A 40,728-nucleotide genomic window follows, 5' to 3' on the forward strand; every position below is an offset into this window, starting at 1 on the left:
GCGCTGACGCGCCAACAAAACAATCAGATAAGGTGCTCCGACGATTGCGACCACCAGCCCCGCCGGCAACTGCAAAGGCGGGAAAAGCCCCCTCCCCAGGGTGTCGCCGGCCAGCACCAGCAGTGCGCCGACCAAGGCCGACAAAGGGATCAGCGCGCCATGCCGGTCACCGGCCATTTGCCGCGCCAGGTGCGGAGCCACCAGCCCGACAAACGTCATGGTGCCGACATTGGCCACCGCTGCCGCCGTCAACATGACACTGCACAACAGCAGCGACATCATGGCCCAGGTGACATTCAGACCGCGGCTGAGGGCGACTTTTTCGCCCAACTGCAACAGGTTCAACTGGCGATGACAAAACAGCAACGGCATCCCCGCCAGCATCAGCCAAGCGCCGAGGCTATGGACCTGGGGCCATCCAGCCCGGTGCAGACTGCCGCCAAGCCACATCAGGGCCGACTCCACCTGATCGATGTTGCCGTAGGTGATCAGCAGATCGGCCACCGCACTGAGCATGGCGGTAAGCCCAACGCCCACCAGGATCAGGCGCAATGGCGAAATACCCTGGCGCCAGGACAGCAGCGCAACGAAGCAAGCCACCGTCAACCCGCCGGCTAGCGCCGCCAATGGGTAGAACTCCAGGGGAAGCAGCGTCGGCCAGAGCACGATAATCACCAACATGGTGACACTCGCGCCCGATTCCACGCCCACCAGGCCCGGCGCTGCCAGAGGGTTACGGGTCAACGACTGCATCAACAGACCGGCCAGGGACATAGCGGCGCCAGCCAGGATCGCCAACAGGACGCGGGGCAGCCGCAGCTCCCAGAGCAGATTGCGGGTCATCGGATTGACCTGCTCAGGCGTCAGCAACGCTTGCCATGCCTGGGCAACATCCAATGAATAACTGCCGACGGTCAATGCATACAGGGCTAATGCAACAACGGCAGCCATCAGCACCAGCACGCAAATCAGGTCGATTGGCCGGGCCACCCAGGGCAATAACGGATAGGTTCGGGGCAAGGTCAATCCAGTGCGCATCATCGGACCTTCCTCAAGACCAGCACGACAAAGATCGGACCGCCGATCAGGGCGGTGACGATGCCGGTATTGAGCTCGAACGGGCGCACTACGGTCCTTGCCGCGATATCCGCCAGGATCAGCAGCAACGCCCCCAACAACGGGGCGGCCAATAACAGGCGCCGGTAGTCATCGCCAAACAACAACCGCGCCGCATGCGGCACCACCAGCCCCACGAAACCAATGGGCCCCGCCAAGGCCACTGCCCCCCCGGACAGCAGCACCACCGATGCCAGGCCGAGCACACGCATTTTCAACAGATTGACGCCCATGCCGGCCGCCGCCTGAGGCCCCAGCCGATGAGCATTCAACGCGCGGACGTTTACCAGGCACAGGCACATGCCCAGCAAGACATAGGGCCAGACCCAGGTCTGCATCGAACCCCCGGTGACACCGATGGAACCGGTCAGCCAGCGACGCAGGCTGTCGAGCCCCTGCTGGTCGAGCAGCAACAGGATCGAGGTGATCGCGCTGAACAACGCCGCGATCATCGCCCCGGACAATGTCAGTCGAATCGGGTTGTGCCCCCGCCCCGCCAGCATCAGCACACCGATGGAAGCCACCAACGCGCCCGCAAAGGCAAACAAGGGAATCATCGACATATCGTTGCCCGGCACCACCAGCAAGCCGAACACAACGAACAATGCAGCTCCGCTATTGATGCCGAGAATGCCCGGGTCGGCCAGCGGGTTGTCACCCACCGCTTGCATGATGACCCCGGCGAGCCCCAGGCTGGCGCCCACCAGCATCGCGACCAGCAGGCGTGGCAAGCGGCTGCCACGAATGACACTCTGATCGGGATTGTCCGGCGCATAGGCGACCAAGGCCTGCCAAGCCTCCTGCCAGGGGATGTCCTTTGCACCGACGGCCAGATGCAGCAGCGCCGTCAGGACGATCGCCAGCAACAAACCCAACCAGACCGGTAACCGCAAACCGTGACTCACATCGCCTCCCGCACGGCCAGCGGCTGGCTTCGATTGGTCTGGGGTACGCACAACGGATCACCGGAATAGGGGTCGGTAATAATGTGCGCATCCAGATCAAACACCGCCTTGAGATTTTCCCGAGTGAAGACTTCGGCTGGCGCGCCCTGGGCGATCAAGCGCCCTTCGCGCATCATCACCAGATGGTCGGCATAACGCGCGGCCTGGTTCAGATCGTGAAGTACCGCGATGATGGTCTTGCCCTGGTCACGCAGATCGACCAGCAATTCAAGCAGGGTGATCTGATGGGCAATGTCGAGGAAGGTCGTGGGCTCATCCAGTAGAATCACCGGGGTGTCCTGGGCCAGCGTCATGGCGATCCAGCAGCGCTGCAATTGTCCACCCGACAGGGTGGCCAGCGAACGGTCGAGCAAAGGACCGATACCGGCCAGGTCAATCGCGCGGTCAATGGCCTGTTGATCCTGTTCGGACCATTGGCGCCACCAGCTCTGCCAGGGAAAGCGTCCCTGCATCACCAGCTCACGCACACTCATGCCGGCTGGCGATGTGGTGCGCTGGGGTAATAACGCCATTCGTTGCGCCAGCGCCCGACGCGAGTGCTGCCCCAAGGGTTTGCCTGACAACTGCACGCTGCCGGCGCTCGGCCGCAGCATATGGGCAAGCACGTTCAACAACGTGGTCTTGCCGCAGCCATTGGCCCCGATCAACGCCGTGAAACAACCTTCAGGAATTTCCAGGCTGACGCCGTTGAGAATCTGCTGTTCGCCATAGCTCAGCCGCACATCGGTGGCTTTCAGCATGACCGTCCCTCCATGCCCAAGAAGGCCTGACCGAATGGGTTTTCGAGCTGCCCTCCGCGGCGTTTTTCGTCCTGTAACACGATAGGTAATCAGCTGGAGGGCCCTAAGTGGGCGACAGGATATGTCGAAATAAAATAAATGCCTACAAGCCTGACAATACTAATGCAAACCCTTATCATTTACAGCTACCATGTGGCCAGTAGACACCAACCCTTAAGGTCTGCCTGGCAGAACAGAATCAGGACATAAGGCTCCCCAAGAGCAAAATGTAAACTCAAGGACTTCCTCGATGCTCGGAAAAAAAACAACAGTTGGCAGCGAAAAACGTTACGGCGCGCGTCACCCGGCCTTTCACTTGAGCACCCTTGCGCTGGCCTTGGGGAGCATCTTTTCAGCACAGGCGATGGCCGCACAGGAAGGAGCTTCCGATCAAGGGGCTTCCGATAAGAGCACGACGGTCCAACTGGGCGAAATCAACATTAATGCCGCCGCCGTTGAAAACCCGACAGGCCCGCTGGCCGGCAAAGTCGCCTTGCGCAATACCAGCGCCACCAAGACCAACGCGGCGATCACTGAAACGCCACAATCGCTGTCCGTGGTGACCGCCGATGAAATGCGCGATCGCAAATCGGACACCCTGGCGGACGCCCTGAGCTACACACCGGGCTTCACCAGCCAGCCCAGCAGTTTCAACCGCACGTCCGACCGGTTCCGCATTCGTGGTTTCGACGTCGAGTCCGCTACCGGCGGCTCGCTGCGCGACGGCCTGCGCCTGCAAAACAACTCCTACGACGGTGTTCAGGAACCCTACGGCATGGAGCGCGTGGAAGTGATCCGCGGCGCGGCCTCGGTCCTGTACGGGCAGCTGTCACCGGGTGGATTCGTCAACGGCGTCAGCAAGCGCCCGACCGACACACCGCTTCATGAATTGGGCCTGCAATACGGCAACCATGACCGCAAGCAACTGACCGGCGACTTCAGCGGCCCGCTCGGCGACAGCGAGACCCTCAGCTACCGCCTGACCATGCTCAAGCGCGACAGCGACACCCAACAGGATCATATCAACGACGACAAGACCTACATCGCTCCGGCCCTGACCTGGCGCCCCGATGAAGATACCTCGCTGACCCTGCTGTCCTTCTATCAAAAGAGTGACACACGCTTCTCCGCCCCCCTGCCCTACCAACTGGTCAAGGGTGTCGGCAACGGCCCGTTCACTATCGGCCGCCACGATTTCATCGGCGAGCCTGACTACGACGATATGAATGGCGAGATGTCCGCCATCGGCTACGAATTCGAACACCGTTTCGACGAGCACACCCGCATCAGCAACAAGTTGCGTTACTACGAAGCGGATGTGAAATGGAAATACCTGCAGGCCCAGACAACTCCAGCGGCGATCAATGCCGCCGCTACCACCGGTATCCTGCGTCGGCAGTACAGCGATCGACACGAGCGCTCAAGGGCTCTGGCCAGTGACACGAATGTCGAAACCCGCTGGAACATCGGTGGCGTGGAGAACACGTTCCTGGTGGGTGCCGACACCTACGATGCCTCGTATGACTCGCATAACTTCCGGGCCAACACGTCGTCCATCAATATCGGTGACTACAACTACGGGCAACCGGTAGTGGTGGATAAGCGCCAGAGCCGTGATCGCGGTTCGCAGATCGATACCTTGCAGACTGGCGTCTACCTGCAAGACCAGATCAAGTTCGATGATCACTGGTTGCTGTTGCTCGGCGGCCGACATGACTGGGCCGATCAGGATCAGAAGGGTTTTGCCACCGGCCAGAAGCTCGACCAGAGCAACGAAGCCACCACCTGGCGTGCGGGCCTCGTGTACCAGGCAGATAACGGGCTGGCGCCGTATATCAGCTACAGCGAGTCGTTCTTCCCCGTCGCGGTGTCCGAAGCCCCTGGCCAGACGTTCGATCCCACCGAAGGCAAACAATACGAAGTCGGCATCCGCTACCAGCCTCCTGGCAGCAACATACTGCTGAGTGCGGCGGTGTATGAATTGACCCAGGAGAACGTGCTGAAGTTTGACCTTGGTGGCAATGCCTCTCAAATTGGCGAGCAGCGCTCCCGTGGCCTGGAGCTGGAAGCCAAGGCGGACGTGACGTCTCAACTCAGTGTCATTGCGACCTACGCCTACACCGATGCGCGCATCACTAAAAGCGCGATCCAGAGCGAAGTAGGCCAGCGCAGCGAAGACACGCCCTACCACCAGGCCGCCGTATGGGCCGACTACAACTTCGCTTTGCTCGGCTTGCCGCAGTTGAAGGTCGGCGGTGGTGCCCGCTATAAGGGCACGACCCAGGCCTCGGGCATCGATTCGCAAATGCCGGCCTATACCCTGTTCGATGCCATGGCCAGCTACCAGATCGACAAGAACTGGGACGTTGCCGTCAACGCAAACAACGTGACCAACAAGAAATACACCTACTGCGAATTTGCCATCTGCCGCTACGGTGATGAGCGTGAGTTGGTGACATCCGTTAACTTCAGGTGGTAAGGCGCCATCCAGCAGCGGATTGATGCGCTGAAAAAATCTGTGGGAGCAAAGCTTGCTCCCACAGGCTTGTGCCTCAACTGATTGGCATTAGGCACGAGCCCCCTTTTCTTTAACGCTTTGGATCCAGCACTATGACACCCTGCACTTCCCTTCGTGCCAATAAGGTGTGCGCCTGTGCTGCTTCGCTCAGGGGTAACGTCGCACCTATGACGGGGCTGAGCACACCGCCTGAAGCGCCGTCAGCAAGGAACTGCAACGCCTCGCGAATCAGCATTGGGCGCTTGAAGAACGTCGGCAAGTACATTCCAGCCAAGATATGTGCTTTAGCCATCAATCGACGAGGTGGCAATGCTTTGCCTGGACCCCGTGTTGAGCCCACTACCACACAGCGCCCCAGCATCGCGAGACATTCAAAGTTCTGATCGAACACCTCTCCGCCAACAGTTTCAAGAATCACATCAACGCCATGCCCCTGCGTCAGCTCAAGTACTCGCTCCGGCCATTGGGCAGTGTCATAGCTAATGGCGTAGTCGGCCCCCAGGCCGCGCACGAATGCGCGTCGACTTTCGGTACTGGCCGTACCGAAAACTGTGCCTGCGCCCATCAGTTTGGCGATCTGCACAGCCAGACTGCCCACCCCACCGGCGGCCCCTTGAATCAAAACGCTCTCACCTGGTTGCAGGTGCGCGCATGTGCGGAGCGCGAGAAAGGCAGTTACTCCCTGGCAGGGTAAACCCGCCATGGTGACGTCGTTTGCCGACTCATCCAGCACTACCAACATTTCAGCACGAGCGATAGCCTGCTGTGCGTATGCGCCCTTGGGCATCAAGGCCATGACTTTGCGCCCGACTACAACAGGGTCGACGCCCTCCCCAACTTCCAGAATGCGTCCGACCACCTGAAGACCAGTGATGTGCGGCAGCGCGACGCCACCAACAGCTGTTTCGGGCCGGTTATACATACCCATTCGTTCACGAGTATCTGGAAAATTTACGCCTATCGCAGAGGTTTCTATCAATACCTCTCCTTGCCCCGGCACCGGGGTGGGCAAGTCGACGTACTCGAGTACTTCGGGGCCGCCGAAGCGACGGAACTGAATCGCCTTCATAATCTGAATCCTAGCTTCCTGGCTCGTTGAGTCTGCGGATGCAGGGCTGACTGACGCTTGATCAGCGCGGCGTGGTGGGTGTAGCCATGAGTAGCTCTTGTCCCAGCGGATGGGTGCGGGCCTGAACGGACAGTATCGAGCAAGCAGCAAACGCGACAGCCAATGCGTTTGGCACACAGTCATGAACACCTGAAAAAACTTGCCGGTCCGGAAGCCGCCCAGACTGATCAGTCAGTCTGGGCGAAGCAGGATCAGGCTGGATTTTTTACACTTGGACGTTGCTGCACTTTCGCTTGCCATGCCAAGAGCGCGCTGCACTGATCAGGGATGGCAATACTGGCGAAACCCGCGAAGATCAGCCCGGCAAGAACCGTAATGTCGGCCATGGAAAAATACTCGCCAGCGATATACGGCTGATCACGCAGGACCTGATCGAAGTAATGCATGCCGGCGACCGCTTTGTCGCGTTGACGGTTGCCCCAATCGCTACGACCTTCCCATTCAGGACTCTTGTATGGCAGCAGAGCGGCACCGAGCCCCGGCGTGGCGTGGTGAAAATAATGTCCGACCGGATCCGCCAGCTCGGACTCCGCGCGCTTTTGCATCATGTGGATAAGGGCCCGCTCCTTCGGCGTCTTACCGGTGAGCACCGGGTTGCCATCCAGATTGTCCAGATACTCGGTGATGGCGGTACATTCGGAAATGTAGGTGCCGTCATCCAACTGCAACACCGGGACGGTGCCCAATGGGTTAATCGCGAGGAACGCCGGTTGCTTGTGTTCCGCAGCGGGCAGGTCGATCTTGATGAACTCGACTTGCGAGCCCAGATTTTTTTCGGCCAACACAATACGAATGCGCAGCGGATTAGGAAAACCAGGAATATCAAAAACTTTCATACGAGCTCCGTTACTATCTATCTACCTATCGATAGGTATAAACTACGGCAAGAATATTTTCACTGTCAACGACTATCTATCGATAGGAAGGTAAAACTGTGACGACTGATACAAGAGAGACAATCATGGCGGCTGCCCGGAAAATGGTGCAGACCCGTGGCTATAACGGTTTGAGCTTTCGTGAGCTTGCCAAAGAGGTCGGCATCAAGAGCGCAAGCATTCACTATCACTTCCCGACCAAAGGCGACTTGGCTGCCGCTTTGGCTAAGCGTTACACCGAGGACGGGCTTGAGTACCTGGATGGCTTACGCGCTCATTCCGAAGACTCGAATGAATGGATAAAGGGTTACACCGACATTTTTCGCATCGCGTTGGTCAATGAAAATCGCATGTGCCTGTGCGGCATCATGTCCGCCGAATATCATGACTTGCCGCCAGAAGTGAGGACGGAGGTGGATGGCTTCACCGAACTGAATGTGCGCTGGCTGACGGAGGTGCTGTCCGTTTGCCGGGCGAATTTGAGTCTCGAGGAACGACAGCAGCAGGCGCTAGCGATCTATGCGGCTGTGGAAGGCGCTCAGTTGATCGCTCGGGGGCGCGATGACATCAGCGTTTTTGACAAGACAATCGAGACGTATCGCTCGGCAGGCCTGTTGCCTTGAGACGTCGTAGATCGAGAGACGTCTTCATTGCGGCGGCGGGGTGTCAGCAGGCGCTGCTGGAACTGCAATAACGGACGATACGCAGCCATGTGGATGGCGAGAGCGAGGTGTGGAACCCACCCCGCTTCCTCTCAACGACGGCGGGTTACGCTTGCTTCAGCTGGGGCATGTATTCGGCAAGTTCAGCAGGATTCGTAGTCGGTGGGTTGAGCCTCGTATTGACGGTTGATCCGCCAATGTACCGCTCGAAGACTTTCCAGCCGTGTTCAGTTCGACGCAAGCGATCCATCATGGGCGAGTACAGCCAGATTGCAGGTAAATCATCAGGACTCTCGATGGCTTGACCATCTCCCAACGTCGCCGTCGACTCTGGCGTCGCGTAGCGCACTAACAGATTTTGATAACGCACCACGACTCCGTCTTCATCGGCATCGACAACATGATTGGTAGCGTGTCGGCTGACGCCTGGAATCAGATAGGGGTAGTCCTTCTTGAAAAACTGGCGGATCTCGTCATGACCGCTGATGGTCCCATGGAAGTGGTACGCGACAGCATCAGGTAGAAAGGCATCGACCATTGCCTCCACATCCCATGTTTCGAACCACCAGTTAAGCCTGTTCACGAAATCGATCGCGCTGCTTCGGTCCGCTGGATCGACAACACCTTGGCGGGAAATTCTTGGAAAAGCTTTCATGGTACTGCCTCATTTTTTTGGTAGAAATCACATGTGTAATTGCACATTTGCCCTGCAAAAAAAAACTACTCGCCGATAACCTGTTCGAGAAGCAAGTTTCGAATCAGTACAGCCGAGGCGTCGCCGACTTGATCTTCTCGCTCACGCTGAGCAGCTTCCCAATGGGGGTCAGCCTCTTTCAACTTCGCTCGTCCCTGCACGGACAGCGAGAGCTTGATGGCAGCACGCGGCCCCTCAGTATGGCTAGCGATATAACCTTCGTTCTGCAGTGGTTTCAGGGCCCGAACCAAGGTGGTTCTTTCCATGACCATAATCTCTGCCAGTTCGGCGATCAGGATACCGGGGTGTTCATTGATCACCGCCAGAGTGGAAAACTGCGAGACAGTGAGATTCACAGCAGACAGGTGCCGGTCGTAGAGGCGGGTCAGCAGACGTGCGTGACGTCTGGCGGCGAGACAATGACAAAGGTCGGCGCCATGGAGTGTTTTCATGACGCCCATCATATGTGCATATGCACACGAGTCAAATACTATTTTTGAACTGAACCTCACCCGTTTCCCCATGCACTGTCGGATACGCCGTACACATTCATGAGTTTGCCCGGCGCACCTGGCCGCTCCCTGAGCATTGCCTGGCTGTGCGTCCACTTTAGTTATGCAGCCCTGACTACAACGTCACAAACAACGCCGACGTCCAGACCCGCGACTGATCCCGCTGCCGGGCGCAAATGAACAGGGGGTGTTCACGGCCCCGCTCCAGGTTCAACCGGGCAAGCTCGATGTTCCCTTGCAGCTCGCGAGGCAGCGATTCAGCCGTGACTCTTTCCAGGGATACCTTCAGCTCCGCACCCGGCAGCTCTTCAACCACTTGCGACAGCGCCAGTAATTGCTCGCCGGGGACTTCCATCAAAACCGTGGGCGCATGCACGTACGGCTGCGGTTCCGATGGATCGCCGACCTTGATGTAGTTGTCGATACGGCTGTGGACCTGCAACATGGCGCCGGCCAGTTGCGACAGCTCGATTTCGATGCTGTCGGTATCGCCGTTGGTGTCGGTACGGAAGGCCAGGACCGTAGCGTCCTGGCGCCAGACAGTCTGCTCGGGATGATCGAGGCCCAACGCTCGAAAGCCATTGATGACCGCACCGGTGATGCGAATCTCACCGGTCCAGTAGGCGCCGCGGTAACGGTCCTTGATCCTTGCGCCACCCAGGCGAAGACGGATGCGTTGCGTGGAAAAACCCAGCTCCTGATGCAGGTTGCGCGACCAGATCAGCTGGTCGCCGTCGTACAAATCGACCTGCTCCCAACCGGCCTCGCCCAGCAATCGATAGTCCAGCGTGGCGGTCGAATCAGCGGTGAAGACTTCGCCCATGAAATGTTCGCCCTGGCGCAGGCTGGCGAATGAGCGCTCGCCGGTCGTGGCAAAGGTGCGACGGGCGCGAAGGGCCTTGCCGACGCTGGCGCGGTCAAAGCCGTCAGCCAACACACCGGTCAACCCACCACGCGAGCCGAACACCGCCGTCGCCGGGACGCCACCTCCGCAACGGCCCTGGTGCTCATCGCTATTGGCCGCGGCGCCCACTCGATAACCACGGGCCAGTGCCTCGGCGTAGACCCAATGGAACTGCCCCCAGGCCGAACCGACTTCGATCAGTCGCTCAAGCTGCGGGTGGTGCCAGTCGAGGTTGCAACGGCGTCCGCCCACATGGGGCATCATCAGGTGGCCTTCGGGGTCCTTGGCATAGGCGGCATACAACTCATCCACCGGCCAGGCGCCCGGTTTGATGGTACCGGCGGTGAACTCGTTCCATTCGAAGGAGCGCACCAGGCGCCCTTGATTATCGAAGGGAAACTCAGGCTTGCGGTCATGCAGGAACACCACATTGCGATCCCCGCCCGCGCAGGAGTTACCGCACCACTCGGTGCCGGGGTAGCAGACGAATCGGCCCGGTTCATTGAGTTCATGGATCAGCCTGACCGCCTGGTCCCAGCGTTGCTCGGTGATATTGAAGTCGTTGGCGGTGTAGCCCAGCACATCGAGCCCGGCGACGTCACGCCCGTAGCTGAGGTTGTACAAGGTGTCGTTGGTGCCCACGGTGTCATCGGAATGCACATGCAGGTCGGCGTAGAGAGGACGCAAGGCCGTGCCCGCCGGATCGACCGTGACGAAGGCCTGGGCCCCACGGACGGACCGCGCATCCACCTCGGCCCCCAAACGCCACTCGCCCGGCGTGCCGAGATCAACGCCCGCAATCCGCGCAATGGCCCAGCCTTCAGCGGCCAACGTGAACGGCTGTCGGCGCGCCACGCCTTCAGGATCAACCAACGTCAGGGTGCCGCCCAGCGGCAGCTGTCGACAAGTATTGCCCCAGGCATCATCGGCCCTGAGCAGCACATCGAACGCCTCTCCCGCACTGACCAGTCGCGGCACGATCAACTGCAAACCGTGGGCAGGCCCCGGCACGATGTCGAGCAACGGATCACCCGGCACCTCGGCAAATTTCGAGCTGCCCAACGGGTCGATGAACAGACGGAAGCGGAAGTCTTTTTCAACGAAACTCTGCACCCGCGTGCCCGCCCCGCCCTGACGCCGATCACCCAGGCGAATGATCACCTTGTCGCCCGGATTCAGATAACCGTCGACGATATCGATGATGATTGCCTTCTGGAACGGCCGTTCATGGCCCTTCTGGTCGAAGCGCACCTTGAGGTGCTGCACGGTGGCCTGACTCTGGCCCGGAACGAGCTCGCCGGCCTGGTACTCGGCGCTGACATAGTTGGGGCCGGCCGGGTTCGAGGTCTGGAACAGGGCCCAGTCGGAGTAGAACTTGAAGGCCAGCTTGAGCCAGGCACCGTCGGCCAGGCCGCTGCCACCGACCTCGTAGACCAGGGTGATTTCATCCCATTGACCGGCGACCAGCGTGTCACGGTCGCAGTGAATGCTGCCCAGGAACGGCCGTTGCTTGTTGCGCTCGTACAGGCCCTGGGGAGCGATGTAATGCCCGGCTTCGCGGGGATCGAAAACGTTACTCACATGACACCTCGTGCAGTGGTCCACTGAAGGTTTGAAGGGGGGCAAAGACAATGGCGAGGCTTATTGCACGCGCCATTTCTGGTAATGACGCTCGATGCGCCGGAACACAAAACTCTCCATCAGCCAGGCAATCAGGCCGATCACGACGATGCCCAGCAGCACCTGGCTGCTGTTGCCGATCTGCCCACCGGTGGAGACCATCCAGCCGATGCCCTGGGAAGCGCCGATCATTTCCGCCGCCACCAATGCCCGCCAGCCCTGGCTGAAGCCAATGCGCAGGGCGGCGGTTACGAAAGGCAGCGAAGCCGGCAGGTAGACGTGGGCCAGCAGTTGCCAAGCGTTGGCACCCAAGGTCCGCGCCGCGCGGACTTCACCGCCGCGGATGCTTTGCACGCCTTCCTGGATGGTCACCGCCATGGGAAACATCGCCGCGATGAAAATCACCAGGACGATGGAGACATAGCCCAGGCCGAAAATGATCATGATCAGCGGCGCCCAGGCGATCGGCGGGATCGCCATGAACAGGCTATTGAGCGGTGAGCTGAAATCACGAAAGCGCGAGGACAGCCCGCCCGCCGTGCCCAGCACGACCGCAACGACGACCGCCGCGCAGAAACCACCTAGCTCCTCTAGGACGCTGGCTCGCAGGTGTTGCCACAATGAACTGTCGCTCAGCCAGCGTACGGCCTCGCGGGCCACATCCCAGGGCTGCGGCAGGATGTAGGTGGGAAAGCGGCTGGCCAGGGCCACCCATATCAACAACAGGAACGGCAGTGAAGCCCATCCCCAGTTCGGTTTTGGCAGAGACATGGCGGACTCAGTGCGCGGCTTTTTCCAGGTAAGAGGTATCCACGATCTGATCAGTCTTGAGCGTGGTATCGATAAAACCCAGGTCGTGGGAGTAATCCATCAGGCGCTGGATGAACTGGATATCCGAGGGCTGCAAGTCCGCCGACCAGCCCAGCCGCGTACGTGCCTGGGCCACAATAGCCTCTGGCGCGATGGTCTGGCCATCCAGGCCTTGCACCGCTTCAAGCTTGAAGGCCTCGGCGATGAGCCGGTTCGATTCGGCAGGATGTTCGTTGAGAAAGGCAATGGCCTTGCGATGGGCGCGCAGCAGCCTGACCACGTCATCAGGTCGCTCCTGCAAGGTTTTCGGCAAGGCTATCACCACGTACCAGGGATACTGTGGCAGCGCCTGGTTGACATCCAGCAGGATCCGGCTCGAACCGCGCAGCACTGACTGGCTGACGAAAGGCTCCCAGGAAAATGCCGCGTCGACGATGCCGCGCTCCAGGGCAGCATTCATGTTGCCGGGTGGCATGTCGACGATGTCCAGGTCCTTGTCAGGATTGAGGCCGGCCTTTTCCTTGAGCACGTAACCACGCAGCAGCACATCCATGCCACTGCCCTTCTTGACCCCGGCCAGCTTCTTGCCCTTGAGCGCTTCCAGGCCGGTGATCGGGCTTTTGCTATCGACAATCACAGCGGCCTGCCCGTAGTTGACCTTTGCCAGGATCCGGCTTTGCAAACCTCGGGAAAACCACTGGTACACCGGCGGTGTCCCGACATAGGCCACATCCAGCTCACCGGCGGCCAAGGCCTGCTGGATCACCGGGCCATCGCCCAATGCCTTGAGGTCAACGTCCAGGCCCTCCTCGCGGTAGAACCCCTGCTTGTCAGCGATCAACGCCGGCGCGTTGGCCATGGCAAAGACGTAGCCGATACGCAGGGGTTTATCCTCGCCAGCCACGGCGAAAGCGCTGCCTGCCAAGGTGGCAACAGACAAGGAAAGGGCAAGCAGCGAACGTTTGATCATGCTGTCATCTCAAGGCGGGAGGTAGGAAAAGCCGTAGCCTGGGGCGCGTCCATGACTTGGGAAATGCGCTCCATCAGCTCATTGCGGTAATCCAGAAAGGCAGGCAAGCGGCGGGTTTTCAGGTTGGAACGGGGACGCGGCAGGCGGATGTCCAGTTCGCTGTGAATACCGCCGGGGGCGATATTCAACACGATGACCCGGTCCGCCAGGAACACCGCTTCGTCGATGTCGTGGGTAATGAACAACACCGTCTGGCCGAGTTCGGCCCAGATACGCAACGTCTCTTCGTTCATGCTGTTGCGACTGATGGCGTCCAGCGCGGCGAAGGGTTCGTCCATCAGCAGCACGCTGGGTTCGAGCGCCAGGGTCCTGGCCAGGGAGACGCGTTGTTGCATGCCGCCGGACAGCTGATGCGGCAAGCGATGCGCGGCCTTTTCAAGACCGACCAGTCGCAGGTATCGCAACGCCTTTTCGCGCTGTTGCGCTTCGCTGGCCTGGGCGCTCATCCGCAGGCCAAAACGGACGTTTTCCAGGGCGCTCAACCAGGGAAACAATTGCGGAGCCTGGAACACATAACCCAACTCCGAACGCTCTGGCCGCACCGCAGTCTGGTTGATGGTGATCTGCCCGCTTTGCGGTTGCACGAAACCCGACAACAAGTTCAGCAAGGTGGTTTTCCCGCAGCCGGATGGCCCGAGGATCGCGACGAATTCGCCGGGCCTGGCGTTCAGGCTGAACGAGGAAAACACCCGATGCCCGTTGGGGTAACTGAAGCTGATATCAGCGACTGTCAGGGCATCGGCTTGCGGCTGTTGGTGCGCAAAGGTTTTGGGCATGGCAAGTGTCGTCAGGTCGTTTACAATGGCAATGCCTGACATAATACGTATTAATACAAGTATGCCCAATAACCTATTTTTATAACCTTAGAAGTGACGGCCCGCCCTGCCCCACTCAGTGCCATGGAAGCTGACAGTGTCCACGTCCATTCTTCGCGAAAGCACCACCTCGCTCTACGAACAGATCGCCCATCGGCTGCTGGAGGAGATCCAACGCGGCGACTACGAGCCCAGCGGCAAGCTGCCGTCCGAGGCGCAGTTGGGCGAGCGGTTCGGGGTGAGCCGCGTCACGGTTCGCCTGGCGGTCGGCAAGCTCAGCGATGACGGCGTGGTGGAGCGCAAACAAGGCAAAGGCACGTTCGTGGCGGCCAAGCAGGTACGCCACGGCCTGGACGCGTTGCGCAGTTTCCATGAAGCGTTGTTGCTCCAAGGACTCCAGCCGACCATGCAAGTGGTCAGCCATGCCCTGCAGGCCGTTCCAGAGGCACTGCGTGGATTGTTTGAAAACGCCGAGGACTGCTTGCTGCTGGAACGCCTGCACTCTGTCGATGACGAACCCATCGCCTTGGGCCGCAGCCATTTACCTGCCGAGCTGGCCGAGGTGGCCTGGGCTGAAGTCGAACATCAACCGATTTATTCCATTCTCGAGTCAATCACCGGCCTGCCGGTCATTCGCGCCGACCTGGCAATCCGCGCGCAAGAGGCCGATAAACACCTGGCCGGCGCACTGCACATCAAACGCGGCGCGGCGCTGCTGGTCATGGAGCGCACCTCCTATTTCGCCGACGGCCGCTGCTGCGACCGCACGACGTTCTACATCCGACCGGAACGCTATGCCTTCATTCTCAGTGGCGTTTTCAAGTCTGCTTCGGGCAGTTGACGGCCGGCTTAGTCAACACTCCTGCGTTGAATATCCGCTTGCATGGATCACATGCATAACTTTGCGTCGACTTGAGAGGTGCCTTGATGAGGGGTGGGACGCTTCCGGCAAGTTGTCCCGGGCCGGCTGGAGCCCGCCGTGCCAAGCCTATGACAAACAAGTGCTCTTCGTGACCAGCAATTGCGAGCCCACCTTGCGCAGGGTTGTGGGTGGGTTTGTATGACTGTGTGTCTGCCGGTGCCCGGCTTACACACGCTTGCGATAAGCCTCCTTGCCGACACACCCGGCTTACAGCTGCTTGAAAGACTCCTCCGTGCTCCCGGCGCAGCCCGCCGGCCTCCAAGGAGATCAACCATGCACTCAACCGTCTCGAATACCCTCAAAGCACTGCATACGCCCCTCGATCACGCCGGGCCATGGCTCGCGCCGCTGGGCCTGCGGCTGTTCCTGGCCTGGGAGTTCTTCGAATCCGGACTGGAGAAATGGAACGGCAACAACTGGTTCGCCGAGATCCAGTCAGCCTTCCCCTTCCCCTTCGATCACCTGCCGGCCAGTTGGAACTGGGAACTGTCGATGTGGGCAGAGCTGGTCTGCGCCATTGCCTTGTTGATCGGCTTGGGCACACGGCTTTCGGCATTGGTGTTGATCATTGTCACCGTGGTCGCCACCGCAGCGGTGCACTGGCCGACCGACTGGTCGACCTTGAGCGAGCTCGCCCAGGGGTATGCGATCAGCAATAAAGGCCATGGCAACTTCAAGCTGCCGCTGATCTATCTGGTGGCGTTGTTGCCGCTGGTGTTACAGGGGGCTGGGAAGTTGAGTGTGGATGCGCTGATAAAGAGCCGCGCCTACCGCCGATAAAACCTGGAAACACCGTCCAATGTGGGAGCGGGCTTGCTCGCGAATGCGGTGTTTCAGGCGACACTTATGTTGGATGTGCCGGCCTCTTCGCGAGCAAGCCCGCTCCCACATTGGATGGCGTTTCAGTTGGAGGATTGGGTGGAGATGCCGACAACCCCTTCTTCCTGCATCTTGCGCAACAGCGCCATCGCATCCTCCATGAATCCGAACGAGCCAGCCCCCGCCTCCCGCGCCAATGCCAGCAGTTGCTCGCGCCCATCCAACTCGGGGAACGCCTCGATGCGTTGCAACAACCGCCAGGCCAGCGGGCTGAGTTCGGAAAAACGCACCTCGAACCCCGCCGTTCGCCGCACCAGTAACAGTGTTGGCTCGGACGGCGGCGTCGCAGGCTGATAGTCCGGCGCCAGCCGATGCACCGGCCATTGATAGGCCAGCGGCCAGGCCAAGGCTGAGAGGTGCAAGGGCCGGTCGAGCAGCGACGCTTCGTCACCGGCAGGCAGCGATTCGGCGTCTGATTGCAATAGCGCCATCTCGACCCACTCATAGTGCGCCAGCTCCGCCATGAATGGCGGCCAGTCCGGTGCCTGTGCAGTGGCGAGATACCCGACGAACTCCCCGGCTATTTCAGCGAACCTGGGGCTGGTGCAGCGATGATCGCGCAGGAACCCACGCACGCAGGTGCGCCACCTGTCCTGCCCGAGCACGCTGATCAATACCGGGAAAGTGCCGCTGAGCAGCGAGCGCATGTTCTCGAAGATCAGCTCGCGGTACACCTGCGCCCGCACCGGGTTCATGCCGGCCGGCACCGGGACGTGTTCGGGGTCGCGCAGGTAGCGGGTCAGGGCCAGTTGCTGCTGATGCAGGGTCTGCGAGGGCTCAGCCATGGGCCACCGCCTGCCGGGGTTCGGCCTGTTGCTGTAACTGGCGGATGGTCTGCAATTCGGCCACCAGCGCGGCGTAAGGCGGGAAATTGAAGTCCCGTTCGAGCAAGGTCGGCTGGACGCCGAGACGCCCATAGGCGTGTGCGAGCAACGACCAGACCACCGGTTTGACCGGCGCGCCATGGCTGTCGATTTTCAATGTCTCGGACTCGTCGTAATGCCCCGCCACGTGCATCGCCACCACCCGGCCAGGCTCCAGGCCGTCGAGGAAGGCCTGGGGATCGAAGCCATGATTGACCGAGTTGACGTAGACATTGTTGACGTCCAGCAACAGGTCGCAATCGGCTTCGCGCAACACCGCACAGGTGAATTCCAGCTCGCTCATGTCCTGATGCGGTGCGGCGTAGTAGGAAACGTTCTCCACCGCCAGGCGCCGGCCCAGCACGTCCTGGACCTGACGGATCCGGGTCGCCACGTGTTGCACCGCCTCTTCGGTAAAGGGCAACGGCAACAGGTCATATAAATGGCCCTCGTCGCCGCAGTAACTCAGGTGTTCGCTGTACAACGGAACGTCGAAACGCTCCAGGAAACCACGCACCTGCCCGAGAAACCCCAGGTCCAGTGGCGCCGGCCCACCGAGGGACAACGACAAGCCATGGCACGACAGCGGGTAACGTTCGGCCAGGGCATGCAAAGCGGCGCCATGGGGGCCGCCGATCCCGATCCAGTTTTCCGGGGCGACTTCCAGGAAGTCAAAGTCCCCGACCGGTGCCTGACGCAGTTCATCGAGCAAGGCCCGACGCAGGCCAAGCCCGGCGGATGAAGGGAAAAGGGTGTTTGACATGGCACATCTCCTTGAAGTGGGGATGTGGGGAGCCTTGCTCCGACCTTTGAGTACACAAATCCCGTGGCGAGGGAGCTTGCTCCCGCTCGGTTGCGCAGCGACCGCATTGGGGCTACTGCGTAGCCCAGCGGGAGCAAGCTCCCTCGCCACAGGGGCTTGTTTAATGGCACACATCTGGGCCGATATCGAGCTGATCAGCTCCCCACGCAAGACATCAGGACTCGATAGCCGCCCCACACTTGCCCTCGCCACACTTGCCTTCAGCGGATTTCGCCTGAGCGGTCAGGTATTGCTTGGCTTCCGGCAGCGAGATCCCGCCGTCGTGGTTGGCGTCGATCTTGTCGAATTCCGCCGCACGCTCCGGTGCGGCAGCGATGAACTCGTCGCGCGACACCTTGCCGTCGTGGTTGGTATCGGTCTTGGCGAACTTGTCCTCGCCGCATTTGCCTTCAGCGGGCTTCTTCACGGTGTCCGCCGCAGCCAGGGTGTAGCCCTGGGCCAGGTCGTTCATGGTCAGGGCCGAAGCGCCGGCGGACAGACCGAGGCCACCGACCATAGCCAGGCCAAGTGCAAGAGAAGAGGTGCGAGTGAAGTTGAGCATGGGGTATTCCTCGATTGATCAATTGCGCCAGTCACCCACACCGGGGGTCGATGTCGGCTGGCTGGCGTAGTTAATCGCCGCTGTGTATCCGCGCTGTGTCGCAGGCAGCGGCCTTCGTCAAGCAGGTGTATCCGCGGCGGCCCGGTACACACTGCGATACAAGCCCGGTACCGCCAGGTGAAAAAATCGAAACCTTGGGCGGCATGCGTCGGTCAAGTCCTTAACAACGTCAACCGCGCCCGCCGCTCGGCGGCGCCGTCAAACGAGGGACAGACATGAGCATGACCGTCGGTGATTTTCTGGTGGAACGCCTTTATGAATGGGGGGTGCGCCGTATCTATGGCTATCCGGGCGATGGCATCAACGGCGTGTTCGGCGCCTTGAACCGGGCCAACGGCAAGATCCGCTTCATTCAGGCCCGACACGAAGAAATGGCCGCCTTCATGGCCTGCGCCCACGCCAAGTTCACTGGCGAACTGGGGGTGTGCATCGCCACCTCGGGGCCCGGCGCGTCTCACCTGGTGACCGGGCTCTACGATGCGCGGATGGACCACATGCCGGTACTTGCCATTTGTGGCCAGCAGGCCCGCACGGCCCTGGGCGGCCATTACCAGCAGGAGCTGGATCTGGTCAGCCTGTTCAAGGACGTGGCCGGGGCGTTTGTGCAGCAGGCGAGCGCGCCGTCCCAGGTGCGTCATCTGCTGGACCGAGCGGTGCGCACGGCGGTGGGCGAGCGCCGGGTCACGGCGTTGATCCTGCCCAACGACCTCCAAGAGCTGGCCTACACCGAGCCACCGCGCCAGCACGGTACGGTGCATTCCGGCGTCGGCTATCGCAAACCCCAGGTGGTGCCCTACGAAGAAGACTTGCGCAAGGCCGCCGAGGTGTTGAACGCCGGCAAGAAGGTCGCGATCCTGGTCGGCGCCGGTGCGCTGCACGCCACCGACGAAGTGATCGCCATCGCCGACAAACTCGGCGCCGGCGTGGCCAAGGCTCTGCTCGGCAAGGCCGCCGTGCCGGACGACCTGCCATGGGTCACCGGCTCCATCGGCCTGCTGGGCACCGAACCCAGCGACAAGCTGATGGCCGGCTGCGACACGCTGCTGATGATCGGTTCCGGTTTCCCCTACGCCGAATTCCTGCCCCCCGAAGGCCAGGCCCGTGGCGTGCAGATCGATATCCAGCCGGACATGCTCAGCCTGCGCTATCCCATGGAAGTCAGCCTGCATGGCGACAGCGTCGACACCCTGCGCGCCCTGTTGCCGCTGATCGAAGAAAAGACCGACCGTGCCTGGCGCAAGAAAATCGAGCAGTGGCGCGAGCGCTGGGACAAGACCCTGGAAAAACGCGCCCTGGTGTCGGCCAAGCCGATCAATCCGCAGCGGGTCACGTTCGAACTGTCGCCCCGCCTGCCCGATCGCGCCATCATCACCTGCGACTCCGGCTCCTGCGCCAACTGGTACGCCCGGGATATCCGGATCCGTCGCGGCATGATGTGCTCGCTGTCCGGTGGCCTGGCGTCCATGGGCGCCGCGGTACCCTATGCCATCGCTGCCAAATTCTGCCATCCGGACCGCCCGGTGGTCGCCCTGGTAGGCGATGGCGCCATGCAGATGAACAACATGGCCGAACTGATCACCGTCGCCAAGTACTGGCGCACCTGGGCCAACGGCACCTGGGTCTGCGCAGTGTTCAACAACCGCGACCTGAATCAGGTGACTTGGGAACAACGGGTCATGGAAGGTGACCCGAAATTTTCCGCCTCCCAGGACATTCCCGACGTGCCTTACCACCTGTTCGCCGAATCCATCGGCCTGAAGGGCATCCTGGTGTTGCATGAGGACGACGTTGCCGCCGCCTGGGAACAAGCGTTGGCGGCAGATCGCCCGGTGCTGATCGAATTTCGCACCGACCCCGACGTACCGCCCCTGCCACCGCACATCAAGCTGGAACAGGCGAAAAAGTTCGCCTCCACCCTGCTCCAGGGTGACCCGAACGAGCGCGGCATTGTGGTGGAAACCGCCAAGCAGGTACTCAGCAGCCTCCTGCCGGGCCAGCGCAAAGACAAGGACTGAAGCTGCAAACCCACCCCGTGGCGAGGGAGCTCGCTCCCGCTGGCCTGCGACGCAGGCCCTTCTTGAGAACACGTCGCACTCAAGCAAGAACAAGCCCCTTGCCACAGAATGATTTCGCCATCATGACTAAGTTAATCACCCCACCCGCCGATACAGGACATGTGCGGGTGAAATCGCTTTTTGCTGACGACTTATTTTATGACTGACGATGCGGGCAACGACCCAACCGACCTTCCTCCGGGCTCGCCAAGCCGAAACTTCACCCGCCGGACCTTCCCGGCGATCATGTTGCTGCTGTTCGTCATGTCCGCGCTGGCGATTGCAGTGCTGCTCAACATTACTGAAGTCCAGGACCGCCGCGCCCGCGAGCAGAGCCTGTTTTTTGCCCAACGGGCCATAGACGGCATCCGTACCGGTATCGGCCGGGACCTGAGCGACTACTCCAAGTGGAGCGACGCCTACCGGCACCTGCATATCAAGTTGGACAAAGACTGGGCCTATGATCAGGAAAACGTCGGCAGCAGCGTGTTCTCGCTCTATGGCTACCAGGCGGTGTTTGTCATTTCCCCTGCCGGCAAAACGGTCTATTCGGTTATCGACGGCGAGATGAGCGATGTCACTGCCGACACCTGGCTGGCGGGCGATCTGCGGGCCCTGATGAAGAAAGCCCGCGCCTCGGAAAACCGCGACGAAGTGATTGTCGAGATGGCTCACCACGAGGGTGCGCCGGCATTTGTCGCCACGTCCGCTATCACCACCGGCACAGACCACAGCGTGCGCGAGATTCCCGGCCCGCCGAGCCTGTTGCTGTTCGTGAAAGTACTCGACACCCCATCGCTGCAAAACCTGGCCCGCGACTTCGCCCTGCCCGATGCCCATATTGCCTGGTCACCGGGCCCGCCCGATACCGCCCAGGTGCTGCTGGACAACCTGACCCGAGAGGCCCTGACCTGGCGACCCGCGACACCCGGCAATGACCTGCGCAAGGCCCTGCTGCCCTTGCTCGCCGTCGCCTTGCTGGTATTGGCATTCCTGGCCCTGGCCGTGTTGCGCCATGCCCTGGTCATGCTTCGCGCCCAGGAGCGCCAGTACGCCAGCCTGCTGACGCACCGCAAGGCGTTGGAGCGCAGCGAAGAACGTTTCCGGGACATCGCCGAAGTGTCATCGGACTGGTTGTGGGAAGTCGATTCGAGCGGGACGCTGACCTATCTGTCGGAACGTTTTGAACAAGTGACCGGCTTCAACCCCGCCGATTGGCTGGGCAAGCCGCTGCACCGGTTGCTGCATCCTCACGGCGGCTCGATTTCGATAGCCCAGTGGCTGCTTGGCGGCGCCAACAGTGCGTCCTCGACCCCGCTGCTCTGCGAGTACACCGCGCGCAACCAGCGCATCCGTACCTGCAAACTTTCGGTACGGGCCATCGAATCCGGAACCCTCGGCTTTCGTGGCACCGCCACCGATGTCACCGAAGAACTGCGAGCGCTGGCCCAGATCAAGCATCTCTCCCTGCACGACCCGTTGACAGGACTGGCGAACCGCAACCGCTTGTTCGATTGCCTGAGCGAACACCTGGATCCGGCCGATGGCGTGCCGTTGGCCGTGCTGAACCTGGACATGGACCGCTTCAAGCCGGTCAATGACTCCCTTGGGCATGCCGTGGGGGACAAGGTGCTCAAGGAAGTGGCACATATCCTCCAGCAGAATGTACGCGGCACCGACCTGGTGGCGCGTCTGGGCGGTGATGAATTCGTCATCGTCATGCCCAACCCTGGCAGCGCACAGGATCTCGACCAGCTCTGCGAGCGCCTGATCGATTGCATGCAACGCCCCATGCACCTGGACGGCAACACCTTGTACCTGGGCGTGAGCATCGGGGTGGCCTGGGCACAGCCCGGTGGTGAGCGCGCCGACGAGCTGTTGCGCCACGCCGACATCGCCTTGTATGCGGCCAAAGCCGCCGGGCGCAATACCTGGCGGGTGTACGTGGAAGCCATGGGCAACGTCGCCCGCGACCGTCGGCGCTACGAACAGCAACTGCGCGATGCGATGCACCGGGACCAACTGGAACTGCGTTATCTGCCTCGTTTCGACATGAACGCCGAACAATTGCACGGTTTTGAAGCGCAGATGTTCTGGCACCACCCGGAAAAAGGTGAGCTGGGCGGGGCGGACTTCATTCCGATTGCCGAGGCGTCCGGACAGTTGCAGGACCTGGGCACCTGGATGCTGATCAACATCTGCGAAGAGGCGGCCACCTGGCCGAACGCCGTCAGCGTCTCGCTGGCAGTTTCGCCGAAGTGGTTCAGCAGCAGCTTTTTACTCGAGCAAGTGCAAACGGCCCTGGATGCGAGCAGCCTGGATCCGCATCGCCTGACGCTGGAAGTGGCCGAGGGGATCCTGCTGAGCGATCACAAGACCGTCGCCGAAACCTTGCACGCCCTCAAGCGATTGGGCGTGCGGATCAACATCGACAAGTTCGGCACCAACATCGCCTCCCTGCGCGAAGTCTTGAACCAACCGTTCGACGGGATCCGCTTCGATCGCAATATCCTCTCGCAACTGGGCCTGGAACATGACCAGGAAGGTGTGCTGGCAATGATCCGGCTGAGCCGCAGCGTCGGGCTGACCGTCACCGCCGAAGGCATCGAGAACGCCCGGCAATACGGCCAACTGCGCAGCGTCGCCTGCGACCACGTACAAGGCCCGTACTTCGGCTCGGCCCTGGCCCGCTCGGAAATGGCCTCGTTCTTTACCACGCCGCGGTGGTTGTAACAGCGGCACCGGCAACGCTTCACAAGCTGATAGACCGCCATCGCGAGCCACAGGGAATTGGGGTTGAATTCGAGTTCCGCGACCGCCGCAAAATCCCATGTGGGAGCGGGCTTGCTCGCGAAAGCGGTCCGGCAGCCGACATCTTCGGTGGCTGAACCATCGCCTTCGCGAGCAAGCCCGCTCCCACAGAGTCTGCGGCGTGCCTGCAAATCCTGAGTACCCCACAGATCCACTGTGGGAGCGAGCCTGCTCGCGATGGCGCCGGCACAGTCACCACCGCGCGCATCCCCTGCCTCACAAACTCAACCGCCCCCGCTCCTCCTCGGTCAACCGCTGCCGGGTCTGCTCATCCAAGGGCCCGGCGCCGAGCACCTGCACTGGGCTGGCAGGGTCATAGGACCTCGGCGCTTCGCGGCTGCCGCCATCTCGGGACGGCGCCAGTTGTTCAGTACCGAAGCTCACCACTTGCACGGTGAACACCGACGCCTGGTTCTGCCGCGCGGCGTTCTGCTGCTGGCGGGCCACGTCTTCCGCCGCTTGGGTGGCCGAGGTCGCCGCCGAGCTGGCGGAGGTGATGGCCCCGGTGTTGACCGAGGCCGCCAGCGGCACGCCGGTGGATTTGCCCTGGGTCTGGATGTTGGCGGCATTCACCACGGTCAGCGCCGCAATGTTCACGTTACCCGAGACCCGGATCCCCGCCTCGCCCGCATCGATGGTGCCCAACGGCGCGATCAGGTCGATGTCGCCGGGCGCCACCTCGGCAATCGGATTGAGGGTCGCGATACCGGCACCGGTGCTCGGCACCGAGGGCGACAGGGTCACGTTGCCCCAGGTGTCGTACAGCCGTTTTGGCGGCGTGTAGACCACGGTGGTCTTGGAACCGCGCCCGGCGTTGATGTCGCCCTGGGCCGACCAGCCGAGGATCGAACCACCGAAGGTGGTCATGATCCGGCTCTGGCCTAGCAAAATGCTGCCTTGGGCGTACAACTGAATGTCGCCCTGGCCCTGGGTGATGACCCCGGCGGAAGCCGGTGGCGCGTTGCCTTCGACCCCGAACACCTGCTGGCCGCCCGGGGTCAGCACCTGGATATCGCCACCGAAATCGGTGTGGATCCCCGAACCGCCGTAGAGCGTGACGTCGCCGTCATAGCGAATGCTGTTGCCCGCCACATCCTTGCTGGGGAACAACGCCGCAATCGCCTCACGCCCGCGACGGTAGCTGCCGCTGCGCTCGCCACCGACGGTGTTGTACTCGCGGCCCCCGGCCTTGAGCTCGGCGAAGTAGATCTGCCGGGCGAAGACGTTCTGCTGTTGCGCCGGCAGGTTGGCGAAAAACGCCAGGGCCTGGTCTTCGCCGGCACTGTAGCCGAAGCGCTGGCTCAGCCACTGGTTCAACTCGCCGCGATAATCCTTCAGCGCCGCGCCCGGTTGTAGGTAACGCGCCAGCAAACCACGGTAATTCGGTCCCTGGGGCCCCGCCCCGGCGATCAGCGCGATCGAGGCGCCGCCGTCACGTACCTGGGCTGCCGGGTCGACATTACCAATACTGTTGAACCCGCTTTCCTGGTACTGCTGGCCAACCCCTGGGCCCGAGCCGTACAAGTTGCGCCCGGCACTGACCTCCAGCAGGCCGGGACCGGCAATATTGAAGGTGCTCAGGCGGATGTCGCGCCCAGCCCAAACCTGGGAAATTTCATCGGCCCGGCTGTGCACGATCAGGTTGCCGGTGGATTGCCCGCCGGCCGCGCCGCTCACTTCGGCAGGCACATCGGTAACGGTATTCAACGGCAGCCCGGAATTGACGATGTCGCGCCCGGCCAGCACCCGCAGCGGGCCACTGCCCTCATAGCGCACCTCATCACCCGACGCTGGATAACGAATCACTTCGCCGGTACGCAGGCCGACGATATCGCCCTTGACCGCATAGAAACGCACCGGCTCGCGCGGGGCATACGGCTGGGCGCTGAAGGTATTGATACCGAAACTGAACAACGGGAATTCGCTCGGCGAGACATAGACCCCGGTACCGTAGTTTGCATAGATCGGGTTTGCATTGATCCCACTGTAACCGGCGAAGCCCGGACGCAGCGGACTGGACAGCAAGGCTGGATCAGCCCCCGACTGCGTCACCGCATAACCACCGGCATAGATCGAGTCGGCCGCAATCAGCTGCAACTCGGCATTGGCCGAGGGCGCGGTCATCAATGAGAACCCGGATGCCGCACCACTGACGCCACTGGCCGACGGCCCGTAGTAAAGGCTGCCATTGGCAGCGACGGCCCGCAGGATCGAGGGGTAGACAAAACGTCCGCCGGATGTCGAGGCATTGATACCGGCACGGTTTTCATTGGCAACGATTGGCGTCAGGTTGCCGCCCACGCTGAACAGGTCGATGGCGGTACTGCCGGTCCACAGAGAGAACTGGCTCAGGCCGCCACCGCTGCGGTAGGCACCGTCGCGGTCGGTGTAACCGGTGGAGTTCTGCATCACCACCCGCCCCGGATCGCCCACGCCCTGCAACACCAGGTCGCCACGGCTGTCCAGGCTGACGCCGGCATCCCCCGGCATCAGTGTCACGCCGCCGCGAGCGTTGGCCAGGGTGGAAACGTAAGCGTCATACGCCCGAGACTCTTGTGGATCATGAAAAGAATGATCGCTGCCGTAGGTCAGGCCCAATGCCCCGATTGCCCCGGCCTGCAACTGCAACGATCCCCGCAGGTTGGTCAGCACGCCGTTCAAATCAGCTTTGGAATCGAGCGACGCACGCGCCGCCTGAGAGGGGTTGAGCTCGCCCCCAATGCGCAGCCGCAGGTCACCCCCACCGGTCAACACCAGGCTGCCATCGGCCGCGACCCGACCACTGCTGCCCACGGCCAGCACCAACCCCTGGCTGCGCTCCACATCGGTGCCCAGTACACCATGCTGTTCGGTGATCAGGCCGGCGTCGCCGCCAACGTCAACGCTCAGGTTGCCGCCTCCAAGCGTGCCAATCCCGGTAAAGCCCGTCAGGTACGGATCACCCGCGTCGGTGGAGGGCTGCTGGGCGAAGGTGCCGAAATTGATCCACCAGGCGGTGGGAATCTGCGCCGCCGGATCGGCGGTGGCCCCGGTGCCCTGCCGCCATAACCAGTTGCCCGTTGCCGCCGACGTGTTCCGTCCCCCGCTGTCGACATTGCGCTTGGAAAACGAATCACCGTGCAGGTCACCGCCCACCGTCAGCTTGAGATTCCCCCCCTGCTCCGGGTACCAGGCCTGGTAAGCGCTGCCGGTGGTGAGCGATTCATAGGCGGTACCTGCGGCACCCAGCACGCTGCCATCGGGCTGACGGCCACGGGGCTGTTGATAGGGGTCGCTCGCGCCCGGAGCCAACGAGGCGGACTGAGTGCCTGCGGTGTAGACCCCGAACAGTGACCGCATGTTGAAATCGTTGGCGCTGAGCAGGTCCAGATCGCCGGTACCGGTGCGCAGGACGCTGAATAGTTGGCTGCCGGGGGTGACTTTGGTGCGGATCGGCTCCGGGGGTTTGTCGGGAACCACAGCCACCACGCACCAATCAGGAAACCAAGTGCAGAAATCCAGCAACTCAGTCGGCACGGGCTCTCCAGGTACAGCACCATAGTTGTTGGTCGGCGACCAGACCAATACCGTTTTGGGTGGTGCCGGCATACAGGCATCAGGAATCCAGGTACAGAAGTCCAACATCTCGGGTGGTACGGGCTCTCCTGGCACGCCAAAATTGCTGCCCGGCGCCCAAACCATCCCGGTGCCGCCCCCCCCTCCGCCACCGCCGCCGGTCTGCTCGCGCTTCGCCAGGTAATGCCCATCGGCCAATTGCAAACTGCCCGCCTCGGCATGAGGACGGGTGGTCCGGGTATCGGCCGCCTCGGTATCGGCCCCCGCCACCCAACGCATCGACCAGGATTGCGAGCCGTCGGGCAGCAGGCTGGCCACGGCCCAGTTGCGTCCCTGGGTACCGTTATCCACCGGCCGTAGCACGATCAGATCGACCCCCTCGGCCAACTTGACGTCGGTGCCGGAAGGAATCAGCGCACCGGTGCCCAAGGGCAAGGCCCCGCGCAGCGTCAGCCCGCTCTGGGGCACCGCGACGCCCTTGGGCCAGGTCCCATCCTTGACCGTGATGTCCATCGCCAATCGGGTACCGGCACCCAGCCGGGTGTCGATGGGCAAGCTGACGGCTTGGTTCAACAACGTCCCGGCGGCATACAGGAGATTGCCGCTGGCGTCGTGGATGGCGGCTTGCAACAGCGTGCCGGCGGGCAGGTTCAGCTCAACACCCAGGCTCATCGCGGTCGGCAGTTCGAGCCCCGCCGGCAGGCTGCCGCCCTTGAAGGGCAAGTCATAGTTGAGCAGGCTACCGCCCGGATACAGGGTACCGTCGGCCAACTCGACGCCGGCACCCGGTACCACCAGGTCGGCACCGAACGGCTGTTTCCCGGGCAACAGCAACCAGCCATTGCCATCGGTGCGCACGCTCGGGTCGCCTGCCTCCGGCGGCGCAAAACCATCGCTGATGCTGCCATAGATATTCAGGTTGCCGCCGGCGCGCACCACCAGATTGCCCGACTCACCGGAGCCATAGACATCGGTCTTTTGCGTATGACGGTTGAGGCTGGCGTAGCGATAACCGGAAAGGTCCAGGTCGCCCTGCACCACCAGGTCACCGTCCGGCGTCTTGCTGAGGATTTCTACGCCGGGACGCAGGTGCAGCGCGTCGGCGTAAGTCGCGTTGTTCAGCCCGGCCAGCTTGCCGTTGAGCAAGTTGCCGTTGAGCAGTGCGGCATTGATGAAGGCCTCGCTGTCGTCGTGTTTTTCCTTCAGGTACGCCTGATCGATCACTTGATAGGGCCGCCCATCCGCCGCCGGCGCGGTGCCGTCACGGGCGTCGGTGTAGCGGGCGACCGCGTTGACGCTGATGGAACGTGCACCGAGCACCGACAGATTGCCGGAGGCATCGATGGCGATATCACCGTAGCGCGGGTCATCGACCCGCAGCCGCGGGGCATTGAGTTCCAGGGCGCCACGGGCCCGACCGTCATTTTGCCCCGGCGCATTGCCCTTCGACGCGCCGGTGCCGTGAAGCAGGTCGAAGCGCGCGCCACTGACCAGGGTCAATTGCCCGTCTCCCGAATTGAGCTCGATCAGGGCCCGGTTGGGGCTGTCGATGATCTTGCCGTAGCTGTCGACCCGCAAAAGGCTGCCGTGGGTATCGAGCAGCGCGCTGCCGGCCACGGTCAGCCCGTGTTTCGCCGCCAACCGGATACTGCCGACCTCCTGCCCGCTGGCATCGACCGTGCCGAGCACGGTCAGGCGACCGTTGTCCACCGAGACATTGATGTCGTTGGCCTTGAGTTCGTTGCCGATCACCAGGTCGCCTTGCTTGAGCTGGAAGCTGCGCGAGCCGAACACCTGATCGCGGTTCAGCCGCCCGTTCAACGCGGCGAAATCCCCCAGCTGTTGCCCGCGCAGGTCCACCGCGCCACCGGCATACGGCACCAGGGTGCCGCCGGCGTTATAGGTGCCGGAGGCGGAACCGAGGATCCGTCCTTGCAGGTCGATCAGCCCGGCGCCGGGGTCGAGAGCAATCGCGCTCAGCAGGCCGGCGCGGTTGTTGCGGGCGCTGAGGTCGACGGTCGAACCGGCGGCCTGGCGGATATTGCCGGTACGGCTGTCGAGGAACAGATCACCGCCCCAGCTGTACTTGCGGACATCGTTGAGCACCACTTCGCGTCCGGCCAGGTCGATCAGCGCCTTGTCCCCCAGTACCACGTCGCCGCTGGCGCCGAGGGTGAGCTTGCCGCTGGGCAGGCGGACCGTGCCGTCGAGCAGCAGGCTGCCGGCCTGCAACTGCAACTCAGCCCCCAGCGCGGCATTGTCGGCCGCTGCGGCCGACACCCCGGTGATGCCCGCCACCGTCAGCGCGCCACCGACGGTGATCCGGTTGACCGAGCCGGCCTCGCCGGTCCATAGCGGTGTATTCACCCGCAGGTCGCCACCGCTGTAGCTATAGCCCTTACCGCTGACATAGTCGCCGCGCGACTGGTACACCTGCAGCGCGCCTTTGTGGTTGGCGGTGATGCGCTGGCTGGCGGTCAGGTTGACCTGGCCGAAACCCAGCGTCAGGCGCTGCGGGTTGTCGAGATTGTTGGCCTGGGCATTGGGCCCGTAACCGAACTCCAGCACTTGGGCCTGGAGATCCAGCATCCCGCTGCCGTTGCCCGGCCCGGCCAGCAGCGGCGCACCGGCCGGCGTCAGCGCCCCGTTCCACACCAGGGTGCCGGTGCGAATGCTCGCGCGGTCATAGGCGTTGCCATAGCCATAGATCGCCGGCGTGCCGAGGACCAGGCGTTGCAGGCTGGACTTGCCGGTCAATGGGTCCAGGGTACTGAGGTCGACGCTTTCGTAGAAATTCACCGAGTCCCGGGCATTGAGCACCAGGTTTTCCAGGGCCGGCGCGCCCTTGAGGCTGTCGCCGCGCAGTAGGCGGTCGAGTACCTGCTGGTTAAGGGTCAACCCCTGGGGCAGGGCCTGGCGTTGTTGGGCCGCCGCCAGTGCCTGGGCCGAACCGATGTTGATCGCGCCCACCGCCAGCGTCAGGTTGCGCGTGCCGAAGCGCACCGACTCGTCGAGGTTGAAGGCATTGTCGGTGGCCGCGGTGATGGTGCCTTGGGAATAGAGTTCGGTGGTGCCGCTGCAATGGCCGCTGTCGCACTGACCGATCAGGATCGATCCCGCACCGTCGGTCAGTGTGCTCGCGGTGGGCGGCAGCACATCGAGCCAGCCGTTGGACACCGCTAACAAACCGTTCTGGCCCGGGTTGTAGATGAAGCCGCTGCGCGAATCGAACGGCGCGCTGCCTTGGCCCAGGGTATTGATGCTCGCCCCCTGCTCGACCACGATGGCGCCGTCCTTGCCACTGGTGACGAGGAATACCTCGCCGGCCTTGAGGCTGCTGCCCTGGCGCAGGGTGATGTCGGACAGGGTCGAGTTGAAGGTCACCAGATTGCCGCCCTGGCCGTAGATGACCCCGGGCAGCGTGCCGATCGTCAGGCGCGAAGCTTGCAGAGCATTGAGCGCCTGATCATAGAGCGAGGCACCGGCGAACCCCGCCGTGGCCTGTTGGCCGACCGGCAGCACTTCGAGGCGGGTGGCGTCGGCGAAAATGCCGACGCTGCCGCCCAGGCCGCCCTCGGTCGGTTTGAAATTGGCCTTCCCATTGAACTGAAAGGTCTCGCCAGGGTCGCCCACACCCCTGAACTTGAGCTTGAGGGTCTTGCCATCGGCCTCGATCATCGCCCGCGGCACGCCCTTGAGCGCGGCATTGGCCTTGGCGAACGCCGCGTAGCTGGTTTCGTTGTATTGCGAATACCGTCGCAGCACGTCCGCCGAAGTCAGAATCACTTGGCTGGACAACGCATCGCGAATGTCGCTGTGGGCAATCGACAAGCCGCCCGAGGTGGCCCAGGAGCCGTTCCGCATGGCCAGGCTGCTGGCCATTTTTCCATTGCTGGCCAGGCCATTGAGCTCAACCCGGAACGCCCCCGGCAACAAGGCATAGGTCGACGGCAGCAAGGTGTAGGTGCCCGCCGGCAGGCCCGGAACGCCAGCGTCCAGGGTAATGCGCTGGCCAATCAGCGGATCGCGCGCCCCGGCCTCCCCCGACGGCGGCGCGTAGCCGCGCTGATCGCCGGGAACGATGGCGTACACCGGGTTGGTGTCCAGCCCTGGCAATACCAGGCTGCCGTCCGCACCGATCTGCACCAACGGGTTATAACGCGCGTCGGTAGAGCCACCACGCCCGGAAATGAAACTGGCGCCGGCCAGGTCGCCGCCCCCGGACAGATCGAGCACGGCGCCGGGTTGCACATCAACGGTCTGCCCGGTCATCGAGACGCCCACCGACAACACGTTGGCCGAGGTGCTGCCACCCGCCCCGATCAATTCGACGTCCTTGCCGTTGTAGCGATAGGACAAGCCATCCACCGTACCGCCATAAGGCATGTTCAAACCAGCCGCACTGACCGACGTGACACTGCCCGGCAACAGCTTCAGGGTGTGGATATTGCCCACTTCTTCGCCAAGGCTGAGCAGCCCCAACGGCGCACGCAGCACGCCGCCCTGCAACAAGGTGCCGGCGTCCAGGCTCAGCGAACCAAACGCCGAATACGGTACGGTCGGCAGCGTGTCGGTGGTACGCGCGATCCGCAGGGTGGAGTCCGCGGTGGTCTTGACCAGCGCCGTGGCGCCCGTGGTCGGGTAGATCTGCGCCGCGGCCAGGGTCAGGTCGGCGTTGCTCAGCAGTTGTGTGGCGGTACGCTCGATATTCAGCGGCGAGCCACCAAGAAAGCGCAGGTCACCCCGACTGTTCAACTGCGCCTGGGCAAAACCACGACGGTCAACCTCCAGCGCCGGGCCCTGCTGGCGCGCCAACACGCCATGGGCGCCGAGGGTCAGGACGTCGCGCAGGTCCAACAGGTCGGCATTGACCTCCAACCGGGCGGCACTGTCCTGCAGCGACAGGCCGCCCTGGATGGTCGGGCGTACATGCACGTCGGCAGTGCGAGCCGAGGCCCCCGCCAGACGGACATAGGGGGCGTTCAAGACTATCCGGCTGTCACTCGGCGCGCCCTCGGCCAACGCCAGCGAGCCGGTATAGAGTTGCAGGCTCTGCGCCAAATCCAGTTGCAGGTCGCCTTCGAACGACAAGATGCCGTTGCTGAGCAAGGTCAGGTTGGCGAAACCGCCGTCGCGGACTTTATCGACGTCCAGACGGCCCTGGCCGTAGCTCATCGGGCTATCAGTAGCAGCGCTGTCGGCGCCCCGGGACAGGATCAGCTCACGCGGCACCCGCACCTGATCGTCCACCGTCGAGCGATCGTACAGTGGGGTTTCCAGGGCCACCGACAAACTGCCACCGGCAGCGCCCACACCGCCAGCAGCCGCCTGGAACTCGCCGTCCAGGCGCAAGCCATTGTTCGAACTCAAGGCGATGCTGCCGCCAGCGCTGCCCAGCGTAGTGGCGCCTTGGCCGCGAATATCCAGTTCAGCCTGGGCGCCGTTGGCCAACAGGCGCGCGCCCTGCTTCACCACCACGAACAGGTCCGGCGCACTGGCCATGCCCTTGGCCGTATCGACACTGCCGCCGATGACGACGCTGCCGCCGTCGTCGACCCGGCCGTAACGCCGTCCCTGGGCGTCCACTGCCGTTACCGCACGGGCCGAAACGTCCAGCAAAGCGTGTTCGCCCAGCAGGATCGAGCGCTGATGAGGACGCTCGACAACCGGAACATCTGTCAAGCCCGCCGGCTTGATCTGGGTCAGCAGGATGTTCCCGCCCCAGGCATCGAGCTGACCATCGACGCTCAACTGGCCAACGCTGGCCAGGCTCAGGCTGCTGCCCGGATCGACACTGATCCGCGCCCCCGTACCGATCGACAGCGCCGTCGTTTCCCGCTCGCTGGCGCTGGACAGGATGCTGCCGGCTTGCAGGGTCAGGCTCGCGCCCTTGCGCTGGCTCAACACGCCCTTGAGCGCATCCTGCTGATACAACTCGGGGGTCCAGAGCGACAACAGCGTCTGCGGCGCGCTGCCGGTCGCGGCGTCCTGAATGTTATCGCCGAAGTGGTACACCGGCATGCTGATGTCCAGCTGAGTGCCATCGCTGACGGTCAGCCCCTGGTTACCGGTAATGTCGTAGGCCGAGAAGCCCTTGTCGAAGAAGCCACTGCCCAGCACCAGGCCAGCGCCGGCATCCGCCAGCGGTTGGTCGCTGATGGTCACCTTGCCGGCCTGCACGCTCAGGCGCCCACCGCCATTGACCCCATGGCCACGTATCGCGCCGTCGAGGCTGAGTACTCCGTCATTGGCGGAGGTATTGGCATTGGCCGCCAGGGTCAGGTTGCCGCCCTTGCCCCCGCGTTGCTTGCCATCGGCCAGCAGCGCAGCGCCCGACGAAACATCGATCAGGCTGCCGCTCGCCAGCGTGACATCGCCACTGCTGCGCAGGGACACACTGCCGCCATTGAGGAAAGGCAACGCACCGTTGTCACTCGGATTGAGCAACTGATTGCTCCAGAGACCCCGGGTGTCGAGGGTCACGCCTTTGGCTACACGCACACCGGCTTGGGTGCCGCCGGGCCCATCGATCCGGGCGTCCTCAACCCGGGCGTTCTCGCTGATTTGCTGCAACACGTTGCCCAGGGTAATGTCGCCGCCCCGGGCGGTGAGGTTGGCATCGACCTCGACCTGCGGGCCGTACAGGGTAATGCTGCCGGCGGGTGCTACTTGCAGGTCGCCTTCGACTTTGATGCTGCCGGTGGCGGCGATTTTCACCGCACCAAGGCCGAAGCCGTTGAGCTGTTCACTGTCCAGGTACAGGCGGCCTTCGCGACCTTCGGCTACCGGGCCATCGAGCCCCATCCCGACTGAAAGGGATTGGTCGCCAGCGCCCACGACGATGTCCTGCAGCGTGCCGTCATTGGCGCGCAACGCATATTGCAAGGTTCCGCTGCTTTTCACGTAGTAAGGCACGTAGTTGCCGACTACCAACTGCGCGCCACGGGCCACCGCCTTGGCCGACTGGTTATAACCGTCCAGCCCGACCTGTGCGGCCTGCACCTGGCGGTCGCTCTGGAAGGTGTCGCCGACCACCTGGCCTTCCAGCACCGCGTTGCGCGTGCCGACCACCAGAGTGCCGGCGTCGCGACCGACGCTGTAGCCCTGCTCGAAACGCTCCCGTGGCGCAATCAGCGGACTGTAGTAGAACTCGCTCTGGCCCCAACGCGTACTGTGGTCTTCGTAGCCCTGGTACACGCCCTCATAGAGGATGTCGCCGGGAGCCCTGGAAACTTCATAAAGCCGCCCGTTCGAGCCCTTGAGCCAACTCTGCTTGACCCTGCCGGACTGCACATCGAGGGTGCCGCCGGACAGATTTATCTGCGAGCCCTTCTGCGTCACCACGTCGTTGCCAGTGAAGGACACTGTGCCGCCCTGGGCCATCCACTCACCGACGCTGTGCACGCGGGTGCCCAGGTAGCCGCTGACCTCGAGCAGGCCACCGGCGGTGTACCAGCGATCGGTGGCGTAACCGTTGGTGCCGGCGGGCACGAACACCAGCTCGCGGGTATCGACCCACACGTCCTTGCTGTTCAGGCCGCCCTTGTCGCGGTTGCCGGGTGCATCGCGCTGTTCGTTGCCCTGGACATTGATCTTGATGCTGTTGGATTCCATCGCCACCTTGACGCCCAACGCACCGGACACATCGATGATCGCGCCGTCGCTCACCCGACTGCGTTGGCTCCCACGGACGCCGACCTGGCCGCCGCTGGCCAGGGTTATCGAGCCGTTCTGGAAGTCAACGGTGCCGGCGCTGTCGATGGCGATCAACGACTGGTCGCGGCGATAGCCGTCGGCCGCGACGATAGACGCAGTGTTGGCACTGACCGGTTGCATCAGGCCGTTACGCTGGCTGTCCAGGGCACTGCTGCTATCAAGCAGGATCGCGCTGGTAGCGCCCTCACCCAGGGTCACGCTGCGGCTGGCGCTCAGGTGCAGGGTGCCCCGTGAATCCACCGAGGTGCTGGCCAGCGCGACACCGTTCTGCCGTACATCCTGGCCGGTCAGGCTCACGTCACCCAGCGCTGCCTGCAGCAAGCCACTGTTGCTGACCTGGCCCGCGCCGCTGGCGAGCACCTGATTGCCGCGCACCGACGAGTCGGCGTTGCCGTCGGTGCCTTGGCCTTTCTTGATCACGAAATTACTGCCGGCCGCCAGCGCCGCCTGGCCTTTCTGGGTGCTGATGGTCCCGGCGTTGGCCACTTCGTTGCCCAGCAACAGCACATAGCCGCCACCGGCGGTGGAGCTGGCAGGCGCATGGGTTTCAATCCGCGCCCCCTGCTCGACTCGCACCTGGCCGGCGGCGTTGGTGAACGTCGGCGCCGTGCCGGGGCTGTACAGGCCGTTGCTCTTGAACTGGCTGTCGTCGAATGCAGTGGCGGCCGCCACCAGGTTGCGCACGTTGATCTGGCTGCTGCCACTGAAGACGATGCCGTTCTGGTTGAGAATCAGCACCGTGCCGTTGGCTTTGATCGCGCCCCGGATCTGGCTCGGCGCCGTCGCGTTATCGACTCGGTTGAGCACCGCCCAATCGGCGTTCTGCTGGAAGTTGACGGTGGTATCGCGCCCGACGTTGAAGGTGTCCCAGTTGATGATCGCCTTGTCGGCAGTCTGCTTGATCGAGACCTGGGTCTTGCCGCCCGCCTCGCTCTGCACCGGTGCCTCGACATTGCTAAAGACCGGCTTGCCATCGGCGCCGATCACCAGGTTCAGACCATTGCCACCCAAACCGTTATGAATGGTTTGCGGGCCGGCAAGGGCTGCCGTACGGCCCGCTGCCTGCAAGGCCTGCTGCGCGGCGATGGCCGCTACCGTATTGTTGAGATTGCTCAAGGAGCGTTGTAATTGCTGGTTGACCGTCTGCTGTTGCGCCAACGGTGGCGGTGCTCCCGGCACCAGAGCGCCCGGGCGGGCAGCGTTGGTGGCTTGGGCGGCGCCCTTGGCGGCAAACCAGCTCGAACTGAACGCCGCGGGCTGGGCGGCCTGGGCCGTCCCCGTGAGCACCAGCAGGCCAATGGCCTGGGCCAGGGGGGTGAGGTACAACGCGCCCTGCTCCAGCACCGAGCGAGAGGATCCAGGGGCGAAGCCGCGAGGCGTCGGTCTTGAAGTTTTCTTGTACAGACGCATCACTATCCGATCCTTTTCCCAAAGCACAGAGTTAGGTCACACCGCCGCCGGGCGGCCGTACCGATACCTGATAGGCGGTTACAGAGGTGCGCGACCGAACGCTTGTCACACAAAGTTCATAGGCGCGTTCGGCAGGCAGCGAAATCAACTGGCGCATCGACGTGCGTACGTTCGTCACATAGAAACACCCCATCGGCAGCGCCAAGCTGGCCGCTACCGATGGGGTGTTGAAGTGGCCACATCCTGTGGCCGTTTCAGCATCCTGCGTGCGGCTTACAAGCGACCTTTGCCGTTGCAGACGCTGACGTTGGCGATATCCAGGCCATCGCCGTAGGCGTTGTCGAGGAAGGTTTTCTTGATTTCGCCAGCCAGGTTGGTCGGGGTGGCGCTGGTGCCCGGTACGATGGCGAACGCATGGGCGTTGATGACGGTGTTTTTGGTGCCGGTGTAGAGGCTGGTCAGGAAATTGCGGACCGCGGTGGCGTCAGCAGCGGTCTTGTAGCACTGACCTACGAGCAGGTTGGTATAACCCACGATCGGGTACTGGTTGGTGCCTGTTGGGACCGGGGTATCAGTGGCGGCAGAACCGAACGTTGGCACCCACTTCAATGGGTTGGCACGATCGGCAGCGGTAGCCGGGACTGCTGCGGTGCCCAGGGCTGCGGTGGTGTTGGCCAGGCTTGGCAGCGGAGCAGTGCCAGCGGCCACGGCGTTTTTGCTGACACGAGCAACCACGGCGTTGTTGTTAGGAGAAACATAATCAGGGCTGACATACCCGATGGCGCCATCGGTGGCGTTGACCGCAGTCACGACATCACCGCTGCCGGCAACGGCTTGCCAGTTGGCAGGCTCGGCGCCTACGTTGGCGGTGGTGAAGGTGCTGCTGACACCGAACTTGGCAGGGCAGGAATCGTTCAGGAAGCGGGCGAACAATTCGGTGGTGCCGCTGCTGCCGGAACGGTAGATGACCTTGATCGGAGTGGCGTCGCTGTTACCCAGGATCGGGCCCCAGGTGGTCACGGTGCCGGAGAAGATGTTGCACAATTGGGCGCCGGTCAGTTGCAGGGTGGTGGTGCCGGATTTTTTGTAGGGAATGGTGACCGACGTGCCGACCGATGGCACCTGGACCAGTTTACCGAAGGTGGCGCCGAAGGCGTTGTTGTAGTTGGTCAGTTCAGTCTGGCTGAGTACCGAGTCGCTACCGGCGAAGTCAACCGGGGTGCCGGCAGGCTGGTTGATCGAAGCGGGGGCGTTGGTCAGGAAAGCCGTCTTGCCGGCGCCGCTGCCGACACCGGTGTAGCTGAAGTCGGTGGGCAGCAGACGTGGCAGAGGCGAAGCGCCGTTGTAGAGTTTTTCTGGCAGGGTGGCACCGCCACCGACAACCGCGGCCATCGATTGGGCCGAAGCCAGGGCGGCTACTGCCAGGGAAGCTGCGATCATAGTGCGCTTAAACATGAAGAATCTCCTTTCATCGTGTTCGTACGTAGGTTGGGTGACGCGTGCTTGCCGTCATGGCGCTCGGTCCTGTGCCGATGGCGGTGGGGTGAGGCCATGGGTAAGAAATTCGCAGTTTCCGGTGACAGATAAAGGAAAAAACCTCGGGTGCAGAGGGCTCGTTTCAAGGTTTTTTCCTCGGGTGTTCGAAGGCTCTGGACTGGGCCTTCAGACGGATTTCAGGGGTTTATTGAATGGAGAGGCGCTGGAGGTCGCGGCGGACAGTTGCCTGGCCGGGAAAAATGACAGAACGAGGAACCCGAGTTTGGCCCTGGCGAGGGTCGGGAGCTGGCACAACACTGCAGATTTTTTCTGCATCACGGCTTTTGTGGCGAGGGAGCTTGCTCCCGCTGGGTCGCGCAGCGACCCCAAAACGCGGTCTGGCTGGTCCACCGAGGCGCCTGGGTTTGGGGCTGCTGCGCAGCCCAACGGGAGCAAGCTCCCTCGCCACAAGGCCGTGCATGTCAGTAGAGGGGGGTTATTGCACTAATTGATTAATCTCGATGATCGGCAGCAACACCGCCATGACGATCACCAGCACCACGCCGCCCATGATCACGATCATCAGCGGTTCAAGCAGCGCGGTCATGCCCATGGCGCGGCGCTCGATGTCGCGGGACAGGGTTTGCGCGGCGCGTTCGAGCATCGGCGGCAGGCAGCCGGTTTTTTCGCCGCTGGCGATCAGATGGATCAGTACGGGCGGAAAGACTTTTTCCACCCGCAGCGCCGCAGCCAGGTTAACGCCTTCGCGGACCTTGGCCGTGGCATCGCTGACGCTCAAGCTCAAGCGGTCGTTGGATAAGGTCTGGCGCGCTGCCTCCAGGGCGCGCAGCAGCGGCACCCCGGCGCCACCAAGGATCGCCAGGGTCGAGGCAAAGCGTGCGGTGTTGAGCCCGAGCACGAAACGCCCGACCAGTGGCAGGCGCAGCACCCGGGCGTGCCAGTTCAATCGCGCCGCCGGTTTGCGCAAGTACAGGCGCCAACTCCAGAACCCACCGGCGAGCACGCCGAAACACAACCAGCCCCAGGCACGAATGAAATCACTGGCGGTGAGCATCGCCAGGGTCAGCGCGGGCAAATCCTGGCGGGCTTGGGAGAAGGCGCTGACCACCTGGGGCACCACGTAGCTGAGCAGGAAAATCACGATGGCGACCGACACCAGCCCCACCACGCCGGGGTAGATGAACGCCGTGAGGATCTTGCCCCGCAGGTTGTTGCGCTCCTCGATGTAGTCCGCCAATCGCTCCATCACCTGAGCCAGGTCGCCGGACTCTTCGCCGGCGGCAATCAGCGCCCGATAGATTTCCGGAAAGTCCCGGGGCCTGGCCGCCAAGGCCTCGGCCAGGCGCATGCCGCTGCGCACATCGGCCCGCACCGCGCTCAAGGTCTGAGCGATATGCTTGCGCTCGGCCTGTTCCACCGTGGCGCTCAACGCCGCTTCCAACGGCAGGCTCGCGCCCAGCAGGCTCGCCAGTTGCCGGGTAGCCCAGGCCAGGTCGTTATCCGAGAGCCTGGCGCTGAACAATCCGCCGCCGTTGCCTTGGGGCGTGTTGCGTTCCAGTTGCACCTGCAACGCCGTCAACCCGCGACTGCGCAACAGGCTGAACGCAGCGCTCTGGCTGTCCGCTTCCAGGTGCCCGGACTCGATCTTGCCCTGGGCATCGGCGGCCTCGAAACGGTAGCGATTCATCAGGCGTCCCGTGTCACGCGAAGGATTTCTTCAGGCGCGGTGATCCCGCCACGCACCCATCGCTCACCGTCCTCACGCATGCTGAACATCCCGGCCTGGCGGGCGGCGGCGCGCAGTGCCTGCTCCCCTGCTCCCTGGTGAATCAAGGTGCGAATGTCATCGTCGATGCAAAACAACTCGTGGATACCCGTGCGCCCGCTGTAGCCGGTCTGATTGCAGGCGCTGCACCCCACCGGTCGCCACGTGTCGGGCGCTATCGGATCGACCTGTTTGCATTGCGGGCACAGCCTGCGTACCAAGCGCTGGGCCAGCACGCCGAGCATCGACGACGCCAGCAGGAACGGCTCGACGCCCATGTCTATCAGACGGTTGATGGCCGACACAGCATCGTTGGTGTGCAGTGTCGCCAGCACCAGGTGACCGGTGAGCGACGCTTGCACGGCGATCTGCGCGGTCTCCAGGTCGCGGATCTCGCCGATCATGATGATGTCCGGGTCCTGGCGCAGGATCGCCCGCAACGCGAGGGCGAAGGTCATGTCGATCTTGGCGTTGACCTGGATCTGGCTGATGCCCGGCAGGTCGTATTCCACCGGGTCCTCCACGGTGAGGATGTTGTGCACGCTGGCGTCGAGCCGGGCCAGGGCCGCGTAAAGGCTGGTGGTCTTGCCGCTGCCGGTGGGGCCGGTGACCAACACGATGCCGTGGGGCTGGCGGATAAGGTGGTCGAGCTTGCCCAGCACGCCAGGGTCCATGCCCAGGGTTTCCAGTTGCAGGCGCCCGGCCTGCTTGTCCAACAGCCGCATCACCACTCGTTCGCCGTGGCCGGTGGGCACGGTGGACACCCGAATGTCGATGGGTCGACCGGCGACCCGCAGGGCGATGCGACCGTCCTGGGGCAAGCGTTTTTCGGCGATGTCGAGCTGGGCCATGATCTTGATCCGCGACACCAGCGCGCCGTGCAGGGCCTTGCGCGGCGACACCACGTCGCGCAGGGTGCCGTCGACCCGGTAGCGCACCACCGAATGGCTTTCGTAGGGTTCGATGTGAATGTCGCTGGCTTCGTCCCGTGCCGCCTGGGTCAGCAAGGCGTTGATCATGCGGATCACCGGCGCGCCGTCCTGGGTGTCCAGCAGGTCGGTGATCTCCGGGATGTCCTGCATCAACCGGTCGAGGTCCACCTCGTTTTCCGCCGCCCCCACCACCGCCGCGGCGCTGCCGGTATCGGCGTAGACGCTGTTGAGCAGCCCGTCGAGTTCCTCGTCGCGCACTCGCTCCAGCCGCACCTCGCCAAACTGGCGGCGCACCTCACTGATGGACCAGCCCGGCGTCGAGGGACAGACCATCAGCACCGCGCCAGCCTCGGACTGGCGCAACACCAGGCGCTGGGCCTTGGCCCAGGCGTATGGGAGGGCGTTCATGGGCATACTTCCTCTATTACTGCTCCACCCACTGTGGCGGGGGGGGGTGCACCCCCGGGGGGG

At 62.8% G+C, this 40,728-nt stretch carries 24 protein-coding genes (1 of these 24 cut by a window edge); 6 read left to right on the forward strand and 18 right to left on the reverse strand.

What is annotated here, in order from left to right:
- The 3 genes in view from RGM2987_RS27385 to RGM2987_RS27395 are tightly spaced (each overlapping or abutting the next) and all read right to left on the reverse strand, a layout consistent with a single transcriptional unit that may run on beyond the window.
- Positions 1 to 1,041, reverse strand: partial view of an iron ABC transporter permease gene (locus RGM2987_RS27385; protein ID WP_245146107.1) — the 5' portion only. The gene continues 9 nt to the left of window position 1, outside the view; the window shows 1,041 of its 1,050 coding nt (coding positions 1–1,041); its start codon is at positions 1,039 to 1,041; its stop codon lies off the left edge, out of view.
- Positions 1,038 to 2,021 carry an iron ABC transporter permease gene (locus RGM2987_RS27390; RefSeq protein ID WP_245146109.1) on the reverse strand — a complete coding sequence of 328 codons (984 nt, stop codon included), beginning with the start codon at positions 2,019 to 2,021 and terminating at the stop codon, positions 1,038 to 1,040. The genes RGM2987_RS27385 and RGM2987_RS27390 overlap by 4 nt, the downstream gene beginning before the upstream one ends.
- Positions 2,018 to 2,821, reverse strand: a complete 804-nt coding sequence (locus RGM2987_RS27395; protein ID WP_245146111.1) for an ABC transporter ATP-binding protein — start codon at positions 2,819 to 2,821, stop codon at positions 2,018 to 2,020. The genes RGM2987_RS27390 and RGM2987_RS27395 overlap by 4 nt, the downstream gene beginning before the upstream one ends.
- Before the next feature lie 289 nt (positions 2,822 to 3,110).
- Between RGM2987_RS27395 and RGM2987_RS27400 the strand changes: the two genes are divergently transcribed.
- Complete coding sequence (locus tag RGM2987_RS27400) at positions 3,111 to 5,339, forward strand: TonB-dependent siderophore receptor (protein ID WP_245146112.1); 2,229 nt, start codon at positions 3,111 to 3,113, stop codon at positions 5,337 to 5,339.
- Positions 5,340 to 5,448: 109 nt separating this feature from the next.
- Here RGM2987_RS27400 and RGM2987_RS27405 read toward each other — a convergent pair whose 3' ends face one another.
- Positions 5,449 to 6,447, reverse strand: coding sequence for an NADPH:quinone oxidoreductase family protein (locus RGM2987_RS27405; protein ID WP_245146114.1), 999 nt, complete (start codon positions 6,445 to 6,447; stop codon positions 5,449 to 5,451).
- A gap of 251 nt (positions 6,448 to 6,698) precedes the next feature.
- Entirely contained in the window at positions 6,699 to 7,343 is a 645-nt protein-coding gene (locus RGM2987_RS27410) for a glutathione S-transferase (RefSeq protein ID WP_245146116.1), read from the reverse strand.
- A gap of 98 nt (positions 7,344 to 7,441) precedes the next feature.
- On the opposite strand from RGM2987_RS27410, the gene RGM2987_RS27415 reads away from it, so the two are divergent.
- Positions 7,442 to 8,005 (forward strand): TetR/AcrR family transcriptional regulator, encoded by a 564-nt coding sequence (locus RGM2987_RS27415; protein ID WP_245146118.1) that lies wholly within the window; start codon positions 7,442 to 7,444, stop codon positions 8,003 to 8,005.
- 145 nt (positions 8,006 to 8,150) lie between these two features.
- Here RGM2987_RS27415 and RGM2987_RS27420 read toward each other — a convergent pair whose 3' ends face one another.
- From RGM2987_RS27420 to RGM2987_RS27445, 6 genes are all read right to left on the reverse strand, one after another.
- On the reverse strand, positions 8,151 to 8,699 hold the full coding sequence (locus RGM2987_RS27420; protein ID WP_245146120.1) for a nuclear transport factor 2 family protein: 549 nt from the start codon (positions 8,697 to 8,699) through the stop codon (positions 8,151 to 8,153).
- Positions 8,700 to 8,764: 65 nt separating this feature from the next.
- Positions 8,765 to 9,190, reverse strand: a complete 426-nt coding sequence (locus RGM2987_RS27425; protein WP_245146122.1) for a MarR family transcriptional regulator — start codon at positions 9,188 to 9,190, stop codon at positions 8,765 to 8,767.
- Positions 9,191 to 9,365: 175 nt separating this feature from the next.
- Positions 9,366 to 11,735 carry a hypothetical protein gene (locus tag RGM2987_RS27430; protein WP_245146123.1) on the reverse strand — a complete coding sequence of 790 codons (2,370 nt, stop codon included), beginning with the start codon at positions 11,733 to 11,735 and terminating at the stop codon, positions 9,366 to 9,368.
- Between the two features lie 60 nt (positions 11,736 to 11,795).
- Positions 11,796 to 12,545, reverse strand: coding sequence for an ABC transporter permease (locus RGM2987_RS27435; protein WP_245146125.1), 750 nt, complete (start codon positions 12,543 to 12,545; stop codon positions 11,796 to 11,798).
- 7 nt (positions 12,546 to 12,552) lie between these two features.
- A complete protein-coding gene (locus RGM2987_RS27440) occupies positions 12,553 to 13,554 on the reverse strand; it encodes an ABC transporter substrate-binding protein (protein WP_245146127.1) in 1,002 nt (333 codons plus the stop codon).
- Positions 13,551 to 14,390, reverse strand: a complete 840-nt coding sequence (locus RGM2987_RS27445) for an ABC transporter ATP-binding protein (RefSeq protein WP_245146129.1) — start codon at positions 14,388 to 14,390, stop codon at positions 13,551 to 13,553. The genes RGM2987_RS27440 and RGM2987_RS27445 overlap by 4 nt, the downstream gene beginning before the upstream one ends.
- A 136-nt stretch (positions 14,391 to 14,526) precedes the next feature.
- Between RGM2987_RS27445 and RGM2987_RS27450 the strand changes: the two genes are divergently transcribed.
- Positions 14,527 to 15,270, forward strand: coding sequence for a GntR family transcriptional regulator (locus tag RGM2987_RS27450; protein ID WP_245146130.1), 744 nt, complete (start codon positions 14,527 to 14,529; stop codon positions 15,268 to 15,270).
- Positions 15,271 to 15,624: 354 nt separating this feature from the next.
- Complete coding sequence (locus RGM2987_RS27455; protein WP_245146131.1) at positions 15,625 to 16,131, forward strand: DoxX family protein; 507 nt, start codon at positions 15,625 to 15,627, stop codon at positions 16,129 to 16,131.
- Between the two features lie 122 nt (positions 16,132 to 16,253).
- Here RGM2987_RS27455 and RGM2987_RS27460 read toward each other — a convergent pair whose 3' ends face one another.
- The 3 genes from RGM2987_RS27460 to RGM2987_RS27470 all read right to left on the reverse strand — a co-directional run bounded on the left by RGM2987_RS27460 (position 16,254) and on the right by RGM2987_RS27470 (position 18,457).
- Complete coding sequence (locus tag RGM2987_RS27460; RefSeq protein WP_245146132.1) at positions 16,254 to 17,015, reverse strand: putative DNA-binding domain-containing protein; 762 nt, start codon at positions 17,013 to 17,015, stop codon at positions 16,254 to 16,256.
- Positions 17,008 to 17,856, reverse strand: coding sequence for a DUF692 domain-containing protein (locus RGM2987_RS27465; protein ID WP_245146134.1), 849 nt, complete (start codon positions 17,854 to 17,856; stop codon positions 17,008 to 17,010). Before RGM2987_RS27465 ends, RGM2987_RS27460 begins: the two co-directional genes overlap by 8 nt.
- Before the next feature lie 214 nt (positions 17,857 to 18,070).
- Entirely contained in the window at positions 18,071 to 18,457 is a 387-nt protein-coding gene (locus RGM2987_RS27470) for an EF-hand domain-containing protein (protein WP_245146136.1), read from the reverse strand.
- A 275-nt stretch (positions 18,458 to 18,732) separates the two neighbouring features.
- Between RGM2987_RS27470 and RGM2987_RS27475 the strand changes: the two genes are divergently transcribed.
- Entirely contained in the window at positions 18,733 to 20,532 is a 1,800-nt protein-coding gene (locus RGM2987_RS27475; RefSeq protein WP_245146138.1) for a thiamine pyrophosphate-requiring protein, read from the forward strand.
- Between the two features lie 198 nt (positions 20,533 to 20,730).
- Positions 20,731 to 23,304, forward strand: a complete 2,574-nt coding sequence (locus tag RGM2987_RS27480; protein WP_245146139.1) for an EAL domain-containing protein — start codon at positions 20,731 to 20,733, stop codon at positions 23,302 to 23,304.
- A 294-nt stretch (positions 23,305 to 23,598) separates the two neighbouring features.
- Here RGM2987_RS27480 and RGM2987_RS27485 read toward each other — a convergent pair whose 3' ends face one another.
- The 4 genes from RGM2987_RS27485 to gspE all read right to left on the reverse strand — a co-directional run bounded on the left by RGM2987_RS27485 (position 23,599) and on the right by gspE (position 40,665).
- A complete protein-coding gene (locus RGM2987_RS27485) occupies positions 23,599 to 36,063 on the reverse strand; it encodes a filamentous hemagglutinin family protein (protein WP_245146180.1) in 12,465 nt (4,154 codons plus the stop codon).
- Between the two features lie 273 nt (positions 36,064 to 36,336).
- The gene (locus tag RGM2987_RS27490) at positions 36,337 to 37,518 is read right to left on the reverse strand and encodes a substrate-binding domain-containing protein (RefSeq protein ID WP_245146141.1); all 1,182 of its coding nucleotides are present in this window, start codon (positions 37,516 to 37,518) and stop codon (positions 36,337 to 36,339) included.
- 517 nt (positions 37,519 to 38,035) lie between these two features.
- Positions 38,036 to 39,247: a type II secretion system inner membrane protein GspF gene (gene gspF / locus RGM2987_RS27495; protein WP_245146143.1), complete on the reverse strand. Its 1,212-nt coding sequence runs from the start codon at positions 39,245 to 39,247 to the stop codon at positions 38,036 to 38,038.
- Positions 39,247 to 40,665, reverse strand: a complete 1,419-nt coding sequence (gspE, locus tag RGM2987_RS27500; RefSeq protein WP_245146146.1) for a type II secretion system ATPase GspE — start codon at positions 40,663 to 40,665, stop codon at positions 39,247 to 39,249. The genes gspF and gspE overlap by 1 nt, the downstream gene beginning before the upstream one ends.
- Between the last annotated feature and the right edge of the window lie 63 nt (positions 40,666 to 40,728).

This window comes from Pseudomonas sp. RGM2987, from assembly GCF_022952855.1.
Classification (GTDB): Bacteria; Pseudomonadota; Gammaproteobacteria; order Pseudomonadales; family Pseudomonadaceae; genus Aquipseudomonas.

What these genes read in the sequence shown, in the direction of transcription:
- RGM2987_RS27395 (WP_245146111.1), bottom strand. Translation starts at nt 2,821, where the DNA reads ATGCTGAAAGCCACCGATGTGCGGCTGAGCTATGGCGAACAGCAGATT.
- RGM2987_RS27400 (WP_245146112.1), top strand. Translation starts at nt 3,111, where the DNA reads ATGCTCGGAAAAAAAACAACAGTTGGCAGCGAAAAACGTTACGGCGCG.
- RGM2987_RS27405 (WP_245146114.1), bottom strand. Translation starts at nt 6,447, where the DNA reads ATGAAGGCGATTCAGTTCCGTCGCTTCGGCGGCCCCGAAGTACTCGAG.
- RGM2987_RS27410 (WP_245146116.1), bottom strand. Translation starts at nt 7,343, where the DNA reads ATGAAAGTTTTTGATATTCCTGGTTTTCCTAATCCGCTGCGCATTCGT.
- RGM2987_RS27420 (WP_245146120.1), bottom strand. Translation starts at nt 8,699, where the DNA reads ATGAAAGCTTTTCCAAGAATTTCCCGCCAAGGTGTTGTCGATCCAGCG.
- RGM2987_RS27425 (WP_245146122.1), bottom strand. Translation starts at nt 9,190, where the DNA reads ATGAAAACACTCCATGGCGCCGACCTTTGTCATTGTCTCGCCGCCAGA.
- RGM2987_RS27435 (WP_245146125.1), bottom strand. Translation starts at nt 12,545, where the DNA reads ATGTCTCTGCCAAAACCGAACTGGGGATGGGCTTCACTGCCGTTCCTG.
- RGM2987_RS27440 (WP_245146127.1), bottom strand. Translation starts at nt 13,554, where the DNA reads ATGATCAAACGTTCGCTGCTTGCCCTTTCCTTGTCTGTTGCCACCTTG.
- RGM2987_RS27445 (WP_245146129.1), bottom strand. Translation starts at nt 14,390, where the DNA reads ATGCCCAAAACCTTTGCGCACCAACAGCCGCAAGCCGATGCCCTGACA.
- RGM2987_RS27455 (WP_245146131.1), top strand. Translation starts at nt 15,625, where the DNA reads ATGCACTCAACCGTCTCGAATACCCTCAAAGCACTGCATACGCCCCTC.
- RGM2987_RS27460 (WP_245146132.1), bottom strand. Translation starts at nt 17,015, where the DNA reads ATGGCTGAGCCCTCGCAGACCCTGCATCAGCAGCAACTGGCCCTGACC.
- RGM2987_RS27465 (WP_245146134.1), bottom strand. Translation starts at nt 17,856, where the DNA reads ATGTCAAACACCCTTTTCCCTTCATCCGCCGGGCTTGGCCTGCGTCGG.
- RGM2987_RS27470 (WP_245146136.1), bottom strand. Translation starts at nt 18,457, where the DNA reads ATGCTCAACTTCACTCGCACCTCTTCTCTTGCACTTGGCCTGGCTATG.
- RGM2987_RS27475 (WP_245146138.1), top strand. Translation starts at nt 18,733, where the DNA reads ATGAGCATGACCGTCGGTGATTTTCTGGTGGAACGCCTTTATGAATGG.
- RGM2987_RS27480 (WP_245146139.1), top strand. Translation starts at nt 20,731, where the DNA reads ATGACTGACGATGCGGGCAACGACCCAACCGACCTTCCTCCGGGCTCG.
- RGM2987_RS27485 (WP_245146180.1), bottom strand. Translation starts at nt 36,063, where the DNA reads ATGCGTCTGTACAAGAAAACTTCAAGACCGACGCCTCGCGGCTTCGCC.
- RGM2987_RS27490 (WP_245146141.1), bottom strand. Translation starts at nt 37,518, where the DNA reads ATGTTTAAGCGCACTATGATCGCAGCTTCCCTGGCAGTAGCCGCCCTG.
- gspF (WP_245146143.1), bottom strand. Translation starts at nt 39,247, where the DNA reads ATGAATCGCTACCGTTTCGAGGCCGCCGATGCCCAGGGCAAGATCGAG.
- gspE (WP_245146146.1), bottom strand. Translation starts at nt 40,665, where the DNA reads ATGAACGCCCTCCCATACGCCTGGGCCAAGGCCCAGCGCCTGGTGTTG.